This is a genomic window from Sphingobacterium psychroaquaticum (genome assembly GCF_004421025.1).
In the GTDB taxonomy this organism is placed as follows: Bacteria; Bacteroidota; Bacteroidia; order Sphingobacteriales; family Sphingobacteriaceae; genus Sphingobacterium; species Sphingobacterium psychroaquaticum.
In genome coordinates, this window is sequence record NZ_CP038029.1 from 2,188,793 (window position 1) to 2,246,463 (window position 57,671).

Here is a 57,671-nt window from a genome sequence, read left to right on the forward strand (position 1 = left end):
GTTAACACTTACCCTTTCGGGTGGTATTCAGGTGGATGTTCCTGTGAAACAGGTTGCCATCGAAGAGATCTTTAAAAATGCTGACTTTATATCTTTGCATGTACCTTTCTTAGATAAACCGGCTATTGGGGCTGCTGAGTTTGCTCTATTAAAAGATGGTGTTGGTTTGGTGAACGCTTCACGCGGTGGCGTGATTGATGAGCTGGAATTGATTAAGGCGTTGGATGCTGGAAAAGTGTCTTTTGCTGGTCTTGATGTGTTCGATAACGAACCTACACCGAGAACAGAAATTCTTACGCATCCACGGATTTCTTTAACACCGCATATCGGTGCTGCTACGAACGAAGCGCAAGAACGTATTGGTGTCGAACTAGCAACATTGCTTATTGAGACATTGAAGAAGTAGTACTTCCGCATAATATAGATGCGGCGCAAGAGCTTTTACAGCATTTGCGCCGCTTTTTTTTGAGAAAAAATATAGAAATATAAAAAAATAAACCATCGTTGTTTATTCTTTGACTGCTGCTGTTTCAAGAAGATTTTTTGTGCATTGGATGGGATCAATGAACAAAGGCCAGAAATGAGCATCGAAAAGGGATATTGTGCTAAAAGTATACGAATAGATGAGGTTGGAAAACACGTTGTTTTTTTTGTTTTGTTTATTATAATACAGACTTTTGCATTTTTAAACACGGATAATTAATACTAATTACTTCGTACCTGAGACGTATTGCTTCGTATTTTATATGCGTTACTACGTGCTTATGTACTTAAATAAAACTTATGAAAATTCTAAAATTTGGTGGCACCTCGGTTGGTAGTGCAGAACGCATCAAAGGATTACTTGAAATCGTAAATCCTGCGGAGCGTCAAATTGTCGTGTTATCTGCTGTAGCAGGCACGACAAATGCTTTGGTAGAAATTGGACAGGCTTTTCTTGCTGAGAAGAAGGACGAAGCATTAGCACTTACCAAGCAGCACAAGGATAAATATGAGCTTTTGATTCAGGAGCTTTTTACGACTGTTGAAGGGCTATCAAAGGGTAAGCAATTGATTGATTATCATTTTAATTACATTGCTTCCTTAGGGAATGAAATGTTCACTTCGGTGGAAGAAAAAGCTATTCTTGCACAAGGTGAGTTGCTTTCGACAACACTGTTTCATTTTCATTTAGAAGAAATTGGTGTTCCATCGGTATTATTGCCTGCCCTTGATTTTATGAAGATCGATGAAGACAATGAACCCATGGTCGATTATATTGGCGAGAAGTTAGGTGCTATCTTGGACCTTTCGCCAGCAAATACACTATTCATTACACAAGGTTATATTTGTCGAAATTCATTTGGTGAAATCGACAATCTACGTCGTGGTGGATCTGATTATACTGCGTCCCTAATAGGGGCTGCAATACGGGCTGAAGAAGTTCAAATCTGGACGGATATCGATGGTATGCATAATAATGATCCCCGTATCGTAAAAAACACATCGCCTATTGCAAACCTTAGCTTTGATGAGGCAGCTGAACTGGCTTATTTCGGAGCGAAGATATTGCATCCGCAGAGTGTGTTTCCAGCACAAAAATATAACGTACCCGTACGTTTGTTAAATACAATGGATCCAGCTGCAGCAGGGACATTGATTAGTAAAGACGGCGGAAACAAAGGACAGATACGAGCAATTGCTGCTAAAGATGGCATTACGGCTATTCACATCCATTCTTCAAGAATGTTGTTAGCTTATGGTTTTTTACGTAAAATATTTGAGATATTTGAACGCTACAAAACGCCAATTGATATGATCACGACATCTGAAGTTGCCGTTTCTTTAACGATTGATGAAACACGCTATTTAGCCGATATTATTAAAGAGGTGGAGGATTTCGGTCGTGTGAGCATCGATAATGAACAAACCATTGTATGTGTAGTCGGAGATTTTAGTGCCAATATGCATGGTTATGCGGCACGCGTGTTGGATGCGATCAAACATTTGCCTATTCGTATGATTTCCTACGGCGGGTCAGATTACAATGTATCGATCCTTCTGGATAGCGAACATAAAACAGAGGCGTTGCGTTCGTTGCACAATAGATTATTTTAAGTAATAGAATTAAATTCGATATGTTGTTTACAAAAGATCAGCAAGAGAAGATAAAAAATTTAGAGACCCCGTTTTACTACTATGATATGGGGTTACTCGAGCGAACGTTGAATAGTGCTAAGGCTGCTGCTGATAAGCGTGGATTTCATGTACATTATGCCTTAAAAGCTAATTTCAATGATCGCGTATTGGATATGATTCAATCGAAGGGATTTGGTGCTGATTGTGTAAGTGGTAATGAGGTGCAAAAATCAATTGATAAAGGCTTCGCTCCGGAGATGATTACCTTTGCCGGTGTCGGAAAATCCGATAAAGAGATCATTGAGGCATTGAAACACCAGATCTTCGCTTTCAATGTTGAGTCTATCCAAGAGATGGAGGTTATCAATGAGCTTGCTGGTCAGTTGGGTGTTGTGGCTCAGGTATCGCTTCGCATTAACCCGAATGTGGATGCACATACACATCATTATATTACGACTGGCTTGGATGAGAATAAATTTGGGGTGCCTACTTCGGAGTTAGAAATTGCGGCTTCGGTTATCCGTCAAGCACAGCATGTAGAGCTCATCGGATTGCATTTTCATATAGGCTCTCAAATCACAGATATGAACGTATTTAAGAGTTTATGTGTGAAGGTTAATGAATGGAAAAATTGGTTTGAAGAGCGGGGAACAGCGATTAAAGTCTTGAATGTTGGAGGAGGACTAGGGGTTGATTATCAACATCCAGATGAAAATTCCATGCCTGACTTTGAAGCATATTTTGATATTTTTGATAAGTTTTTGGAGCGTACCGCACAGCAAGAAGTACACTTTGAATTAGGTCGTGCTTTAGTGGCGCAGTGTGGGAGCTTAATCAGTAAGGTTCTGTATACGAAAAGTGGTATTAAAAAGAACTTTCTAATTCTAGATGCAGGGATGACGGAGCTTATGCGTCCGGCTCTCTATCAGGCTTATCATAAGATCGAGCATGTCGCAAAAGAGGTGACAACAACTATAAACTACGACGTCGTCGGCCCGATTTGCGAGAGCTCAGATTGTTTTGGTAAAGAAGTACCATTACCAGAATCCCAACGAGGCGATCTTATTGCTATCCGCACTGCGGGAGCTTATGGCGAGGTGATGGCATCAAGCTATAATCTTCGTGATGAAATTCGTTACGTTTATAGCGACAAGCTTTAAAAGCAAGTAGTTCTTTAGTGCATAGTACGTAGTTTATAGTACATTGTTCTTACTTTAAAAATAGAGCGTATGGGGTACCTCGTATTTCATACGCTCTATCTATCACGATCTACCAACCACCATCTACCAACCACCATCTACCAACCACCATCTACTAACCACCATCTACTAACCACCATCTACTAACCACCATCTACCAAACACCATCTACCAACCACAATCTACCAACCACCAACCACAATCTACCCACTACTAAATACTTCTCTTATTTGTGTATATTTGTCAGTTCAAACAAAGAGAAAGAAATATGGAGGAATCCAGACCTAGCGTAGGTATGATAGGGAGCGGCAGTTGGGCTACCGCAATGTTAAAGATGTTAGGCGATAACACGAGTTCGAAGGAGCTTTTGTGGTGGATACGTAAAGAAGAGGATCTTGCGTATGTACGGCAGTATAAACATAACCCAACCTACCTTAGTGCAGTTGAATTAAAGGTTAATCCCGAGAACCTGTATCAGTCTGCGCGTACGGTTATCCAAAAGTCCGACATTGTGATCCTCAATACACCTTCAGCTTATTTGGAGGTAGCCTTACAAGATGTAGAAGCGGCTGATTTTGAGGATAAAATTATCGTTTCAGCAATAAAAGGAATTGTACCAGGTGACAATCTGATCGTGGGTGAATACCTACAGCGTAATTATCAAATCCCATTAGAAAATATCGTTGTGGTCGGTGGCCCTTGTCATGCCGAAGAAGTTTCCTTAGAGAAGCTATCCTACCTTACGTTAGCAGCAAAAAATAATGATAACGCATTACGTGTTGCGGCGGTACTTCAGAATAGATATATAAAAACAGTAACCACTTCTGATGTGTTTGGTGTAGAGTATGGAGCGGTATTGAAAAATATTTATGCTCTAGCTGGTGGTATTTGCCATGGACTGGGATATGGTGATAATTTTCAGGCTGTTTTGGTATCGAACGCTATTCGGGAGATGGAAAAATTTGTCTTTGCTATTGATGCGGAAGAAAGTAGAGATATCAATGCATCGGCTTATTTGGGAGATTTATTGGTTACGGCTTATTCGCAGTTTAGCCGCAATCGAACATTCGGCAATATGATTGGTAAAGGTTATACCGTACAATCCGCTCAATTGGAGATGAATATGGTCGCCGAAGGTTACTATGCATCCGCATGTATTCAAAATATTATTCAACAGTATGGCTTAGATATGCCTATTTGCGATACGGTATATCAAATTTTATACAATAAGCAATCTGCGGCATCCGAAGTCGTAAAATTAACGGAAAAATTATCTTAAGCATGCAAATTACCAAAGAACATATTGCGCAAACTTATCAAACTATTCAGGACGAGATAACCAAAGGGTTGGAAGCGTTGGATGGAAAATCGAAGTTTGCCGAGGAATTATGGGAACGAGAGGGAGGCGGGGGTGGCCGCACAAGAATTATACAGGATGGTAATATCCTTGAAAAAGGCGGCGTCAATTTTTCTGCGGTGCATGGTAAACTTCCTGAACCGATAAAAAAATCTTTTGGTGTCGACGAAGAGGACTTCTTTGCAACGGGTGTTTCCATTGTGATCCACCCGAACAACCCTTGGGTGCCAATCATTCATATGAATATCCGGTACTTCGAATTAAACGATCAGGTACGTTGGTTTGGTGGCGGTATAGACCTTACCCCACATTATGTACAGCATGATGATGCCCGTTTTTTTCATCAGATGATGAAAAATGTATGCGATCAGCATCATCCTAACTTTTATTCGGATTTTAAGACCTGGGCCGATAACTATTTTTATATTAAGCATCGACAAGAGACCCGTGGTATTGGGGGCGTTTTTTATGATAAACTGACGCCCGAAAAGACCGGCCTTACTTTCGAAGATATCTTTAATTTTTCTTGTGACCTGGGACGTACTTTCGTTCCGACATATACTGAGCTGGTTAACCGGAATCGGGATAAAGCGTATGGCGAACGAGAGAAGAACTGGCAAGGATTACGACGTGGACGGTATGTTGAATTTAACTTGGTTTACGATTCGGGTACGCGCTTTGGATTAGAAACAAATGGACGTATTGAGTCTATTTTAATGAGTTTGCCTGCACAAGCGAATTGGGCATATGATTTTCATCCAGAGAAGGGATCCCTCGAGGAAGAAACACTTTCTTTATTGAAAAAAGAGATCAATTGGACGATATAGGGCATAGCGCATGTACTTATAGCTTATTCGACCAACTAATTACCAGGAACAGACAACTAAAAACAACTAATGATAAACTATCAGAAGTTTACGTTGGATAATGGCCTACGGGTTCTTATCCACGAAGACCATACCACAGCAATGGCCTGTGTTAATGTATTGTATGATGTAGGAGCACGTGATGAGTCGCCGGAAAAGACGGGTTTCGCCCATCTTTTTGAGCACTTGATGTTCGGCGGTTCCATCAATATCCCGAACTACGATACGCCATTGCAGGAAGTTGGGGGGGAGAATAATGCGTTCACAAGCAACGATATCACGAACTATTATGTCACGTTGCCTGCTGCAAACTTAGAGACCGCACTCTGGTTAGAAAGCGACCGTATGCTAAGTTTAGCTTTTAGCCCCCAAAGTTTAGAAGTACAACGAAATGTTGTGTGTGAGGAGTTTAAGCAACGATACCTCAATCAACCTTACGGTGATGTTTGGCTACGCCTACGTCCGCTTGCTTATAAAGTTCACCCATACCGTTGGGCCACGATTGGGAAAGAATTACGTCATATTGAGGAAGCTACTATGGAAGATGTGAAAGCATTCTTTAAGAAGCACTACGCCCCGAATAATGCAGTCCTCGTAATCAGTGGTCATGTGGGAGCGGGGGAGACCTTAGAATTGGTAAAAAGATGGTTTGGCGATATTCCACGCGGGGCGGATTACGTACGTGCGTTACCTCAGGAACCGCAGCAAACCGAAGCACGCCGTGAAGAAGTAGATGCGGACGTTCCTGTGAATAGTATATATATAGCCTTTCATGGGCCTGAACGGTTACACCCGGATTATCCGACTATGGATCTTTTATCGGATCTTCTGTCCCGTGGAAGTTCCTCACGGTTGTATCGCGCTCTGGTGAAAGATCAACCGATATTTAGTGAGGTCAATGCCTACGTGATGGGCTCCGTAGATAGCAACCTCTTTGTGGTGGAAGGTAAACCGTTACCACACATTACACTTGATGAGGCGGAGAAGTTACTATGGAACCAGTTGGAAATTATTGCAACAGAAGAGGTGTCGATTCCAGAATTACAGAAAGTAAAGAACAAGATTGAATCGACGATGGTTTTCGCAGAATTGTCGATTTTAGATAAAGCGATGAACTTAGCTTTTTATGAGGCTTTGGGGGATGCTAATATGTATAATCACGAGGTCGAGAAGTATGATGCGATAACGGCAGATGACATTCGTCGGATAGCCGCTCAGGTTTTTAGAAGAGAAAATTCATCAACCTTAATTTATCACGCAAAGCAAACGGAAGATGTTGAATAGAAAAGAAGCCCCAGCACAGCACCCCATAGAAGATATAACATTGATTCATCCGGAGGAATTAACGTTCGAGAATGGGCTTAAAGTCTTCGTTTTCCGGTCAGATGACCAAGAGTTGATCAAGGCTGAATTTATCTTTCAAAACCTATTCGCCTCGCCCGAAAACCCCCTATTGAATACCTGTTTAAGCAGTATGCTGAAGGAGGGGACGGAGTTGCGTACAAGCGCACAGATTGCGGAAGATATTGATTTTTATGGCGCATATCTTGTCCCTGAATATAGTTACGATCATACGGCTTTGACACTGTATAGCTTGCGTAAGTATTTTGCTGACGTGGTACCTGTCGCTCAAGACGTGCTTAAAAACTCGATAATTCCTGAAGCAGAGTTGGTTACATTTGTTCGCAATAATAAGCAAACCTTGCAAGTTTCGATGCGCAAGAACGATTATGTTGCACGTAAGCTGTTTTATAATCATATTTTTGGAGAGACCCGTTATGGCGTCACACCAAGTGAAGAGAACTACAATAGCTTAAATCGGGAGGATCTGTTTGCTTTATACCGTAAGCAAATACAACCGCAGAACTGCACATTAATTCTTTCGGGCGGTGTAACAGAAGATGTTCTTGCTGTAATTCGTGATTTATTTGTAACAGATTGGGATAATAACGACACACTAACACTATCAACGGTACCTGAAGTTCCCGCTTTTGAACCGAAGGAGTTCGTAGAAGAAAGGGAGGATGCATTGCAATCCGCTCTTCGTCTTGGGATGCCTTGTGTAAACCGAACGCACGTAGATTTTCCAGCGCTACAATTTGTGAATACTTTATTTGGCGGCTATTTTGGTTCTAGATTAATGCGTAATATCCGGGAAGAGAAAGGATATACATACAGTATTGGTTCGGCGATCGCTAGTTTACAGCATGGTGGTTTCTTTACTATTGCGTCTGAAGTTGGTGTCGAAGTAACACAAAATACGTTGGATGAAATTAAAAAGGAATTTGATGTCCTTCGACAGGAGTTGGCTCCAAACGAAGAAGTCGAGCTTGTGCGTAATTATATTTTAGGCTCCGCTCTTGGAAGTTTAGAGTCTATTTTTTCGCATGCAGATAAATTTAAATCTGTCTATTTCTATGGATTAGACCTAGATTATTACAAACGATATAATAAAGTTATCCGTAATATGACGGCGGAGCACGTACAGGAGATTGCTTTACAGTACTTCGATTTTGAGAAAATGTTGAAGGTCGTAGTCGGCAAGAAATAGTTTCTAAGGAAGTAATCGTACAAGGTGTAAAAATGTCACTATTCTAGGGAATAATGACATTTTTATTTTCATGTGTCATTAACTTTTGTTTAAATATTTGTCGCTTTGAAACAATTTATGTAGATCTGTGTTGTTTTTTTGTCTTGTATTCATTTGATAGTTGCGTTGCGAACTTGTTTGTGATTCGTGCTACAGGTGATTCTGAGCTTTGGTTTTGAGAATAATCAGAATGTGTTGGTGGGGAATAGTTACTCGTAATCGCATATTCTTTTGGTACGTGATTGTTCCCTTTGCGTAGTCGTGTTTCAAGCATATATATAACTTCTAAATAACACGTAGATGAAAGAGTCCTTAAACATTACAGACACACATCCACTGGTTGCGCTACTGAGTGACCTGCATGTAAAATTTTTTGCTGGCGTTACTGGTGGTGGCGTCATTCATTTTCTAAAACATATCGCACGGTATTCTGGTAAATGCGATGTTGAACCTGCATTTTTTACGATCGGTGAGTATGTCGCGGGCTTTATTCCGTTAGGTTATTATCTTTCTAGCGGTACTGTTGCGGCTTCGGTAGCAACCACCGGGGCCGCCACCAAGCTTATTGGTTGTGGATTGAGCGATGCTAAACTCCATAATATCCCTTCCGTTTATATTGTCCCTCTTTGCGAACCTGAAGCCTCCGGGTTTGGTCCATTACAGGATACATCTGTCTATGGAAGTAACATTCTGGCGCAGTTACAAGCCGAATTGCCAGACTCTACTTTTGTGTTAGATGAAACATTTTCTATAGATGAAACCTATACGCGAATTCAAACACTGCTCCAGCACGGTAAACCTGTGGTATTTGTTTTAACTAAAAGTAGTTCGAATATTGACTTTGGAATTTTCAGGAGAGCGTCTATCATAGAAGGGGGCGCATTGGAAGATTTGAGTTGGCGTATGGATTATTTTATCCTAAAGTTTCGGCAGGCTGTTCAAAATAGAAGAGTTGTTATTGTGGTGGGCGATGAGATGCGGCGTTGTGCTCGTGTAAAAGAACTCACCACACAATTGAGTTTAGCGCTACGTGCGGAAACGATATGGAGTATTAACGGTGCCAATGCCGTGAGTCGTGAAAATCCTTACGGCTACGGTTATATTTCTTTTGGAGGAAATGATAAGGCAATGGAAATTTTTAGGTCGTTGGGCGAGGATGATGTCGTTTTGTTGTTAGGTGGCTGTTCCGACGAGTACACCACAAATTTAAAAAAGATTATAGCATCCGATTTGTTCTATCTGGGGGAGGCTGAGAATAGCTATGGAATGGTGAACAACAGCTTTGCTCATATAACGACAGGAAATTATGATCAGGTGTTGGGAGATGTGCATACGGCTTTGACGCATCTGATAACCAAAGTAAAGGAGGAACCTTGTGCGAATATTCCGGCAAGACCTGCTCCTGCGGATTTAAATAACCATGCGTTTATTCGGGCCAACCATAACTATGTGGACATGGTAGATTTATATCAACGTTTAGATAACTATTGGCGTAAAAACTCGATCGCATTTGATGATGTCTGTTTAGCCTATAAAGACAGACAATATATCCTTTCGCGTCCCAACGATAATATTGATTTTTACTCGTTGTATCGTGGATCGGCTATGGGCGGAGCTTTTGGAACAGCAGTGGGAGCGAAAATAGCCAACCCAGAAAGAGATGTGTATTGCTTTACAGGCGATGGGTGCTTTCGTCTATTTGCTGGCTGCCTGGGAGAAGCCGCAAAGCTGGGTATTGTACTTTTTTTACTCAATAATGAACGTTTAGGAATAGTTGATCAAGGGTTAAGAAAGGTTTTACATGACTTTCCGGAAGAACAATACCATGCAGATGTGATTGCTGTAGATTATCAAGGAGTAGCCTTATCTTTTGGATGGAATGCCGCGCGACTCCTTCCTGATTTAAGTAATTTATCGGATGTTTTGGACCAAATTGAACCGACCATGGAACGTTCATTACTTATTGAAGTTCCAATCGATCCCAATCAATTACTGGGCAGCAATCCTAGATTAGTAAACTTATGAGGAGCATAGAAGAAACACGGATATTATTAGATTTAATCGATTTATCTTTTTTGCGGCGCACTGGAGTAGCGCTGCCTGTTCCTCCTGGTGTTCCAGATCGTTATGATTGGCTCCATAGAGAAGCTCCTTATAGTTTGTTGTCCCATGATACCGCAGCAGACCCTGTTTTTACCTATGTAAACGAGATGGCGTTACGTTCATTTGGATATGGGTACTCCGAAATGCTTAGCTTACCATCACGCCTTAGCGCTGGTCCCGCAGATCAGGCGGAACGGAATAGATTATTAGCACAGGTGCGTCAAAACGGTATAGCTTTCAATTATGAAGGCTTGCGCCGCACAAAGAATGGAAATACTTTTCAGATTTATGATGGCATTATTTGGGTCGTGGAAGACCAAGAGAGAAAGGTAATCGGACAAGCAGCTTTGTTTTGGCCCACGGATGTGCTAAGACCTGATTGGTGGAACATCCCTGGGCCAAAATAATACAGATCTAAGGTAATTTGGTCAATGCCTTGCTGTTCCGAAGAAGGAATACATACTGAAAAAAATCAGTCGTAACAGATCCGTTTTTTGGAACTATATTGGTCCCAAAAATAGTAGACTTCATGCGGCTTAATTGTTGTGATTGTCGGTAAGGTGAATCACTGGCGTCTAACTTGAAAAGCGTCACGGTATTCGGAGTGGTTAACGTCTTTAAATCATTTATTCCCTTAACCAGCATAAGAGGACCGTCCGCATTTACCCAGTTGATTTTTTCATCAGGTGGCGTCGGGAATTGCGGGTTTTTGGGAAGATACATGTCGCTATCTAATGTTTGGCTAATGAAACTTATCGTCTTAAAACCGGCTTGCTTTAACCCCGCAGCAAGAGGTTTATGCCCCGCCTGTGGTGTTTGCTGTAAAACATGATACAGACCAAAGAGACCGTAAAGCTTTTCGTTGTGTAGTTTTTGCTTTTGTACCATTTGCTGAAGATTAGCGACCATGGCCGAGTCTCTAGTGATGGTTGTACGCTTGTCGTTAAAATCTTTATCTATCCCTAATACCGTTATTTTTGAAGAGTCGGGCAGTTGCTTATTATAGGTGTAGATATCGCTCCATTTCTCCATAAGCTCTTTGCTGGCTTGTTGTGGAATTCTTTGGCGAATCGCCAGAACGACCTGTTGCAGAAGTTCTTCGTCTTTGCTATCCTTTGCCAAGAATGTATTTAACTGCTGTGCCGTGGTACTGTCCATTTCAGCAATATAGTATTTGATACCTAATTTCTTATTTAGAAATAGAAGCAATTGTTTGTCTAATACTTGATTGGCAGCATAACCGTGGATTTCGCCTAACAGGTAAATGTCGGCCTGATTAAAAGTGGAGTCAAAGGCTGCTGTAGGAATTTCCGAAGCGATACTGTATTTATTTTTTGAAAGATAAGCCGTGTATTCTTTGTCTGGATTGCCAAGAAATAATTTGTTACTGATAACGAAGTAGAGGAGACCTGCTGCAAGGATTGCAAGTATACTTAAAAATGCAATTTTTACAACCTTAAATAATTTCTTCATAATTTAAATTTCCCGTAAAAATAGTTTTTTCTTGATACACAACAACGTAATTTGCGAAATTTCTTGTCTCCGATTACATCTTTTTTTATTAGTTTTAATCTATAAAAATCACGTTTTTTTGATTGGTCTAGTTCGTTGCATGAGGCCTAAAATATAGATTATGAATAAGACATTAGCTGTAGCTAGTTTCATTACTGGAATTATCTTATTTTTTGTGATACCTAGTTTAGGTATGTCTCTTCGCACGGATAGTGGACACATTAGATTGGATACCAGCAAGCATGATTATGTGAAAAATGTAAATCGTTTTTTTGCAAATTCAGCAAAGCAGAGTATGATTGATATGGAAACGGATAAAGCCACCATTGAGCAAAACAGAATTTTGCAGGATGTACAGGCTTTGACTCGTCAAGCACGCTCTTTTTTGAAAAAAGAATTCGATACCCTAGCTTTCAAGCATAGTCTACAGCAGATTATACATTGGCATGAGGTTGCTAAAGATGGTGTTTTCGAACATCAGGGCTCCGCACATACCGCACGAAACCTAACAACGACATACCATATCTTTGAGGCTTTACGAAACCAAGGGATTGTCTATAAAAAAAGAGTCGATGCCTATATGGATCAGCTCGTTAAGTACCGTTTTGAAATAGATTCTTTGAGCAATGATAAATCTTTATTTATATTATCAAGTGATTCGTTAGAGATCGCTCAATATGTACATAAATTAAAGGTTCTGGCTATTGAGATCGCTCCCGTAACGCAACAGCTCAAAAATAGTATCAATAGTACACAGTCTTTACAAAATGCGATAAATTTAGAGCTTTTAAAGCTTGAAACGGGGATGGAGGAAATTCTATACCTGCAGGATCAAGTAGGAGATCGAACATTCAAAAAGGAGTTTGCACCACTGTGGCAAGAAAGTGCCTACAATAGGCCATTCAGCGAAATTGTGGCCATTTCGTATACGAAAGCGACATTAGTTCTTAGTTACTACATCAAAGGACATGTCGGAAAACTGTTTGTGGTATTATTGGCATTAGGGCTTGTTGTAGGTTATATCTATAGCTTACGATCAGCGCTCCAAAATAATCATCTCGAATTTCGTGATGCCATGCTCCTGAATAGACCTTTAGTTGCTGGATTAGCAATTAGCATCAGCGTGGCACAGTTTCTATTTCCCAATCCTCCCTTTATTTTCACTGCAGCGGTATTGATCACGCTTGGGATCCTCGTAACTATCCTTTTGCGTGGTTTCATAAAACCCTACTGGATGTCTGTTTGGGTAACGATATTTCTTCTTTTTGTAGCCGCTGCTGTCGATAACCTTATACTTCAAGCTTCGCGTCCAGAGAGATGGTTTATTCTGTGGGTTTCAAGTACAGCTTCTGCTGTGGGCCTTTTTGTGTTATTTCATAAAAGGAAGCATGTGGAGCTGCAGGAGCGATGGATTCTTGTGCCTATCGGATTGATGACCTTACTGGTAATCGCATCTACATTTCTCAATATATTGGGCTTGTATAATACGGCCAAGGTGTTGCTGGTATCCGGTTTGTTAAATGTCGTTGTCGCTATTATTTTTCTATGGGTTTTACGTTTAGTCAATGAAGGGTTATCTTTTGCTTCTGAGCTTTATAAAAAACAAGAAAGTAGACTCTTCTATATTAATTATAATCGGGTAGGGCAGCGCGCTCCGAGCTTTTTTTATGCTATTCTTATAGTGGGTTGGTTTGTTTTATTCGGACGTAATTTTTACGAATTCAAGTTGCTTTCTGAACCACTTCGCGAGTTCTTTCAAAGTGAACACCAACTGGGAAGTTTCACCTTTTCTATTAACAATATTTTGATCTTCATGCTTATCATGGTGAGTGCGACGGTGCTCTCCAAGATCGTTTCCTATTTTGCAACAGATACACAATGGAATGGACATAGTGAGAAACAAGAACGTAAATTTCGATTGGGAAGTTGGCTACTATTGGTTCGAATAAGCATTATTGTCATTGGCTTTTTCCTAGCTTTTGCAGCCGTCGGTATTCCGATACAACAAATCACGTTGATCATTGGTGCCTTAGGTGTTGGTATTGGTTTTGGACTACAGACATTGGTAAATAACCTCGTAAGTGGTTTAATTATCGCCTTTGAGAAGCCTGTGAATGTAGACGACCTGGTGGATATCGGAGGACAGTCCGGAAAGGTGAAGTCTATTGGTTTTCGGAGCAGTGTTATTGCGACTTTTGATGGGGCTGATTTGATCATGCCCAATGGAGATCTTCTTAATTCTCATGTTATTAATTGGACTACTGGTGGTTTTAAGAAACGATTGAGTGTTCACATCGAGGTCGCATATGGTGCAGATTTGAACGTTGTTAATCAGCTTATTTTAGCCGCTGTTGAAGCCGATAGTCAGATCTTAAACAATCCCACACCTTCGGTACAATATGGAGAGGTTTCTGCCCAATCAGTAGTTGTAATCCTTTATTTCTGGACAAAAACCAATAAAGATGGGGGTGTTGTTCGGAGTGATATAATTCGTGCCATAACTTCGAGCTTGGCGGCAAACAATATTGCATTAGCCTTGCCGAAGCAGGAGGTTATATGGAAAAAAGAAGAGTAAATTACTTGCCTTTTCCGCAGTTTGGTGTGGCTGTAAGTACATCCAAGGAAGCATCCATGGCTTTCTTAGCCCATTTTTTTAATTCGTCCAGTTTGTCCGCTTTTTTAGCATTGTTGCCAAAGGTGACAGCCGAAAGCGCATAGTTTTTTGCTAGAGGACAATTACAGGCGTCCTGTATAGCATACGCGGACGATTCTGTCGCTTGTAAGATGCCATCTTTCAAGTAAGATTGTGCGTCCGCGATAGATTTTGCTTTATAGGCCTTCTTGAATTTTGCAAAAGCCATCTCCGCATAGGTTACTGTCATAGCACAACCATTTTGATTGGACGTAGCGCCAGAGGTGGCTGAAGTAAAGAAGAGGCTGTATACAAGCGCTAAAGGGAAGAGTGCTGTTTTCATCGGTACTTGTCTTATTTCGTTTAAACAAAGCTAATTAATTTGTGTAAATACAGATTAATTTATTTATGGCTTTTTGTATTTTTACTAAAAAAATGTATGAAATTAAATATTGTACTTTGCTCTTTGTTAGCACTTACGACATGGTCTTGTAGTAAAAAGGATGCCGATAAGGTGGTGGACTGTTTTGGACAATCCCTTTTGGTTGATGTACATCATAGCCCAGTATCAGGGGAACCTTCACGTATTAACTATAGCGTAAAATATGTGGGAGAACATGAATTAAATACGGTCATTAAGTGGAACTATGGAGATGGTACCCCAGTCCAAAATGTGACAGGTACCACAAGCAGCCATACGTACGCAAAAGCGGGTACTTATACCGCAATTGCTACCGTAAGCCTAGATGGTGCTTCTTGCTCCTTTGATATAAAAGAGACGGTGACAATTCCCTAATAACTTGAACCGCTAAGGCTTAAAATCCACTATATGTTGAATTTCTTTAGAAATTCTGTAATCGTTTTTACAAATTCGTCAGGATAAGCAAAGTGAATATTATGATCTACGTTTTCGAATGCCTTTAGTTGAATGTATTTTGGATGAGAGGCTGCAAGTGTCTTATTTTCGGCAAGCACTGGGGTGGGGTCTGTTGTGGAGTTCGCGTCCATAATAAGTACAGGTGTCGATAGGTTCTGGAATATTTTTACCGGGTCAACATTGATTATGGAAGCTGCATATTTACTAATGGTGGACGTTTGAAAAAGTGCTTTCGCCATATGTAAACTATCTTGCATGTAATAATACTCCGGAAGCCCTTTATAGGTAATCCATTTGTTTTTTAGCGGTTTGATATAGCTTAAAATCTCAAACTGATTGGTTTTGGTCTCGGGCTCAAAAAGACTTTTATACGCTTGGAACTTACTGGAGAACTCAGCAAAATATTTATTCTTTATTTCATCTGGCAAATTTACGGACTTCAACTTCGCGGCCAATGCTGTTTTACTAAGCTTTTCATAACTTGTCTTAAAGGCCACCGAGCCCCCATCTTCTAAGATGAGACCAGTGACCGAATTGGGATATTGTTTATAGAAGTTGGTTGCCAGAAATGCACCGCGAGAGAATCCGCCAATAACGGCTTTCTTAATTCCCAGATTTTCCATTAAATCTTTGATATCAACGCAAAGATCGTCAAACGAAGCATCGAATGGAGGGAGTGGAGTCTTTCCGGCATTATACTGGTCTATTGCGATAACGTGATAGCCCGCTTGTGCAATGCGCTCCGCAAAAGGCATAAACTCATACGCATTACTCAAGCTGCCATGTAACCATATAAATGCCTTATCCCCGGGCTTTCCCCATTCCAAATAGGCTAGTTTTACATGGGCTGTTTGTTTTCGTTTGCGATGCTTTTGCTCGTATAGATTGTACTGCGCTACCGCAGATACGTAAGACCGAAAGACCGTTGTTTTTTTAACCTCTTGGGCTGCAGTGATGGTTGAAAAAAGAATAAGAAAGAAAAGTAGCAGATTCCTGTAATAACACATATACATAATAGAAAAACGTGTAGATACACTATTTTGATATAGACAAGGCAAAAATAGCCTTTTATTACATACCTAATTGTTAAGATTTGTTATGCTTGCAATTTTGGTAATATTATATTAATATTGGCATTTTATACCAAAACCTGATTTCAATTTAAATGTAAACAATGTTGGTTGTTCCATTACATGATGAAGTATTGCTTTTACAGCAGCTAGCTGTGGGTAATCAACGTGCATTTAAGAAAATATTTGACCACTACCATCAACCCCTTGCTAGTTATGTTTACCAAGTAACGGAATCCGTAACCGTTTCGGAGGAAATTATTCAGGATATCTTTGTGAAGATTTGGCTAAAGCGAGAGGAGATGTCTAGGATCGCTAGTCTGAAAGATTATCTCTTTATCTTATGTCGGAATCGTACTATCGATGCCCTGCGTAAAAAAGCAAGACATGCGTTACAAAAGGCCGAGGTAGATAAGTATCTGTTGGAAGAGGCTGAACTCGCAACACTAGATAATCCGGCAGATGTATATCGACAATGGATTACTGAAGCGGTGGAATTATTGCCACCGCAACAACAAATGGTATACAAGCTTAGCCGCTACGATCGTCTAAAACATGAAGAAATCGCAGCCCAATTAAACGTCTCAAAAGAAACGGTAAAGAAACACATTCAGCTCGCTGTGAAATTCTTGGAATCACAGCTAAAGGAGCGGATGGATCCCCCCATTTTGGCTCTCTTACTTATGCCTATGTTCGCGACGCTTTAGATCGATATGCACTAATTTTTTGTTTTTTTTAAAATCAATTACCCCTTTACCGAAATAGGTACGTCTTTACCGGTAAGAGAACATATTGTGGCTTTGTACCCCTCTATTTATGAGTCAAGATAAATTAGAACTATTATTTGAAAAGTATTTTACGAAAACAGCGACGCCTGCCGAGCGAGCTGCTTTTTTTAGATTGATCGCACAAGATAAGGATGATCAGGAATTAGGGCGGTTGTTGGAAGTATATTACGCGAAATTTGTCGGATCTACAGCAACTGCAGATCTATTTGATTCCGAAGGATTATTTGCCCGGGTTCAAGAACAAACAGAAAGAGCAGTCGCGGTTGTGCCATCTCGTTCCCGAAAAATTAAGCGTTGGTATTGGGGAGCTGCAGCGGCCATAGTGGCGATAGCTTCTCTGTTTGCGGTATGGCGTACTGTCCTTCTACCGGCGGAGGGAGATTCCCAAATAGCACAGCGTATACAACCGGCAGGAGCTGCCGGTTATCTGACATTAAGTAATGGTAAGCGAATTGCTTTGGATAGTTTATCTACAGGATTAGTTGCGATAGAAAATGGCGTTACTATTGAACAGGATGACGAAGGAGGGTTACGCTATCAGATGAATACGGGAGAGGGAATAGCAGAAAATAATATACTCGAAACTTCCAATGGACAATTTATTAAAGTGACACTGCCAGATGGATCTCTGGTATGGCTTAATTCCGGTTCCTCTTTAACATATCCGTCTCGGTTTTCTAATGAACGAAGGAATGTAACGTTGCGTGGAGAAGCCTATTTTGAGGTGGCTCGAAACGTGAATGCGCCGTTCACGGTGTCCTTTAGCGGACAAAAAGTAACGGTATTGGGAACTAAGTTTAACGTCAAAGCATATAGCGCGACGCGGGCGTCAGCAACCTTACTGGAAGGAAAGGTTCGTGTAGAAAATGCAGAAGGGCAGTCAGCGGTATTGTCGCCTGGCCAGGAAGCGGAGTTGACCGATCTTACTCTACGTGTTCAATCCATAGAAGCAGAGGAATCGATTGCTTGGAAGCAGGGATACTTCTCTTTCAACAATAAGGAATTGCAGGTAATAATGGAGGATATAGGTAGATGGTATGACTTAGAAATTGTGTACCTGAACACTGCCGTTAAGTCGGTGAAATTGATTGGTTCGATAAGCCGACATAGTGATATTAACGTTCTACTTCAACGGATGGCCTTGACAAAGGAAGTGAGATTTCGCTTAGATGGACGTAAATTATATGTTCAATAAATCATTAAAAACTAACTAATTAAACGTGTTAACTAACCCATTGATATATGCCTATGACGTAGCCTTATTAACAATTTTAACAAGACTTATATCAACGAAAAAAGGGATGCTCGTAACACCCCTTTTTTAAGTTGACTGTCTTTAGAGTCGCTATTAAACAATAGCAGGGAATTATTTTTTAAAAAACAGCTAACCAAATGTATAAAAATTATTTCAATTCTTTATGCGGTGGGATAGGTATGCCAAACGGTGAACATCCGAGCGTAGACCACCTCCCGCATAGACGGATTTTTACAGATGAAAAGAGAAAATGGTTTATGAGAATTAACCTAACTGGGGCTTTGTTGTGCATCTCGCTTATGCAACTGTCAGCATCGACTTATGCCCAGAAAGTAACCATTAAGAATAAGAAAATTACGGTAGAGCAATTGGTACGTGAAATTCGGAAACAAACAAATTTTGACGTCCTGATACCTGGTTCAAAGATGGATTTGAAAGAACGTATATCAGTCAATGTACAGGATATGTCTTTGCCACGTCTATTAGACCTAATCCTAGAAGGAAGGTCCTTAACCTATACGATGGGAAAGGATTTTGTTGTGGTTCAGCCGGTGGAACGGCCTATAACAAAAACCGAACAGGAAGGAATCCCTCTAGAATTGAGTGGGCGTATTGTTGATCGAAATGGTAAACCAATCCATAATGCAACAGTACGGATAAAGGGTGTTCCAAATGTCGCGATTTTAACCTCTGCTTCGGGTGCATTTAAGATCCGGATGACGGCAGACAATCAGATCCTTTCCATTACGCATGTCGGATACCAAACGAAGGAAGTGACGCTCAAAAAAGGACAACAGACCATAGAGATTGTGTTAGAAGAGGCTGTTCGCAATATGGATGATATTGTTGTAAATGGTATCTCACAAGTGAAAAAGGAAGTTTATACCGGTAGTTCCGCTACATTTTCTGGAGAGGAACTTCGTCGGATGAGTTCAGCAAGTATCCTGCAAGGATTGGGTTTATTAGATCCGTCGTTCCGTATTATTGAAAACAATGCGCTTGGTTCCGATCCAAATGCAATGCCAGAGATCGAGCTTCGCGGGAGCAGCACATTAAATGATAAATATCCTGAAGGAGACCTCCGGACAGCATTTTACGGTAACCCAAACTTGCCGCTTTTCATCCTGGATGGTTTTGAAACTAATCTGGAACGTATTGTTGATCTCGACATGAATCGCATTGAGTCTGTCACGCTCTTAAAAGATGGTTCGGCGGCAGCTATCTATGGAACACGGTCGGCAAATGGGGTTGTGGTGATTGTCACCAAAGCACCTGTTGCCGGTAAGCTGCGTACGACCTATCGGGTAAGTGCCAACGTGGTTACACCTGATTTGCGCGATTATAATATGTTGAAGGCTGGAGAACTACTTGATTTTGAATATCGCGCCGGTGTATATAATGGTTCATCGGTGGCAGAGCATATTGTGCGACAAGATCTCTATAATGACCGTTTGGCGATGGTAAAGAGTGGGGTGGATACGTACTGGTTGTCTCAAGCTATACGCACTGCTGTGGAACAACGACATTCTTTAGGTATTGAGGGGGGAGACCAATCTTTTAAATATAACGTTGGGGTAGCTGCATCGGGGAATCCGGGCGTGATGAAAGGTTCTTCCCGCAATAATTATCAAGGTAATGTAGGTATTCATTACAATGTAGGCAAGTTCTTGTTTCGTAATGATTTACAGATTGCGAATACAAAGTCCGAGGCCAGCCCATATGGTGGTTTTCAATCGTTTGTAAATGCAAAACCATATTTCGCAATTCCAGGTAACAACGGTGCCGATTCACCTTTCCTTTACGAAAATGTAAGTACCTCGGGGCAACGGTCAGCTTACGTTTTAAATCCCTTGTATAATGGCACTATCAATACCCAAGGTAAAAACCAATATACGGAGATCGTTAATAATTTTGCAACCGAATGGCAAGCTTCTAGTGCTTTCCGGTTCCGTGGATCATTTGGCTTTTCTAAACGATTTGCTGACAGTAAAGATTTTCGACCTGCTACCCATACCAAGTTCATTAATATAACACCAGCCATGGAGACCTACGCACTCCGGGGTGAGATGGATGTTTCGACGACACGTTCCACACAGTACGAAGGTGCTGTGTATGCGATATATTCCAAATTGTTCGGACAGAAACATAATCTGTATACGCAAGTTGGAGGAAATATTCGGGAGTCGATTGCAAATGTCGATCGTGTGCAGGCCCAAGGTTTCCCGAATCCAAATATGGATGATCTCGCATTTGCCAAGCAATATATGCAAAATACAAGACCGGGCGGATTAGACAATACGAATCGACTGATGGGCATGCTTGCTATGGTGAATTATGCTTATGACAACCGGTATTATGGAGATTTTTCTTTTAAGTATGATGGTTCTTCCCAGTTTGGCTCAAATCAGAAATATGCACCTATTTGGTCTGCCGGACTAGGTTGGAACTTGCATCGGGAATCTTTTATACAGTCCTTGGGCATATTTAATTCCCTACGTCTTACGGCAGCCTTAGCAGAAACGGCGAGTCAAAATTTTGCGCCTTACCAAGCCATGAATAAATATCTATATATGACGGATAATATTTATGATGTCGATTTTGGAGCAATTTTACAAGGAATGGGGAATGCTGATTTGAAATGGCAGACGACACGGCAGAAAAAGATCGCACTGGATATGGGGTTGTTCCGGGGTCGCATTAATATTACAGCGGAATACTACTGGAAAAATACGTCCAATCTCTTACAAAGTATTACGCTTGCGCCCTCCACGGGTTTCCCAAGCTTTACCGATAATATTGGTGAGCTGACGAACGATGGTTTTGATGTGAAGTTAAATGTGGTCGTACTGAATGGGATGAACAATAAACCGCGCTTAACTATCTGGGGAAATATTGGAGCGAACAAGAATGTAATATCGAAGATTTCTGACGCTATGAAGCAGCGTAACCAAGAGATATTGGCGGCGATGCAATATACCTATGATGGCGACCGCTTATCGACATTACCACCGAACATATTTACTGAAGGTGCTTCTCGATCGACCATCTATGCGTTACCATCGTTGGGTATCGATCCTGTAACCGGTCGGGAGGTATATCAATATCGAGACGGTTCGGTAGGTACGGAATGGCGGGCCGCGGAATTAGTAGCGATTGCCGATGAAAGACCTAAGTTTCATGGCGCTGTGGGAATGACCTTTGCCTATAAGGGATGGGATGCCGTCGTTGCTGGAAGCTATTCGTCTGGCGGATATATGTATAACCAAACTTTAGTTGATAAAGTAGAAGACATTGATATTCGGGAGTATAATGTAGATGGACGTACGCTGACCGATAAATGGATCCGTCCGGGAGATGAAGCGCGCTACCGTGCCTTTTCATTCGTAAACGGAGAAAGTCGGGTCGGGACTACCTCCCGGTTTGTTCAGAAGAATAGCTATTTCAATATATCAAGTGTCACACTGGGATATACCTTGTACAATCGGGAGACACTTAAGAAGTTACGCCTGGAGAACTTAAGACTTAATGTAACATTGAACGATCTGATGCGCTTTTCTACGATTGAAATAGAACGAGGGACACAATATCCTTTTGCGCGACGTATTGCTTTCGGAGCGAGCGTAACCTTCTAGGTATCCAGTTAGACTAAAAATTGAAAAAATGAAGAATTACAAAAATATAGTATATGCGGCGATGTCTATGCTTCTCTGGAGTACATCGTGTAACGACTGGTTGGATGTACAGCCCAAAACAGAACTTAAGGAATCGGAGTTGTTTTCCACTGAACAAGGCTTTAAGGAAGCTCTAACTGGCGTGTATGTTTCTATGACTAACGGTACGACCTATGGCCGTGAACTGACGTTCGGGATGCTTTCTGTAATGGCCTCTGATTATTCGGTCAACAGTTCTTCGGAACAGGCTGTGCTATCACTAAAGGCGATTGAGGAATATGATTATACCAAGAACCAAGTAAAAGGCATCATCGATCAAGTGTGGCTAAATCAGTATAATTCCATTGCGTTAACTAATAATATATTAGGAAGTATTGAGGCGAAAAGGTCTGTTTTTTCGGATCAGGGATACAATCTGGTAAAGGGAGAAGCCCTGGCACTTCGCGCTTTTGTGCATTTTGACCTGATGCGTATGTTTGCTCCAGCCTACATAACGAAAGACAACGCTAAGTATATGCCTTATGTAACGCGTTATACACGGGAGAACACACCTTTATCGACGGTCGATGAGCTTGTAGAGTATATCTTGAATGATATCAAGGAAGCAGAAATGTTGCTGAAAGATGATGTTGTTAACAAGCTCGGCACAGCAGATCGGAAGATTCGAATGAACCGTTTAGCCGTAAAAGGCTTAAAGGCACGCGTACTACTATATATCGGTAATCATGCTGGTGCTTACCAAGCGGCAAAAGAGGTGATCGATGCCCGACAGGTCGTTTTACGTCCGGAGAGTCAAGAGATCAACCTCGATAGATCCATTCATTCGGAACATCTTTTCTCCCTCTTTAGTGATGGGTTTGAGGAGCGCGTAACGAAACTTGTAACACCCGAATCGGGAACGTTGGCTTCTGTGCCGTACTATTTTACGGATGAAGATAAACTTCGTACGCGCATTTTTGAAAATGTGGCCACGGATATACGTTTTAAAGTTCCTGTTTTTCAGATGTATAGAGGTTTGTTGACACCTCATAAATTTATGTATGTCGATATTCCAGTGGGCACACCAAATGTAAACCGGCAATATATCCCTTTGATGCGGCTTGGTGAAATGTATTTAATAGCGGCGGAAGCTGCACCAACAAAAGACGAAGGGGTCGCGTTACTCAACGCCTTATGTACCAACAGGGGGATGCTCGCTTTTGCAAACGATATAGACCTTGTGGAAAAAATAAAACAGGAATATCGGAAGGAATTCTTCTCGGAGGGGCAGACCTTCTACTATTACAAGCGCCTTGGTGCGAAAAAGGTAGACGATAGTCCGGTCAATGATATGTCCAATGCACAGTATGTTTTTCCGATGCCGGAGAATGAAAAAATCTATGGCGGACGAAACTAATTAGATAATAGATTATGAAAATATTTAAGCTCTTGATTTTGCTTCTAGCGGTGGTTTCGCTGGGTGCATGTAAGAAGGAAGAAGTAGGTTTTTACGAAGGTGGGGACCGCGTTCATTTTAAAAAATTGACGACAAACACAAACGCCAGCTATAACGAGAATCGCGCATATACCTTTGCAGGTAAAGGAAGTTTAATGACGTATGACTTTGTGCTTCCTGTAAATTTAATGGGTCGTGTGGCAGCAACAGACCGTCCGATACAGGTAGAGGTAGATAAAGAAAAGACAAATGCGATCGAAGGTGTAGACTTTAAAATAGGTCCTGCAATGATTCCTGCAAATGCTAATGAAGGGTATATCACGATTACCTTGCTCAATACGGAGGCACTCGAAACCGTGGTTAAGACCGTTCGTGTTAAGGTTGCTGAATCGGCTGATTTTAAACTCGGCATTGCAAGCCAACTTTATACGACGATATCGTTCTACAATTTTATGGTGAAGCCGGTTGATTGGGAAACCCGCATGCGTATTTATTTTGGAGATTATTCCAAGGTAAAACATGAGTTTATCCTGTTTCAATTGGGAATTCCAGAAATCAATATTGCCAACGGTGTTCCCGAGGATAAGGACAATCATATCTATTCGGGCTCTACCTTAGCCTATTTTCAATTGCGTTTGCGATCCAAGTTAGACGATCTAAACAATAAAGTAATTGCTCCGGCGCCAAATGACCCATTTACCTATCCATTGAAAGATGAAAAAGGTAATACTGTGGTTTTTCCGTAAATCAATTAATGTGTAAACGATGAAGTTATTAAAACAATATGGCTTTTATATCATGCTTATCCTCTTGCAGTTTTCCTGCTACAAGGATAAAGGAAACTATGATATTACACCAGTGGATAAGATTTCCATTGGTGGCCCTGCCTATAATCAAGAAAATTTTCAGGTCCAGCAACAAGATACGCTGAAAATAGATCCTGTATATACATTTACGGGAGATAGTACGAAGCTAAAGTTTAAGTGGTATATCATGCGCCCTACTGTACGCCCCACGGATACGACAATACGCCTGATCTCTACCGAACCTACGCTGCGCTATAAAGTGCAGAACCCGACTGGCGGGTATACGGTACAACTCAGTATTGAAGATCCAAGTACGGAAATTGTTCGTAGTCGTACGTATGGTGTAAGTGTTCGTCTACGTGGCGCTCAGGGCTTTATGGTTCTCAATACCAAAGTGGATAACAGCCAGGATATCGATGTTATTATCGATAATACTAAGCCAGATATCTACTTTGGTTTGTTTTCGTCCAATAATACCTTTAAGCTGACGGATGCGACAAAGCTTACCCATTTAATTCCGTTGACTAACCCAACGGGGTTGGTGTATGTGATGCGCAAAAATGGTGGATATACATTACGTCCCAATTTTGAGTTACTTCAATCCGCTGAATACTGGTTCTTTGATGCGCCAGAAAAAATACAACCGACACGGATCTATCAAGATGCTTTTGGGATGAACAACTACATGTTGAACAATGGCAAGATTCATTCGACGCGCGCTAATAATGCTCCGCTTATTTTTACGTATCATGCATCGGGCGATTATGCGGCATCACATGCATTACTGATGTCTACGTATGCCTTTCTCTTTGATGCTAAAAACAAACAGTTTTTACGTTATAACAAAGCCGCTGGCCGTGTGATGTCTATTATCAAGAACCCGGAAGATAAATTTGATATCAGTAATATTGGCGACCGGAGTGTATTTCTTTTTGACCACACCATGCAACCGAGTACAGCGCCGTCTGCGGCTAATTTTGCACAGGTTAAACCGATCGCCTATGCGAAAGATAATGTGACAAAGCGTGTTTATGCGTATAAAATAGGTTTCTTCCGTTCGTTGGCGACCTATGCCGAGAGTGTGACAGAGGTAACCGCACCAAGTTTCGCAGAAGGTACCGCGTATGTGAACTCCTCTCGGAGCCCGTTAACCTACTATGCACATAAAAATAGCTTGTATGTGTACGACATCCAGAATAACGCCGTACGTGAGATCTATAAATTTCCACGGACAGACATCTCCATCGACCTCTTAAAAACGAACGGAGACCAATTACTGGTTGGTGTGAATACGCTCGGTAAAAATGAAGGAGAGGTATACTTTTTTAGATTAAATGCAGCGGGATCTATCGCAAACGATACCTATCTATCAAAGTACGCCGGCTTTGGTAAGGTCGTTGATGTGGAATACAAGTACAATACCGTGAATATGTCAGGGGTAGCCTGGAAATAAAGGAAAACAGATGAAAAAAATAATATTCGTATGTGTAGGCTTCTGCCTACACATCTCTTTGTGTGCTCAAGGAATTGTTTTTGAGCAGGATAAGTCGTGGAAGGAAGTCCTAGCGCTAGCGAAAAAACAAGGGAAATCGATCTTTGTGGATGCTTACACCACATGGTGTGGCCCCTGTATCCAGATGGATAAGGAAGTGTTTCCATTGCCCGAAGTCGGGTCTTTCTATAATAGTAAGTTTATTAATTATAAGCTGCAGATGGATAAAACGAAGAAGGATACCGAAGCTATTCGGGGTCGTTATGTCGATGCCGCTTGGTTTGAGCAAACGTTCCAGATACGCTCTTATCCCTGTTATCTCTTTTTCGATAGCAATGGAAATCTAATACATCAATCGGGAGGCGGGAATCTAAGTGGAGAAGCTTTTGTTACTATTGGTAAGGAGGCGTTAGATCCGGCAAATACCGTCGTAAATATGCACAAGCTTTACCAGGAAGGGAACCGTTCGGCAACATTTATAAAGAACTATATTCAGAAAATGGCTGCGGCAAATGATCCTCAGGTAGAAACGGTTGCTCAAGCATTTATTGATAGTCAAACGAACCGTTTTTCAGCAGATGCGGTAGATATCATGATGTATCTGACTTATGGTAGTGATAGTCCTTATTTTAAGCAGTTACTGGCGAACAAGGAACAATTCATCGCTGCAAAGGGAAAAGAGAAGGTAGATCGATATTTTTCGCGTGTTATCGATGCGGGGATCACAGCTCGTGCCATAAAAACTAGTGCAGATGCGACTAGTGGAAAGATGATAACGCAGGTTGATGAAGCGGGATTATATAGTTATTTCTTACAGTTTTACAGACCCGAAGAAGCACGCTTACAAACCGATTTTAATGTAGCAAAGTTTGCGAAGCTTTTTGATCCAGAACGTTCTTACCGTAAGGCAAAAGAGTTGTTGCAACAGGATCTTCGTCAAAAACTGACGCTCTCACAGCTTCACCAATTAGGTAATATGGTGCTTCGTGATGGTGTGGATAAGGCGGATGTAGAATTGGTTTTTGATGCGGTTAAGGCGTATAAGGAGACGGATGAACTACAGAACTTGCAGCTGTTTTGTAAGCTGTACCACTTTAAGGGCGACCAGGCACGGAGCTTACAGTATGCAGAGCGAGCTATGGATAAATTGGAAAAATCAAGACCTGACTATGTACGTGTTCCGGCGACGGAGTTTGTGCAGAAGATTATTGTTGTGATGCCGACACCTAAACTTGTTACCAACTAAAATGAGAAGAAGCAAACTAAAATATGGTATAAGGATGTTGTTTATCACATTTTTATCCGTAATGACGGTGCAGGCGCAAACCATGGAGCTGCCATCAAAGCTGGAGAGTTCATTTCGGTTTATGGGTGGGTTAATGTTTGTTGAGGCGCAGGTAAATGGGCAGACCGGGTGGTTTATGATGGATACAGGAAGTAACAGTTCTTTTGTTTTGAATAGTGTGTATTTTAAAGGAAACGAAACCGGACAGGAAGTTAAAGGTATGTCTGGCAGCCAACGTATTTTGAATGTTCAGGTAGACTCGTTAGTTTGGGGTGGTTTGCGTTTGGACCATATTATCTTGCCCGCCATGAATTTTTCAAGTATGGTAGCGGAGCCTGGTAAACCTATTTTGGGCTTGATTGGTAGTGGGTTTCTCCGTAATTATCAAATGCTGATGAATTTTGCGAGTCGGAAAATATGGTTAAACAAGCAGAGCACAACAATTACCGAGGTTGAAGGGTTAACACCGACCTTGAAGCTTCCTTTTTCGCTGGTAGGTGGCTTTCCTGTAGCTGAAGCCACTGTGAATGGGCGTGCGTACCGTTTTGTAATGGATACGGGAGCGACAGATAATATCCTAGATTCTTCCTTGGAAGATTCCATTCGAACTATTTGGCGAGAGAAGGCTGCGGTTACCATGCAAGATGCGGGTGCGGTGGGTCAAACGGTACGTCGCGGTAATCTACAGCGCTTAACGGTCGGTGGTCTCCAAATGGATGGGATTGAAATGTCGATCAGTAAATTGCCCCGGTTTGATATCGAAAACAATATCTATGGTATCCTAGGTTTTCACTTTTTTAAGTATTTCTTTGTGGACTTTAATTATATAGAAGGTTCCATCACTTGCTATGATATGAAGGAGGTTATGCCTAGAATGAAGTAGGTATTGTCTTTGCACAACGTACGTAAAAATTTGACTTGTATGGCGTCTCCTATAAAACGAAGACGCCATCGTTTTTTTAATGGATTATGGATTTTTATATTCTTTACAAATGCGTCATTTTAGTTAGTTTTGCCTAACTGTACTTATTATAAGAACAAAAACTAAAAACCAATAAACCACAAATACAATGATCCATGGCAATTAAGAAACCAAGTGAAATGAGCGATGCAGAGTTGGAAAAAAAAGAGTCTACGCTGAAAGGAATTATAATTGCCTTCGCGATCCTATCTCTGGTAACGCTTATCGTCGGGATATATTTGACTGTTTCTCATAAGAAATTTAATGCTGTTTTATCTGCTGGTATTTCTATTAATGTCTTTTACATCATATTTAACACGCAGCTTTCTGCCCTTAAAAAGGAAAAGAAATCTCGTGGCTTATAATGAAAACGTGCTTGTATAAAAACTTCACGTTAAGTTTACATTAACATCATGCTGCAATAATATTAGGTGCCTTTTTTTGTATCGTGTCGAAGAAAGTTTTTTTTGTGACAAATATTGTTGTTAATTTGTGGAATATTAATGGAACCAGCCGGGGAGGAGTTCATGTTAGTTAAGAAAAATATAAACCTAGATTTCAAAACCTTTTTCATGTCCTATAAAGATAAGGTATACAAGTATGCCTATCTGCACTTTAGGGATGAAGATACTGCGTCTGACATTGTGCAAGAGGCCTTCTCCAAGATATGGATGAAGTGGGATCAAATGGATATAAATCAAAATTATACAGCATACCTCTACAGTATTATGCGTAATCTTGTTTTCGATGAACTCCGAAAAAGGCAAGTACGTCACCAATATGCGACACTGAAGCAACTCGGTGTGGAACCAGAAGATAATTCAAATGAAGAACAAGTAGCCTTCAAGGATTTGGAAAAACTATATAAGGAAGCGATTTCCAAGCTTCCAAAATCCAGCTTGCAGGTGTACCGGATGAGTAAGGAAGATTTTTTAAAAAATAAAGAGATAGCCGATGAGTTGGGGATTTCCGTAAATACAGTACGCGAGCATATCGTGAAGGCAAATAAGTTCGTACGAAGCTATATTTTGGAACGTATGGGCATGTCACTTGCCGTTTTAATATTTTTTGATCTTTTTTAAAAAAACAACCGTCTTATAGGTGAGCTCAGCCGTATATAGTATATATGGCGAGTGAAAATAACAGTAACATGGATTTCAATCAACTGTACAAGAAGTACCTGTTGAACGAATTGTCCGACGCGGAACTTCAAACCTTTATGGATTTGTTGGCCGATGTAGATGAGGAGTGTGTATGGGAACTGGAAGAGGTGCTGGCATGCAGTGAAGGAGAAGAGTTGCTATCTCCGGAAAAAACAAACCTGATCTATGAACAAATAACAGGGGAGTCCTTGGTGTCTTCTCGTGTAAGCTTATGGCGTCGTTATAAATATTTATCCGTAGCGGCCATTTTTATTGCTTTTTTATTTTCATCTCTTTATTTCTGGAGACAGCAACAAGAGAATACATATGCTCCACAACAAGAGTTGCTGTCTATCCATAACCCCACTAAATTTGTAAAGTCTATTTTCTTGAAAGATGGTACAAAGGTCTTGTTAAAACAAGGATCACGTCTTGCCGTTTTATCAGACTTTGATAGTGATACGCTACGTCAGGTGAAGTTAGAAGGTGAAGCTTACTTTGAAGTGGCTAAAAATCAGGGTAAACCGTTCTGCATCGTAGAGTCAGGTGCTTTTGATGTACGTGTTCTAGGAACTGCATTTAACTTTACTAATTCCACGGATCAAAATAAACTCGTTTTAAACCATGGTAAAGTTCGTGTCGCACATGGGGAGAAACAAAGTCTTGTGCATCCTGGCGAAGAAATCTCTTACAATGCGAAAACATTAGATTTTGATAAGCATTTGGTCGATACTGTTGCCTCTAATTTGTGGACATACTCCTTATTAACATTTGAAAAAGAACCACTCATCCATATTTTTGATGATCTTAATAGCCTATATCCGGAAGCTAAACTGCAATTAAAAGAAGCCTATAAAGGCGAAATTTTTACTGGATATTTGCCGGCCAATGACCTCGATAAATCCCTTGTAATCTTAAACAAAGCATTCAATATCACCATTATTTCTAAACGCTGATTTTATGAAAAGAAGCAAACATTATTACAAAGCCATGGGAGGGGCTTTCCTCTCGTTATTTTTGGGAAGCCAGGCTATGGCCAATTCCTCCTTGCAGATTGACGGTATTGGTACTGTGATTGCGAAAATGGAAAAGAAGCTGAATGTAAAATTCGGTTACGATGCCTCTATTTTCAATCAAAAAGTAAACGGTAATGTCAACCTCAATGAGCTCAACACGGGGAATGTTGAGCAATTCGTGCGTACCATTTCCAACAATGAACTTACGGTAAACAAAATTGATGAAAAGCTCTATGTAATAGCCAAACGTACGGGTAAGTCTACAGCTTCTGTTGGTACAGCATCAAAAGTCGTGAGCCAGCAGGAGATTCGCGGAAAAGTTGTGGATCAGCAAACAGGGACAGCCATTGCTGGTGTAAACGTACGTGTTCTGGGTACGACAAACGTAACTAATACTGACGCAGATGGTAGCTATGTTTTGCGTAATGTAGGACAGGATGTAATGCTTCAGTTTTCGATTGTAGGATACAATGCTGTTGTTGTGAAAGCTACAGAAGCATCTACTGTACGTTTAGAAAGTTCATCCGCTGCATTAGAAGAGGTGGTTGTAACAGCTTTAGGTATTAAACGGGAAAAGAAAGCGCTCGGTTATGCGACGCAGAATATTAGTGGAAGCGAGCTGGCAAAGGTGAAAGGTGTCGATGTAGGAACAACCTTGACGGGTAGAATCTCTGGCGTACGTGTTCGTAACAGTACGGAGTTTAATGCCGTGCCTGAAATTCTATCACGAGGCTTAGCGCCTATTCTCGTAATTGATGGGGTGTTATATGAAAATATGACGCTTCGTGAAGTACCGGTAGATAACATTTCGGATATGAACATTCTTAAAGGAGCTGCTGCTGCTGCCCTTTATGGTGAGCGTGGTCGTGGTGGTGCAATTATGATTACCACGAAGAAAGGACTGGCTGAGAAAGGAACTGAAGTGAGTGTGAGTACCAATAATATGTTCTTCTCCGGATACCTGGCGTTACCTAAAGTACAACAATCTTACTCTTCAGGTGAAGGAGGTAAGTTTAATAATAATGACTTTGTCTGGGGAGATCGACTCGATATCGGAAAGGTTTATTCGCAATGGAATCCTATTACGAAACAACGCGAAGATATGCCTTTGGTATCTGCCGGTAAAGATAACTTTAAGAACTTTTTGGTCCCTGGGTTTATAAGCAATAACTCCGTTAGTTTTACCAATCAAGGTGAACATGGTAGTATTCGTACCGCTATTAACCACATCATTAACAAAGGGCAGTATCCGAACCAGAAGCTTAATCTAACGAACATCACCGTTACGGGAACAACGAAGCTAGGCGAAAAATTAGATTTAGAGACAAGTATCGGTTACAATAGAAATGCATCTAGTACGAATTTTGGACAGGGATACAACGATCAGGGTTATATCTATAATCTTTTGGTGTGGACGGGACCGGAGTACGATGTACGTGATTACAAAGACTATTGGTTAGTAAAGGATCAATCCCAAAATTGGATGTATAATGGCTGGTATGATAATCCGTATCTCATAGCTTACGAAAAAATCACACCCGAAACGATTAATAAAATCAATGCCGCAGTAACCTTAAATTATAAAGTGACAGATTGGGGTAAGTTTATTGTCCGTACAGGTTATGATTATTTTGGTTCGGAGAAAATTCAGCGCAACCCAATCGGGATCTACGGTACACGGGGTGGTTTTAAAGACTATGGTGGATTTAGCAGTAGAGGAAAGTACCAAAATGGTAAAGACGATGGCTTTAGCTCCAATACAGACGTGATCTTTACAGCAAACAAGAAATGGGGTGATTTTGCAGTAGATGGTTTAGTAGGGGGGGCTATGCTGTATAGTTTGCGTAAAGGATCAGTGTTTTCGACAACCAACGGTTTGTCTATTCCAGGTTTTTATTCCTTAACAAACTCGGTAGATCCCATTAGTACGCTACAGACGCGAAGAGAGTTAATGACAAGCTCGTTGTATAGCCGTTTGTCCTTCTCTTGGAGAAATGCGATATTCTTGGAGGCAACTGGCCGTAATGAATGGTCATCGGCTTTGTCGAAAGAGCAACGTTCTTACTTCTATCCATCCTTGTCTGCGAGTGCGACATTGACCGATCTATTTGATTTTAATTTATCGTGGTTAGACCAGTTAAAGGTTCGGGGCGCTTGGGTGCGCACGAAACGTACCCCTGATCCTTATGAAATTAACCAAGCTTATGTCATTAAGAATAATGTTTGGGATGGTCTGCCGCAGGCAACATACGGAACTGGTATTAAGGACTTTTCGATATCGCCGACACAAGATGATTCTTACGAGTTTGGTTTAGATTTTGCCCTTCTTAAGAATCGTATTTATGGTAATTATACCCGCTATTATCGCTTACGCATTAATGAAGTTACTTATGCGAAAATTTCGCAAATGACGGGGTTTGAAACGCGTTTGATCAATACGGAAGGACAAACGATGACTCGTGGACATGAGATTACGGTGGGTGGAGTACCGGTTAAGAAGGCGCACTTCAAATGGGATGTGATTGCTAACCTTTCGCAAAACTTGAATTATTTCCACAAACTTGATCCACAATATTCACTGGATGCCCTCTATGTGAAAAAAGGAATGCGTACCGATTATATTACCTCTAGCGATTGGGAAAGATCACCTTCGGGAGAGATTGTACACAACAGCTCAGGTATGCCGGTAACAGGTAAATATGCCGCGCACTTAGTGGGGTATTCGGATCCAAAATGGTTCTGGGGACTGACCAATCAGTTTCAATACCGGGACTTTAACTTCTCTTTCAGTATCGATGGACGTATAAAAGGAATGTCCTCATCGGGTATCAACGCACGCTTATGGCAGACGGGAGCTCACCCGGATTCGGATAATGAATATCGTTATGAAGAAGTTGTAAATGGGAAGAAAACGTTCGTTGGTCCAGGGGTGAAAATCTTATCGGGTGCAGTGTCTTATGATAAATATGGTCAAATTCTGGAAGATACGCGTGTATTTGCGGCAAATGATCAAACGGTATCGTATGAAGCGTATTGGAAGTCAGCATACGGTGGTCGTAGAAACCTATGGGACGAAACGTTTGTTAAGCTTCGTGAGGTCGCGGTCAGTTATACTGTTCCACAAACGATCACGTCACGCCTGAAAGCGTCTAAAGCAAGTGTTGGCTTGACAGGACAAAACTTATTCTTATGGACGAAGGAATATAAATTCTCAGATCCAGATACAGGTAAAGAAGATTTGAACTCGCCATCTATGCGTTACGTAGGTTTCAATATTAATTTGACATTTTAATTCAGTTAGCATATTTCTATATGAAAATGAAAAAAAGATATTTAGCAATCGCTTTCTTGGCTGCACTACAATCCGTAGGATGCTCTAAGTTTGATGAAATAAATAAGAATCCGGAGACTCCAGAGAAAGTAAAATCTTCGATGATTGCGACACGCGTTATTATCCATATCGCGAATCAGCCGGGCCAAAAGGATTTTATGCGTCCTTATTTTCTGACCAAAGCAATCACTTGGGGAGAGATGGCGGATCAGAACTATCAGTTTAATTCCCTTGGTACACAGACTATGTCTCTTGTAGGCTTGAATGATGTGCAGTATATGGTGGATTATGCCGGAACAGAGAAGTTAAAGAGCTCTTATAAAGCTTTGATGCATTTTGCTCGTGCTTTTCGCTTTTATGAACTGACCATGGCATTAGGGGATATTCCATATAAAGATGCATTGGTAGGAGAATCTGACAAGGTTTATTTTCCAAAGTATGACACCCAAAAAGATGTCTTTTTAGGAATCCTTAACGAATTGGAACAAGCTGATGCACTTTTTGCGGCCGGTGATAAATTTGAGGGAGACCCCATGTTTGCTGGTGATCTTACTAAATGGCGTAAGTTGACCAATAGCTTTGCATTGAGTATTTTAATACAATTGAGCAAGAAGGCTGATGATGCCGATCTTAAAGTCAAGGAACGCTTTAATACGATTTTTACCTCGAAGCCGATATTTGCATCGAATGCGGATAACTTCCAGTTAATCCGTTCGGATAAAAGCGGACAGGCATATCCATTTTATAAAGTGGGGAATAACAACCTGATCTACCCCATTGTATCAGACGAGATTATAGATCGCTTGAAAGCAACGAAAGATCGTCGTTTATTTTACTACGCAAAACCTTCTCCAGTTAAAATTTCTGGAGGTATGAACGCGACAAACTATGACGCGTATGTAGGGGTAAGTCCTTCGTTGACTTACGGTGATCTCGCAACAGTTCGAGCAAGTAACGATTATTCGAAGCTGAACGATCGTTATACGGAAATCCCGACGGGTGAACCGACACAGCAGTATTCGTATGCACATATGTGTTTTGTCATTGCGGAAGCGGCCACACGTGGCTGGGTTGCACAATCGGATGTAGAATGGTACAAAAAAGGAATAGAGGCAGGTATGAAGTTTATTGTTGATAATACGCCAAATACAAGCCAGTTCCATCAAGGGATGCCGATGGATCAGAGCTATATTACGACTGCTGTTAATGCGTATGGGGCAACTTTTCCAACTGCACTAGATAAGAAGATCGAGGCTATTATTACGCAGAAGTTCTTGGCTAGCTTTCTACAAGGACGTATTACACCGTATTATGATTACAGACGTACGGGGTACCCGAAATGGAAGATTAACCCTGCGTCAAGTTTAAATGTAGATGCACCGGATAAGATTCCTACACGCTGGCGCTACCCGGCTGTTGAGTTTGAACAGAACGGCGCTAATGTTGGAGAGGCTTTGCAACGACAATATAACGGAACTGATGATCCGAATCAGTTGATGTGGATATTAAAGTAACAAAATAAAAGAGGCTGTTAAACAGCCTCTTTTATTTATGCTATAGCGCTTTGGGTAATTTTATCAATGGCTTGTACCATACGCTTCAGTTTCACTTCTTCGGTTTTAGCAAGATAGATCCACTCCAAGATCTCTCTTTTCTCTCGTTCGGAATATCCGAGAAAGCACGTGTAGGCCTGTGGAATATCCCTTAAACAAAGCTCAAGCTCTTCTTGTATTTGTGACGGAATTTTATCTTCGTAGAGCGTAATATGAACCAGATCGCCGATTTGTTTCTTAATTTTCTTTCTGACCTGCGCATTGACGGGAAGAAAAAGTACGCCATTTCCCATAGATTGAAGATTATACTTCTTTATTTCGTGACCTTCGATTGTTCCCGATACCCGGAGCCAACCAAATGCTGTATTCTTCGAAGGTGCTAATTCTGGGAGCCGTACATAGGTCCATCCGCATTTGTTCATTTCTTTTTCAAGAACAAATGCTTTATCGACTAAAGGCTTGTCTTTTATCATAACTGTCTTTTTGCGTGCGTTAAGAAATCGCGGTATGATATAACAATCAATACGAGCGACCTCTATTTTAATCTTATTCAAAGATATAGACAGGCCATGACAGCTTTATGTCAGGAGCGTTATGTAAAGAAGACCTGAATGATCTATTTCTTATATTTCCTACTGGTATAGATGATGTATGCCGTTCCCACTATGGTTGGAGCGATCCATACAATGGTGCTTCCAATGTGTAGTCCTGCAACGAGAAATGCGGTAAATGACGCTATAAGTGCACCAACCATCCGGCCGATATGACTTAAGATTCGTGCATTCTTCCGTTCTTTAAATTGTCTATAGATCTTAAAATCATTGGTCGCCATAAAACTTCCCAGAATACCAAAGAAAAGGTAAAGTATTGAATTTTCAATTTTTTGGATCAAACCCAATACACCGAGGCTTAACATAATTAGAGCAATGATAAGCATGCCTACAGATATAATTTTATCAATAGCATGAGCTTTGGTTTTATACTTGGGATTAAAAGTAAGTGCCCTATTTCCTGATAAAATCATGTAAATAGTAAAAATGCCAATCAGCAATAGAAAAGTATTCTCATGGTTGGGCATAAGCGCAATAATCAAGGAAAGTAGGGAGCTTAACAGCATGGAATAGGTAAAGACCTTACCAGCCTTTTTATGTGGTGATCCTCCTTTTTTTACAATAACACTTATAAAACCAGTGAAAAGGCCCAAACCTCCAAAAAAAGCATGGGTATAGATGAGTACGGTGGCAATTTGTTCCATAATATAACTTCAGTTAGTAATTGAAGGCTTCTTTTCTTGTACTAAATAGATTTAATATGGCGACAAAAGTAATATTTTGGATTCGTTTTCTATAACCTTTACCGCTTCGTCTGGAATAAATAAAAAAAATAATGAACGTTTGTTTATTTCTTGTGTTCTCTATATATACACTAAAGATTTAATAATATGGACTCATTAGATTTAAAAGGAAGATGGAACGTTTTGAAAGGTAAGGTAAAACAACAATATGCTGACTGGACAGACGATGATTTACTATATGTTGAAGGTAAGGAAGATGAACTTTATGGACGTCTTCAAAAAAAGACAGGTAAAACACGTGAACAGGTTCAAGATTGGTTAAATGATCTGGACAAGCAATAGCCTTTCCGAGTAAAGAGAAAGAGCAGCCTGAAAGGGTTGCTCTTTTTTTATTTTACGCATACGAAGTGTGCCGCAGTACAAATTGGTTTTTAGAGGCCATCAGCAGGAACAAATACCTTACCTTTTATGATATCTAATCTGTCGTCCTTTTCCATTTGTCGGATTGCGCGAATTACTGTCTCTACCCGAAACCCAATCATGTTAGCCAGCTGCTGGCGGGTCAACATTAATCGACGACACTCTTCGCAAATAAATTGATGATGTAAGTTGAAGTATGTAATGAGCTGCGATACAATGTATACAGGGTCGTTATTGGCGAGTAATTCGGTTAGAAAAAACTTAAACCTTAGTTTCTGAACCACACTTTTTGTAAAAGCAAAATGTAAATCAGGATTCTCTTCTAAAATTTGTCTGAAGTTAGTTAGACCAATCTTTATTACGGTTGCAGGTGTGTCTGCAATTGCGGTAGCAGCATAAGCGTCTCCATCAAATAAAGGCAATTCGCCAAACGCTTCATTGGGTTCGACCACGCTATGAAGGACTTCTTTACCATCATCCAACACATTGCACCAACGGATTCTGCCAGAAACTAATTGATGGTAAAAGACCGCGCGTGTCCCACATTGAAAAATGGTCTCACCCGGTGACAGCTTTTTATAAACAGCTCCCTTTTCTAATAACATCTTTATTGGAATCATGGTCTCAAATTGTCCGTGTTTTCTACCCCATTTGGAATACTAAACAAAGGTATTTTAATAGGATAATACAAATATTGACGTGCGTCACAAATTCCTATAATAACAATCATTAATGTGGTAATATGCTTTAACACAGTTGATTATGTTTTGTTTTTGTAGCTATAATCACTTTATGATTGCACGCATAAAATGAGGAATATGGTCAAACTACATTTGTATATGAACTAAGAAATAATCAGTAGAATATGAACGATTTAAAAAAGACAAAATGAAAAAGCTTATGTATCTATTCGCCGTCTGCATGTTAATTTATGCATGTTCACAAGGCAACAACAGCGGTCAGGATCAAGCGGCATCCACGGACGCTACAACGAGCGCCAGCCCTGCAGCTACTTCGGGGTACGACCCCAAACGTGGCGAAGGAAAATACGATAAAGTTGAAGTAGGAGACAAATTAGATGCAGCCATGGCGGCCAAAGGTGAAACCGTAGCGAATTTAAAATGTGCGAGCTGCCACAAATACTCCAAAGAGAAGTTGGTAGGACCAGGATGGTCTGGGGTTTCAAAAAAACACAAACCTGAATGGATAATGAACTTTATCACTAATCCCGATGCTATGATCGATAAAGATCCGGAATTACAGGCCCAGTTAGAAATTTGCCTTGTGCGGATGCCCAATCAAAATCTATCGGAGGAAGATGCACGTAACATCTTGGAGTTTATGCGTAAAAATGACGGTGTACAATAAGGTCTTACTTCATGCTTAAGTACGCCAATTATCCTTACAAATTCAGTATAACATATTATGAAGACTAAAAATTTTCTGGTGAGTGCGGCGATAGTACTTGCCGTAACCATGGGCTTTCAAGCCTGCAAACCCAAAGGAACACAAAGTGCTGTAAGCGGTAATGCAGCTGAAAAGACATACGTTGCACCTGGACAGTATGATGAGTTCTACAGCTTTGTATCGGGTGGTTTTAGTGGTCAATTATCGGTATATGGTCTTCCTTCGGGGAGGTTGTTACGTGTTATTCCCGTCTTTTCCTTAGACCCAGAAAAGGGGTGGGGATTTAGCGAAGAAACGAAACCCATGTTAGAAACATCACACGGAAGCGTGCCATGGGATGATCTACACCACGTTCAATTGTCTAAGACAGACGGTGAATATGATGGCAAATGGGTGTTTGTAAATGCTAATAACACACCACGTATTGCTAGGGTTGATCTTACTACGTTTAGGACCGCAGAAATATTGGAATTACCCAATAGCGGTGGTAATCACTCGTCGCCATTTATTACACAAAACACGGAATATGTAGTAGCAGGTACCCGCTTTAGTGTTCCTCCAGATGGTGAAAAGAGTGATATGTCGATCGAGAAGTTTAAAGAAAACTTTAAAGGTACATTAAGTTTTGTGCGTGTTAACAAAGAAAGCGGTAACATGGATATCGCGTTCCAGATTGAAACGCCAGGTGTTAATTATGACTTAAGTCGTGCCGGTAAAGAGGCTTCTCACGGATGGTTTTTCTTCTCTACGTATAATACAGAACAAGCCAATACATTACAAGAAGTAAACGCATCTAAAAATGATAAGGATTTTATCTTGGCAGTGAATTGGAAAAAGGCTGAAGAGTATTTGAAAGCCGGAAAAGGAAAGAAGGTAAGTAATGTTAAATATGCACACAATGTTTACGATGAGCACTCACATACTTCGAAATCAACCATAAAGAATGAGGTTATCGTATTGAACTCAGCGGAATTGGAAGGTTTGTGTTACTACATTCCTTGTCCGAAGTCTCCGCATGGTGTCGATATTGACCCAACTGGCGAGTACATTGTAGGAAGCGGCAAGTTGGCGGCATTAATTCCTGTTTTTTCATTTACGAAGATGCAAAAAGCGATTAAAGACAAAGCTTTTGAAGGCACTTTTGAAGGTATTCCTGTCATTAAATATGAAGCAGCATTACATGGCGAGGTTCAAAAACCTGGTTTAGGGCCATTACATACCGAGTTTGATGGAAAAGGAAATGCAATTACTTCGTTCTTTGTTTCTTCTGAACTCGTAAAATGGAATATTAAGGATCTTAAGGTGCTCGATCGCGTACCGACTTATTACTCTGTGGGACACTTAATGATTCCTGGTGGAGATACAAAATCGCCTGATTCGAAGTATGTCGTTGCTTTCAACAAGATTACAAAGGATAGATTCTTACCTACTGGGCCAGAATTGGCACACAGTGCCCAGTTATATGATATTTCGGGGGATAAAATGCAATTGATACTTGATTTCCCAACAATCGGTGAGCCGCATTATGCACAAGCGGTACGGGCGGGAAAAGTAAAAGATAAATCGCTAAAGATCTACAAATTGGAGGCCAACAAGCATCCGCATTTTGCAAATGGAGAAGCTGAAGCACGCGTGGAACGAAAAGGGAATAAGGTACATGTATACCTAACAACTATCCGCTCGCACTTTACACCGGATAAAATTGAAGGTGTACAACTGGGGGATGAGGTATATTTCCATGTTACAAATATTGAACAAGATTGGGATATGCCACATGGATTTGCAATCAAAGGCGCTAATAACGGAGAATTGCTGGTGATGCCAGGCGAGACTCAAACGTTAAAATGGGTACCAGATCGCATAGGAATATTTCCGATGTATTGTACAGATTTTTGTAGTGCGCTACATCAGGAAATGGCGGGCTATGTACGCGTATCTCCAAAAGGTAGTAATGTGCCTTTATCTTTCGGAACCGGAGATAAAATGACAACTAAATAGAAAGATCGTGAAGAACCTACCCATAAAAGCAATCCATCGTGCGATGCTAGTCCTTTCAGGACTAGCATTAGTACTCACGCTTATATTGCCTATTTGGCGAATCGAGCTTGATGCAGCACAATATCCCGAGGGCTTGGAACTGCTCATTTATAGCCATAAGCTTGATGGACAAGTCGACATTATAAATGGTTTGAATCATTACATCGGCATGAAGACCTTGCATGCAGACGATTTCGTTGAGTTCACGGTACTACCGTATATATTGGCGGCTTTTGCCCTTGCCTTTATTGCGGTAGGAGCGCGTGGAAACCGACGGAGCATGCAAGTGTTGTTCATCTGCTTTGTCGTGTTTGGCGTAGTAGCTATGGTCGATTTTTGGGTTTGGGAGTATAATTATGGGCATGATTTGGATCCCAATGCGCCTATCAAAGTGCCCGGAATGGCCTATCAGCCACCACTCATTGGATTTAAGCAGCTCTTAAACTTTGGTGCTTACTCCATTCCTGATAGTGGAGGATGGATTATTGTTGCGACGGGCCTAATACTTCTATACTGTGTTGTTGCAGAGTGGAAAAGAAATAAAACAAAAATATCAATATGATTATGAATGTAATAAAATATACATCACACCTCCTTGTTTGTCTTTTGTTGGTACTGGGCATGCAGGCTTGCAGTGCCAATGGACCAAAACCCATCAAGTACGGTAAAGATCAATGCGTGTACTGTAAAATGACGATCTCCGACGCGCGATTTGGGACACAACTGTTGACAAAGAAAGGTCGCGCTTACAATTTTGATGATGTTTCGTGTATGATCGCTTTTTCAAAAGAAGGTCAGGTGGGGCCGGAAGACATCGCACACCTCTATGTGCCCGATTATCATACGAAAAAACTATATCCTGTTACAGCGTTATTTTTCTTAAAAAGCGAACAGTTAAAAAGTCCGATGCGTGGTGATATTGCCGCATTTAAGAACGAGTCAGATCTAAAGCATATGCAGGAAAAGATCGGGGGCGAACAGCTCACCTGGGAACAAATCTCTAAATAGATGTAATGAAAAGTTTCTATTTGTTAAAACAAGTTGTATTTACCTATCTGATGGTCTGTGGCAGCGTATATGCTGCGACCATCAAGGTAGGAAAGGAGCAGGTTATTAAATCCATTACCAAAGCAATTTCTTTGGCACAGCCAGGGGATACCATTCTTGTCGATAAAGGTAGGTACTCGGAAGGTACTATTACAATTGATAAACCGCTTACTTTAATCGGGAAAGCGTACCCTACGATTGATGGAAAAAAGAAATATGAACCTTTTTCGGTTAAGTCCTCGCATGTAACTATTCGGGGCTTTTTGGTAAAATCATCAGGTCATTCCTCGTTAACAGATATCGCTGGCATCAAAGTCTATAATACAACGAATGTCCGCATTGCTGATAACATCTTGGAAGATAATTTTTTCGGCGTTTATTTTCAAGCATCCAAAAACTGTATTGCGGAAAACAATAAGATTAAAGCTTATGGTTCCACCGAACAGTTGAGTGGCAATGGTATACACGCCTGGAAAAGCGATAGCCTAACTATTTTTAATAATACCGTAAAGGGACATAGGGATGGTATTTATCTCGAGTTTGTAACGCATACGAAAGTGGAGAAAAACCAGTCTACTAATAATATTCGCTACGGTTTACATTTTATGTTTTCGCACGATAACGCCTATCTCTATAATGAATTTACACATAATGGTGCAGGGGTGGCTGTTATGTATACCAAACGGGTCCGGATGCTATACAATACATTTAATGAAAATTGGGGCGATTCTGCATATGGGCTTTTGCTGAAAGATATTACAGATAGTGAAATAAGGCATAATAGATTTATTAAGAATACCACGGCAATCTTTATGGAGGGAAGCAACCGTATACATATAGAGAATAATCAATTGGAAAGCAATGGATGGGCGCTTAAGATCCAAGCCAGTTGCATGGATAATACCCTTGTAAGTAATAATTTTATCAATAATACTTTTGACGTCACGACCAATAATATGACATTGGCCGCTAATAATTTTAACCAAAATTATTGGGATAAATATGAGGGGTATGATTTGAATAAAGATGGCTTGGGAGACGTGCCATATCGACCTGTGAGCCTATTTTCAGTCATTGTTGAACAGTACCCTATGGCGATGTTATTGTTTCGCAGCTTTATGTCGAAACTGCTGGATCGTACCGAGCGTGTGATGCCAAGCTTGACACCAGAAAATTTAATGGATGAAAACCCTTACATGAAACCGCTAAATGTATGATAAAGACTGAAAAACTATCCAAGAAATTCGGGAAAATAAAAGTCCTTCAAGAAATCTCACTTCACCTTTGTCGGGGACAATGCGTGGCCTTGATTGGGCCTAATGGTTGTGGGAAAACAACCTTAATCAAGTCTATTCTTGGAATGGTTGTTCCTTCCAGTGGAACAATTATCGTACAGGATAAAAACATCAGCAACGCCTGGGCGTATCGTAAAAACATTGGATATATGCCGCAAATAGGTCGCTATCCGGATAACATGACGATTGGTCAGATATTTGACATGATGCAGGATATCCGTGGCGAGAAGGCCGGGCAGTTGGATATGGATTTATATGAATCCTTTCAGATGAAAGAACTGCTTAATAAGCGGATGGGAACGCTATCAGGAGGGACACGCCAAAAGGTCAGCGCTTGTATAGCTTTTATGTTTAAACCCGAAATTTTAATACTCGACGAACCTACAGCTGGATTGGATCCTATATCGACAGAAATCCTTAAGGAAAAAATACAACGCGAACGTGCGAACAATAAATTAATTATTATTACCTCCCATATCTTGAGCGATCTGGATGAGCTCGTTTCTGAAATTGTATACATGGAAGAAGGGCAACTACGATTCCACAAAACCATTGAGAGCTTGAAAGCAGACACTGAAACCGATAAGTTGGGAAAGGCTATTGCACACATTATGTTATCTTCAAAAACGACTGTACATGCTTAAAATTATTAAATACGTAATCAGTGATATCCTGCGTAGTCGAACAATAATTGCCTATATGGTTCTTCTCCTGGCCTTAGCATTTAGTGTGTTAGGTATGGAGAGTAATGCGGAGAAAGGTATTGTTAGTTTATTGAATATTGTACTCTTCGTAGTTCCTCTAGTGAGTATTATTTTTGCTACCGTGTACCTGTACAATAGCGCAGAATTTATTGAATTACTGGTAAGCCAACCGTTAAAACGTACAAAGATATGGGGAAGCATTTTTTTGGGATTATCAGGTGCTATCACATTAGCTTTTTTAATTGGAGTAGGGATACCTATCATTATTTTTGCATGGATTCCTTCCGGTATCCTCTTGTTGGTATGTGGGGCGGGTCTTTCAGCAATTTTTGTTTCTATTGCTCTGTGGACGGCCGTACAGATTCGTGATAAAGCGAAGGGTATTGGATTGGCCATCCTGCTGTGGCTATATTTTGCTTTACTATTTGATGCATTGGTCTTGTTTCTGATGTTCCAGTTCTCAGACTACCCGATTGAAAATGGCATGGTGGCATTAACCATGTTGAACCCTATTGATATAACACGTATTATTATCCTATTGGAGGTTGATCTATCGGCTATGATGGGGTACACCGGTGCTATTTTTCAAAATTTTTTCGGTACAGGTGGTGGAATGATTTTAACAGCTATCATCCTCCTATTATGGATTACCTTACCTTTCTTATTCTCTACTTTAAACTTTAAGAAAAAAGACCTTTAAAGATTTTTATCTACAGGATTGACAGCATTCTGACAATTTAAAATAAGCTTATGTGCACGCTCATAAAATACCGAATCCGCTCCTTGTAAATTTGTGTATGTCGAATTAGAAACGACAGAAATAGATTTCTTAACCAAATTCTTTATATAAAAACCATGATAAAGTCAGCAACATTGGATGTTACACAGATTGAACCAAGACTTAAACATCCGACAATTTTCGATCATTTTGATCGCCTGGACCAAGGGGAAGGTTTTGTGATTTTAAACGACCATGACCCCAAACCGCTATATTATCAGTTACTCGGTGAGCGGGGCAATATATTTACATGGGAGTATCTGGAGGATGGTCCGGAGTGGTGGCGTGTTCGAATCTTTAAGCCGGGAACCGTTTCAACAGGGGCGCCAACTGTAGGTGAGGTTGCAGCGAAGGATATCAAAAAAGCGGAGGTACTTAAAAAACTAGGTATTGATTTCTGCTGTGGCGGAAAGAAAACGCTGCGAGAAGCCGCGCAATCGATCGGGATGGCGGAACAACAATTAGTAGAAGCCTTGGAAAATGCACCTTGTGCTAGTTCTGCTTCGGCACAACATAATTTCAATGATTGGGATTTAGGTTTTCTGGCTGATTATATCGTCAATGTACATCACCGTTATATTCGAGAACAGGGACCAATTATAGAGCAATTGGCAGATAAAGTATCCGCAAGGCATGGTGCAGAGCACACGGAATTGTTTGATCTCGCTGAAGGCGTGCATGACTTTATGGGCGGATTGTATCAGCATATTGAACAAGAGGAAAAGAACTTATTTCCTGTTATAAAAAGCTTGGCTGTTGGTGTTCGTCCTCAAACGGAGGAGCTACAGGCCATTATTCGTTATATGAAAAGTGAGCATGAGCATGCTGGCGAGGAACTGCGTGAGTTTCGGCTTTTGACAAAGGATTACGAACTCCCTGAGAACGCCTGCAATTCATATACCTACTTATATACAAAGATTCAGGAATTTGAAAGCGATCTTTTTCAGCATATACACCTGGAAAATAATGTACTCTTTCCTAAAGTCACGGCATTATAGTAACAAACGAAATGATGTTAAAGATAAACCAGCAAACCCGGATATCCACCATCATCAAAGAAAATAAGGCGAGCATAGCGGCTATAGCCGCTATCGCTGTCCCATTTCAAAAGCTTAAAAATCCAATTTTAAGACACCTAATTGCACCCCGTGTGACTGTAGCTGATGTGGCATCGATTGGAGGATGTACTATAGAAGATTTTAGGCTCGCACTGGAACCGTTGGGTTTTGTGTTTGAGAAAGTGTGTGCCGGTGAGAATATGGTCGGTAGCCTTGTTAAAGGAGTGTACTCTGATGTGGTGCCAAAGCAAAGAGGGGAGAAAGAACCGGAGTGGTTTTCTAGTCTTCGGGACAGCACTGTCGATCGCTTCGATGTGCGGCAACATATAGCGAGGGGAGACGATCCGTTAAAAAGTATTTTGCAGCGCTATCGTGCATTACCGAACGAACATGCGTTATGTATTATTAATACATTTATTCCTTACCCTTTGTTGCTTGTGCTGGAGCGTCAGGGAGCGTCAAATTATGTGCAATCCAAAGCCGTTGATTTACATTATACGTGGTTTTTTAAAGCTGCAATTCCCGATATGCTGGGACATAGTTCCACTAATAGTCAAATCTGTATGCTCGGTCGTGAAAGCTTTGAACTACTTCTTGCGGAGTATTTGAGCGAACAAATTCTTGTTGTAGATGTTCGCGCATTGCCAATGCCAGAACCTATGGAGCGCCTATTGGAACATCTGTTGATCTTGAAGGAGGGACAGGTCTTGCATGTTTATCATAAGCGTATGCCATTGCATCTTTTGGAAGAGTTGGAACATAGTGGATTCGCTGTTCGAATTTGTGAGTACAATACGGACGATATCCGGCTGATTATTTATCATGATTCCCGTTAAACGAGCTGATATGGCCGATTTATTTATACATAGAGCTCCAAAGACTAGCGCTGTACTTCCGTTTTACGTGACGGCGGCATTATTCTTTTTTGGATGGAGTATCCTATTATTTTTGTCTGCCTCCGAGCTGACTGGTCACCATTTCAATCCACATATTTTAGCTATTGTACATGCTGTTGTATTAGGATGGGGAACTATGATTATTTTTGGAGCAGCCTATCAGTTAATTCCAGTACTGTGTGAGCAGGATCTCTTTAGCTATCGTTTGGCTTTTGTGTCCTTTTTATTCCTTACCGCTGGGAGTCTGATTATTGTTTGGTGCTTTTGGAACTTCTGGACTGGCAATCTATTGATTACGGGGGGAAGCTTGGTGGTAATCGCTGGTTGTTGTTACCTGTATAATGTTTGTGTCACGATAATTCGATCCGCCAATAGTACACGGTATCAGTATTTTATCATTAGCTCCGCTATTTGGTTTGTACTTACCGCAACCGCAGGATTATTGCTGGCGATTAATCTAACTTATAATTTTATTCCGCGTAACCACATGGATATGCTTAAGTTGCATGCACATGCAGGTATACTGGGCTGGTTTATGCAACTGATTTGTGGCGTCGGAGCAAAGCTGATTCCTATGTTTGTTCTGGGCAAAGTCAAAAATGATCGATTGCTTCATTTCTCACTCGCTTTCCAGAACTTAGGACTTGTCCTATTTATGGTGCATGGGTATTTTCGACAGATTGATGCAGGGACATGGGGCTATGTATTATTGGTTCTTATAGGTATTGGGCTATGGTTTGTATATATTGGACAAGCTATTCGGACACGCATCAGGAAGAAGATCGATTTGTTAATGAAGCAAGCGATCTATTCGCTGTATATCCCGGTGTTTGCATTGATATCCCTAGGCTTGACTTACCTTCTTAGTGATACGAAATGGGTCACGCTGTATGGCACCTTTGTTTTTCTGGGGTGGATCACGGGGTTAGTGATTGGTAAAACGTTTAAGACACTGCCTTTTATTGTCTGGAACAACCGCTATAAAGATGTGCACGGAGATGCGCGTATACCTTTACCTAAAAATCTATACAAGGAGCATCTTATTCGGTTGCAAACCTACTTTTTTGTATTCGCTTTACTGCTACTCTGCATAGCCATCGTGGTTAATCGAGAGGGGCTATTACAATTTGCAAGTGCTATTTGGGTGATCTTGGCTGCCCTTTACTGTTATAATGTTGGAACCGTTGTATTTCATCAATCAAAAGTAAAACCATGAAAATAGAACTAAACAAAGCGTACGCTAAAGAACAAATGAAGGCTCAGTTGGCCTTAATGCAGGTCATAGATCCGGAACTAGGTGTAAATATTATTGACCTGGGCTTGGTGTATAATGTGGACTGCTCCAGATCCAGCATCTTTGTTGTGACGATGACGTTTTCCACGCCACATTGTCCTTTAGGTGATGCCATCCAGCGCGGCGTCCACCATGCCATGTCGCATGCCTTTCCAGATTGTCTGATACAAATTGATATCGTTTGGGAGCCAGAATGGAACTTCGATATGATTACCGAGGCAGGTAAAGAGGCCCTCGGTATTCATTAGGCATTCTTATATTCTTTTGCAGTCAACTACTTTCCGATAAAAGTTGAGTCGTTTAGTGTTTTAATGAAAGCGATTATATCGTCTTTTTCTTGTTCTGAAAGGGGAATTCTATTCCCATTATCTTTTAAAATTGGATCCAGGTTATCAGCCGCTAAGACCCCTTTGTCAAAATAATCCAATACAGCCCGTAAGGTCGGAAATTGCCCAAAACTACCGTAAGGTGCGGTAAATTCTGCATTTCTGAGTGATGGGACCCGAAAGCGCATAAAGTCTTCCGCTTTACCCGTGATCCGTGCACGACCTGCTTCTTCCGTGCTGGGGTTTATGGGGAAACCTACATTTCTGAAGCTTTGATCCGTAAAGAGGGATGTGCTGTGGCAAGTAGAGCATTTTGCGTTAAATACCGTGTAGCCACGTCTTTCGCTTTCGGTAAACGTAGCCGTTCGATGCTGTGTAACGCGGTCGTATTTGCTGTTGGCAGAGATTAAGGTGTACTCATATTGCGCGAGACTCCGATAGATTCGATCGGGTGTTATTTGCATATCACCAAATGCTTTCTGGAAGAGGAATCTATAGGATTCGTCAGCATCTAGTTTAGTCATTACCTCTAGGATAGATGAATTCATTTCCTCGTGGGTAATTATGGGGACTAGAGGTTGGCTTTCTAAAGTGAGCTTGTTACCATCCCAGTTATAACATTTTATAAAAGCCAGATTTTGGATTGGCGGCGTATTTCGTAGCCCAACACGATCGTAAATCCCAATAGCTTGCTTGTTATTATCTGCAAATGCATGCGCTTGATGGTGACAACTCGCACATGAGATGGTATTGTTACCACTGAATTTCTTTTCATGGAACAATTTCTCGCCTAGCGCTACGCCATATTTTGTAGGTCTATTATCATTTATGGCACTATTTAACGCCGGAAAACCAGGGGGAATATCAAATTGGATTTCGGGATTTTCGTACGGGATAAGATTTTCATTTTCCTGCGTGCTACAGGAGGTCAGCAGCACAATGAATGCTAGGGTGATCGTTAATTTTAACATGAGATACACGGTTTCGTTTTAACCCTTACCTCAAATTAAGTTCGAGGTAAGGGGGAGGCATTCTTAATTTTCTACACTTCTTGCCGAAAACATTCCAGAAAGATCACTGGAGCCATTGCCACCAAGATTGTCCACAAATAAGACCATATTTGCAGCGGTATGTACACTAGGTATTGCATTTCCTGCCCCTAATTTTATAGTGTTAGTTTTACCACTGAGTAACTTATCGAAATCGACCTCTATTACAACACGTGGGGACTGTTTGCCTACTATGGCAACAGCAGGAAGGCTCAATGCAATTTCGCGGTATGCATCGACTCCTTGTTTATACGTGTCCGGTTTATCGATCGTACCTTCAAGGGTGCTTCCAGTATGAATAGAAAGTTTATTGTGCTCAGGACCATAAAACCCCTCTATCTTGGTGAAGCGATATCCCGTTCCCCATTCCCAATGCATCTTGGTGTCATTAGCTCCGGCCTCGGCATAGAAGTTCGGAAATCGAACCTGATCTAGAGTATTTAGTTCCGCTTTCACCCCCAGTCCAAATTTTATCTGCTTGTATTCACCTACAGGTATATTCGTTAGTACGTAATCCAATGTTTGTGGCTTCGCCTGATTGATGACACGCGCACCATGGTCTAGATCGTTGATATGATATGGTACTTCGCCACCTGCAGCTTTCACTAAACGGATATTACTGATTACATACTTCAATTCCGAAAAGTGATGTATTTGTCCTTCTGCAGAAGTATTCTGGGTTGCTGTTGAGGACGATGCGTCGCCGAGAACGATTGTCGTATTTTTAAATGTATTATTGAAATGTAAGGTTACATTGTTAGCAACAGGGGTGTCGTTTTTACTACACGATAAGAGGCCTACTGAAACAAGGGATAGGAATAGAAAGTTTAATGTTGTTTTCATATTTCTTAAGTATGGTATTTAATTTAATCTATGTTGTTTTTAAAAAATGATTTTTAGGGACGTGAAGAAATTGCGTCCCATTCGCGGAATATTACCCCAATCTGCATACGTGCTATAATAGGTATTGAATACATTTTCTACCCCGACCTGTAAAACAGCTTTGTAGCTTTTGAAAGTCAACGCGTAATCTGTTGAGATATTCCATAATTTATATGCATCTGTGCGATCTTCTCCATATTCAGGACTATAGTTTGTTTGCGCCAAGTCTCCATTTAATGCGGTTTGGACACTCCAGTCTTTATACATATAATGGAGCGAGGTTTGATACGTTAAAGGCCGGATAAAGGGTAAGTTGCCGTCGTTGTTATCAGTTGCCCTAGCATACGTAAGGCCTCCTTTCCAATGTAGATGTTGCAGGATGTCGTAGCTACCACTTAGTGTCATATTAAATATTCTGGCATAGTCTAACGCAGTATATCCTTTGACACCGACTGACTGGTAATTCATGGGGCTCCCCAAGCTCAGTATTTTACCGACGATATAATCTTGGATATGAAAATAATTCACCTGAGCCTGTATTCGCATTCTTTGCGTTTTAAAACTTGCGCTAGCATGGGTTTCGTAGGAGACCTCATTCTTGAGGTCTGGATTGCCAATGTAATCATACCTATCAAAGCTATTATATATGTAATAGCCATATCCTTCTGATACAGAGGGAGCACGGTGTCCATACCCTGCGCCCAAAGAAAAGTCGAATTGCGCGATATTGATGTCATAGCTAGCATGGATACCGGGTAATATCCTAGTTTTCTGCGAAGATGCATTTGGGTAAAAGATCCGATTGAATTCTCCATATTTAGCCTGGTTATAATGTATTCCGAGGGAACCACCCCAATGAATACGGCTTATTTCTGATAGATCCCAACTATTTTTTGTGGACAATCCGGAAAAGCGTGTCCTTACCCAGGGCCACGTATAGGCGAACATGGTTTTATTGGCACGATCTTGTGGATACATGGTCATCTCAGCAATAGATAGGTTGTCGTAGGCGTTCAGCTGAATTTCACCCCGATAGCTCGTGCTTCCTTTGAGGTTTACGTTGGAAAGTAACCCAAAGGTGGTACTCCATCCCGGCATATCCATATGTACTAAATTCTCTGGACGTTTTGTATCATCCATATAATGTTCCACCGCATTGTAATAAAGTTTGGTGTCCCAGGCACGAACAAATCCTTCTTCAAACAATTGTTTGTATGCCACGGAGGTAATAAGGGCGCGAGAAAGCCAGAGGTCCATCGGTAGCGCAGGAAACCCGACATCTTTCGCTTTATCAAAAATTGCATCCAATCGTACGGATGATAGGGCACCTGTTTTATATGCTATACCCAATGAAGCATTGAATTTATTGTATTGCGAATGTTTGACCTCGTTGTTATTTCCATCCGAATAGTTTCCTGCCTGACGGAAGGCGACACTGGCGTCGGCCACAAACTTTTCGCCTGAGTAAGAAAGATTACCCAGATTGAAGTATTGTTTGTTATTAAACTCGAAACCAGCTTGATATGCGCCATTCCATCTTTTTTCTAGACCAAAGGGTGTGCTTTTTCTTTTAAGATCGATACTTCCAGCAACCGTAGCACCATGCATGCTTCCCGCTTGTCCGGACGTAATATCAATGGTCGATAAATTATTGCTCTCAACATAAGAGGTGACGGGGTCCATTTTATCCGTGCAGGCACCAAACACGTGCATACCATCGATCGTCAATATAGAACGTTCTGTACTCATATTGTTCAGCAAAGGCTCCCACGCATACGCCCCCCGTTTGATGAAGCTGATCTGATCAGAAGAAGCTAAAAATTCATCGACAGAAACAGCCATTTTCATTTCAGTTTCGATCTTTTTCTTTGCTTGAGCCGTAATCTTTACCTCTTGGATCCGTCTGCTACTATCTTGCTTAACGGATGTTTCCTGCGCATTAATCTGTATACTATACAGTAAAATCGTACAAATAGCACTTATATTTCTCATAATTCTTAGAACAATACATCTAGGTATAAATCACTCTTCTTGCCTGCCACGCCGGGGGTAAAATCGGTCGGTACTTCGGTACCTTTCAAAATTTTTCCGTGCTGGTTTTGAAGTATGAAGTTTAATGTCCAGTTACCGGTCATGGTGTAGTTGACGACACCATAGTATAGGCCATCTTTACCTTGAACCAAATCTTTGTTATTTGGGGAAGAGTGATTACCCATGGATGGCTCTGGCATACGCGGATCTAAACGAAGGGCGTAATCTGCGACAGGATTGTAGTTATACTGCGCCGGATCTGGAAATTCTCCTGATGTCGGACTCACGGACGGGCTATATTTGTATATTCCTGCAACGAGTGGGTTTTCACCAACCTTTGGCCTTTGTGGTGCTATTAAGGCAATGTAATATTGCACCTCATCTTTACCTATAAAAGTGGTCATACTACGATTCCTATTTGATTGTTTTTCGACGGTAATTCTCTTTTTGGATGTATGAAGTTGACCATCTACGGTAAACGAAAGGTATAAGTCCCAACTTCCAGTCGCATCAGTTTCTTCGGTAAATACACTGTATCCGATGAAATAATTTCCCTGTGCCTGATATGTCATGTCGTATTGATGGGGACAAGAGCTGGTTTTGGTGCTTGCTTCTGTTCGGATGGGTAAAAATGTAAAGGATGAAACAGGTTGTACGACTGTCCCTTTTTTAACCGTTAAACGAATTTCATTGTACCCTTTATAGAACATACCATGGAGCGATTCAATATGGATGGTATAAGCCCCGTTATTAATGACTGTAGCCTCTTTAAAGGTTTCATTTTCAATAATATCGTTATCTTTTTCTGCCTCGTAGTCTGTTTTTTCTTTTGTACAAGACTGCGCAACTAAACCGAATAGCGCGAGGAATAAAATCAAGTTTTTCATCTTTAAGCGATAGTTTACGGACGTAGCGAAACAGTAGTGCCTGCATGCAGCTTTAGTTTCAGTCCGCCTAAAGAGGTGTTTTATAGTACATGTGCTTTCCGTTCGGTATAAGACGCTATCCGTAGAAGTCGTCTCTTGTGATCGCCCAAATCCATCGTACGCTTTATCATTACGACGAGGAATGCTGCGTCAATCTTACAAGCAGCACCAATACTGCAATCCGATAAACACGAACATACTTTTAATACACTCCTTTTCCAGTAAAAAATGTGTTGAAATAATTTGATTAATGGCGCTTAAAAATGTCTATTTATTATTCCAAGGGAACAAGGATGAGACTGGTTATTTTAAACGACGTATAATCTTTAGCGCCTAAGCGCTACAGCTGAAAACTAGCTGAGAGGAGGATGGAATACCGTGTTGTTGTACGCAAAAGAATAATTGACTACATACGAAGAGTAAGGTGCGTCCAATACTGTCATATCCAGTGATGGGGTGAAAAGTATATAGGCCGCATGAACATATAGCGCACTATATTCGTACACCATAAGGTTTTTCTCCGTTTCCTTCTTTTCCTTTTCTTTAATCTTCTTCATCAGCACACACTGGCCGTTACAATGTAACTGCGGACGATCTTTATTGATACACTTCGCCAGATAGTCTGGTAAATGCAACTGATATTCAACAGTCATGATGCTGCGGTAAAACGACTGCAGTGTCAAGGTGACTAATAGAATATATGTAAAAAATCGTTTCAAAACAGGGTTTCTTTCTGCGTAAAAAAGTTCGGTTCGGCAAAGATACATAAGAATACATCATTTTCATTTGTGCAGTTGTATTTTTTTCTCTTTGACTAGAACAAAGGTAATGGCTAAAATCATTTCCGTTTATGTTTACAGTCATAAAATCGAACAAAGTTCCTAATTAGCTTTGTCTAAACCCATAGATAAACATCTTCTTATCAACTCGTACTATGAAAAAAACTGTTATTAAGCGAGACGGACGATTTGAGCCGTTGCAACTGTACAAAATTAAGGATGCTATAGCGAAGGGATTTCAAAGTGCGTCACATCCGATAGATGATCGCGTATTTGATTCCGTCATTGCCTGTTTAGATTCGGCTGATACGTGGTCGGTTGAAGATATCCAAAATTTAATTGAACGCAGCTTTTATCAATATGGATATTTTGAAAGCATGAAATCATTTATGTTGTATCGGCATACGAGAAAGATGCAACGGGAACATTTAGAAGGACTGGGGGAAGGTACGACCTATGTGGACAGCACACAGACGGTTGAGGAATACATTCATCAAATCGATTGGCGGATACATGCGAATGCAAATACTTCATTTTCAAATGCGGGCTTAGTCAATAATACCGCAGGCAAGATTATCGCAAACTATTGGTTAGATAAGGTGTACAGTCAAGAAGAAGGATATGGGCACCGGAATGCAGATATACATATCCACGACTTGGATTGCTTGACTGGGTATTGTGCAGGATGGAGTTTGCGGGTACTATTAGATGAAGGCTTCAACGGGGTTCGAGGGCGCGTAGAAAGCCGCCCACCAGCACATTTTAGGGAGGCCCTGGGACAGATGGCAAATTTCCTGGGTATTCTACAAAGTGAGTGGGCTGGCGCACAAGCTTTCAGCTCATTTGATACCTATTTGGCTCCTTACGTATTCAAAGATCAGTTACCGTATAATGAAGTGTTGAAAGCCATACGTAGCTTTGTTTATAATTTGAATGTACCGGCACGCTGGGGACAGTCGCCATTTACCAATATTACACTTGATTGGAATGTTCCGGAAGATTTACGCAATCAAATACCTACCCGAGGCGGTACGCATCTGTTTGCACAGTACAAAACGGGTCAAGCTATGGAAGAGGCACAGAAGCGTGGTGTAGAAAAGCTGGAAGATTTATGTTATCGTCATTTTCAAAAAGAAATGGATATGATAAATAAAGCCTATTATACGGTGATGACTGAAGGGGATGCACAAGGACAACCTTTTACTTTCCCTATCCCAACAGTTAATATTACGGAGGATTTTGATTGGTACAGCGAGAATGCAAAACTACTATTTGAAAACACGGCAAAGATAGGCTCCTCTTATTTCCAGAATTTTATAGGCAGTCAATACATACAAGATGATCAAGGGAATAAGATCGAGAATCCAGACGCTTATAAGCCTAATGCGGTACGCAGTATGTGCTGTCGGTTGCAATTGGACTTGCGTGAACTGCTTAAGCGCGGTAATGGTCTTTTTGGAAGTGCCGAGATGACGGGTAGTATTGGCGTCGTGACCATCAATATGGCACGTTTGGGGTATGTTTATCGCGGGAAGGAAACTGAACTTTATCAACGGCTTGACCATTGGTTGTATATTGCAAAATCAATCTTGGAAAAGAAGCGTGTCTTTATACAAGAACGATATGATAGTGGGTTGTTTCCTTACACGAAACGTTATTTGCCACATTTTCGAAATCATTTTTCGACTATCGGGGTTAATGGAATGAATGAGATGATCCGTAATTATACCTTCGATAACGAAGATATTTCTACGGAATGGGGCATATCGTTTGCGGAAGAAGTCTTAAACCACATTCGAGGGCGACTGCGTGAATTTCAAGAGGAAACAGGGAATTTGTATAACCTGGAAGCAACACCTGCTGAAGGAACAACGTATCGATTCGCCAAAGAAGATAGGAAGCGCTACAGCGATATCCGACAAGCCGGAAGTGGAAAAAATATTTATTACACCAATAGTTCTCAACTTCCGGTTGATTATACTGACGATCCTTTTGAGGCTTTACTGCTTCAGGACAGATTGCAGTGTAAATATACTGGAGGAACGGTATTGCACCTTTATATGAGTGAGCGGATTAGCACACCGGAAGCTTGCTTATCGTTCGTTAGGACTGTGATATCGAATTTCAAATTGCCCTATATTACGGTGACACCTGTTTTCAGTATTTGTCCTGTGCATGGCTACCTCAGTGGGGAGCATGAATATTGCCCGCATTGTGACGACTTCCTAGTTTCTGCTCATCCAAAAATTGATATAATATGATAATCTGTACTGAAGATCGCGAACTGATATTGAAGCAATATCAGCAGCAACGAAGCAAATGTTTAGTGTATACGCGTGTTATGGGCTACCACCGACCGGTGGAAAGCTTTAACATTGGTAAGAAAGGGGAGCATCAGCAACGGACCCATTTTAACTATGGCTATACTAAAACCAATTTATAGTATAACCCCATTCACCATGCTGGATTATCCGGGACATACAGCCTGCATTATTTGGTTTGCAGGCTGTAATATGCGTTGTGGATATTGTCATAATCCGGATATCGTGCTAGGGAAGGGGAAAATATCGGTGGAGGAGACGGTTTCTTTTTTCATGTCTAGACGTGCACTGCTAGAAGGAGTGGTTTTCAGTGGTGGTGAATGTACCTTACATCCTTCCTTGTTGAACTTGGCCCAAGCCGCACGATCACTTGGCTATCGTATTAAGATTGATACCAATGGTAGCCGTCCTGATAGGCTCAAGAAATTGTTGGATATGGAACTGGTAGATTATATTGCATTGGATTTTAAGGCTACGCGAGACAAATACCAAGAGATTACACACACGAATACTTGGTCTGCATTTGTGGAAAGTCTTAACCTTATTCGACATGCTGATGTCGCTTTTGAGGTGCGAACGACCTGGCATCAAGATTTATTATCTCCCAACGATTTGGTAACTATGGTTCACTTTTTGGAAACAAATGGGTATCGGGGAAACTATTATATTCAGCACTTTGTCAACGGAGTACCTACCTTGGGGCGATTAAGCGAAAGTTGGGGACGTTTAAAAGCCGATAATCTTTCGACGTCTCGCATTCAAGTGGTACTTCGGTAAACACAAGATAAAATACGTTGATTTTAGCGCTATTTGGTTCCTTGGAACCAAATAGCGCTAAATTTAAGTCTTAATTCATTTGCAAGGAGTTCGGCCCAAATTCTTCAAAGTGGATGCGCGTAGCATCGATCCCTTCTGTCACCAGGTAAGTGTAGTGTTTTTGAATAAAAGGTGTTGGTCCGCAGATATAGTAGTCCGTATCGGGTGCTATAATGTCATGCTTTATTGTTGCTAGATCCACCCAACCTCTCCTGATTGTTTCATGCTGTTGCGATACTTCATCATAAAATAGAAACTGTTTTATATTTTGTTGCAGAGAAATCTCTTTCAACCGATCTCTAAAAGCATGAACCTGCTCATTCCGGCAACCATGTACCCATGTCAGGTCTGCAATATATGGCGTATCCTTTTTAATCAGTGCCTCCATCATGGATAGTAGAGGCGTTTGTCCAATTCCGCCACTAATAAATACTTTTGGGGTCTGACTTTGATCCAAGACAAATACACCGGATGGCGCAGACAGTTCGACCTTATCGCCTTCCGTAACGTGATCATGAAGTCGATTACTAATCAGTCCGTCAGGATGCTGTGTTCCGGCTTCCTTTTTTACGGAAATACGATAGAATAAACCATTAGGGGCTGAGGAAATACTGTACTGTCTGGGTTGTAATATATTAAGCTCGGGTAAAAAAAGACGTAAACTAATATACTGTCCGGGCTTAAAGTCAGCAACGGGGCCACCATCGCTTGGGTAGAGATAGAATGATGTTATTTCGGTCGATTCAGCTACTTTTTTCTGGACAATGAAAGGGCGCCAACCGGTCCAGCCACCTTCTTTTTGCGTCTGTTGTTCGTAAAGCTTCTTTTCGTGTCCGGACATTAAGGCTGCGAGATTATTGTATGCTAAAGTCCATGCTTCGAGGAGTGCCGGAGTAGCTGCTTCCCCCAATACTTCTTGAATAGAGGCGATAAGGTGTTTAGCAACAATGGCATAGTGTTCCGGACGAATGTCTAAGCTTGTGTGTTTATGACCAATATGGTTTACAACAGGTAGCAATACCTCAGGTGTTTCGATATGTTCGGCATATGCTAATACCGCGGTGGCTAAGGCCATTTGTTGCTTCTTGTTTTGTTGATTCCCCATATTGAACATATGTTTTAATTCAGGGTTGTGTTCAAACATTCTTTTGTAAAAGTGAGTGGTTAATAGAACGCCATGCTCACGTAATATAGGAACTGTTGTTTTAATAAGTTGTACTTGATCTGTTGTCATGGTAAATTATACTTTATG

At 41.0% G+C, this 57,671-nt stretch carries 51 protein-coding genes (1 of these 51 cut by a window edge); 39 read left to right on the forward strand and 12 right to left on the reverse strand.

Annotated elements, in window-relative coordinates:
- From E2P86_RS09225 to E2P86_RS09265, 9 genes are all read left to right on the forward strand, one after another.
- Positions 1-406, forward strand: the end of a protein-coding gene (locus tag E2P86_RS09225; RefSeq protein ID WP_134432582.1) for a D-2-hydroxyacid dehydrogenase. The gene continues 542 nt to the left of window position 1, outside the view; 406 of the gene's 948 nt are visible here — the last part of the coding sequence; its start codon lies off the left edge, out of view; its stop codon occupies positions 404-406.
- A gap of 377 nt (positions 407-783) precedes the next feature.
- A complete protein-coding gene (locus tag E2P86_RS09230) occupies positions 784-2,097 on the forward strand; it encodes an aspartate kinase (RefSeq protein ID WP_085471904.1) in 1,314 nt (437 codons plus the stop codon).
- A gap of 23 nt (positions 2,098-2,120) precedes the next feature.
- A complete protein-coding gene (gene lysA, locus E2P86_RS09235) occupies positions 2,121-3,278 on the forward strand; it encodes a diaminopimelate decarboxylase (RefSeq protein WP_394346511.1) in 1,158 nt (385 codons plus the stop codon).
- A gap of 307 nt (positions 3,279-3,585) precedes the next feature.
- On the forward strand, positions 3,586-4,596 hold the full coding sequence (locus tag E2P86_RS09240; RefSeq protein ID WP_085471902.1) for an NAD(P)H-dependent glycerol-3-phosphate dehydrogenase: 1,011 nt from the start codon (positions 3,586-3,588) through the stop codon (positions 4,594-4,596).
- Positions 4,597-4,598: 2 nt separating this feature from the next.
- The gene (gene hemF / locus E2P86_RS09245) at positions 4,599-5,501 is read left to right on the forward strand and encodes an oxygen-dependent coproporphyrinogen oxidase (protein WP_134432586.1); all 903 of its coding nucleotides are present in this window, start codon (positions 4,599-4,601) and stop codon (positions 5,499-5,501) included.
- A 69-nt stretch (positions 5,502-5,570) separates the two neighbouring features.
- Positions 5,571-6,824, forward strand: coding sequence for a M16 family metallopeptidase (locus E2P86_RS09250; protein ID WP_134432588.1), 1,254 nt, complete (start codon positions 5,571-5,573; stop codon positions 6,822-6,824).
- Positions 6,814-8,091, forward strand: coding sequence for a M16 family metallopeptidase (locus E2P86_RS09255; RefSeq protein WP_134432590.1), 1,278 nt, complete (start codon positions 6,814-6,816; stop codon positions 8,089-8,091). Before E2P86_RS09250 ends, E2P86_RS09255 begins: the two co-directional genes overlap by 11 nt.
- A gap of 339 nt (positions 8,092-8,430) precedes the next feature.
- Positions 8,431-10,155, forward strand: a complete 1,725-nt coding sequence (locus E2P86_RS09260) for a thiamine pyrophosphate-dependent enzyme (RefSeq protein WP_134432592.1) — start codon at positions 8,431-8,433, stop codon at positions 10,153-10,155.
- Positions 10,152-10,640: an MEKHLA domain-containing protein gene (locus tag E2P86_RS09265; protein WP_134432594.1), complete on the forward strand. Its 489-nt coding sequence runs from the start codon at positions 10,152-10,154 to the stop codon at positions 10,638-10,640. The genes E2P86_RS09260 and E2P86_RS09265 overlap by 4 nt, the downstream gene beginning before the upstream one ends.
- 7 nt (positions 10,641-10,647) lie before the next feature.
- Here E2P86_RS09265 and E2P86_RS09270 read toward each other — a convergent pair whose 3' ends face one another.
- The gene (locus E2P86_RS09270) at positions 10,648-11,706 is read right to left on the reverse strand and encodes a hypothetical protein (RefSeq protein WP_134432596.1); all 1,059 of its coding nucleotides are present in this window, start codon (positions 11,704-11,706) and stop codon (positions 10,648-10,650) included.
- 160 nt (positions 11,707-11,866) lie between these two features.
- Here E2P86_RS09270 and E2P86_RS09275 point away from each other — a divergent pair, with 160 nt between their 5' ends.
- Entirely contained in the window at positions 11,867-14,320 is a 2,454-nt protein-coding gene (locus E2P86_RS09275; RefSeq protein ID WP_134432598.1) for a mechanosensitive ion channel family protein, read from the forward strand.
- Position 14,321: 1 nt separating this feature from the next.
- Here the strand turns inward: E2P86_RS09275 and E2P86_RS09280 are convergent, their stop codons facing one another.
- On the reverse strand, positions 14,322-14,720 hold the full coding sequence (locus E2P86_RS09280; RefSeq protein ID WP_134432600.1) for a hypothetical protein: 399 nt from the start codon (positions 14,718-14,720) through the stop codon (positions 14,322-14,324).
- Positions 14,721-14,816: 96 nt separating this feature from the next.
- Between E2P86_RS09280 and E2P86_RS09285 the strand changes: the two genes are divergently transcribed.
- On the forward strand, positions 14,817-15,173 hold the full coding sequence (locus E2P86_RS09285) for a PKD domain-containing protein (RefSeq protein ID WP_085471893.1): 357 nt from the start codon (positions 14,817-14,819) through the stop codon (positions 15,171-15,173).
- A 29-nt stretch (positions 15,174-15,202) separates the two neighbouring features.
- Here the strand turns inward: E2P86_RS09285 and E2P86_RS09290 are convergent, their stop codons facing one another.
- Positions 15,203-16,261, reverse strand: coding sequence for an alpha/beta fold hydrolase (locus tag E2P86_RS09290; protein ID WP_166785179.1), 1,059 nt, complete (start codon positions 16,259-16,261; stop codon positions 15,203-15,205).
- A 167-nt stretch (positions 16,262-16,428) separates the two neighbouring features.
- Here E2P86_RS09290 and E2P86_RS09295 point away from each other — a divergent pair, with 167 nt between their 5' ends.
- The 13 genes from E2P86_RS09295 (at position 16,429) to E2P86_RS09355 (ending at position 35,020) form a co-directional block, all read left to right on the forward strand.
- A complete protein-coding gene (locus E2P86_RS09295; protein ID WP_134432604.1) occupies positions 16,429-17,031 on the forward strand; it encodes an RNA polymerase sigma-70 factor in 603 nt (200 codons plus the stop codon).
- A gap of 109 nt (positions 17,032-17,140) precedes the next feature.
- Positions 17,141-18,307, forward strand: a complete 1,167-nt coding sequence (locus tag E2P86_RS09300) for a FecR family protein (protein WP_134432606.1) — start codon at positions 17,141-17,143, stop codon at positions 18,305-18,307.
- Between the two features lie 317 nt (positions 18,308-18,624).
- Complete coding sequence (locus tag E2P86_RS09305) at positions 18,625-21,999, forward strand: SusC/RagA family TonB-linked outer membrane protein (protein ID WP_166785180.1); 3,375 nt, start codon at positions 18,625-18,627, stop codon at positions 21,997-21,999.
- Between the two features lie 28 nt (positions 22,000-22,027).
- On the forward strand, positions 22,028-23,434 hold the full coding sequence (locus E2P86_RS09310) for a RagB/SusD family nutrient uptake outer membrane protein (RefSeq protein WP_134432610.1): 1,407 nt from the start codon (positions 22,028-22,030) through the stop codon (positions 23,432-23,434).
- A gap of 14 nt (positions 23,435-23,448) precedes the next feature.
- Positions 23,449-24,219 carry a DUF4843 domain-containing protein gene (locus tag E2P86_RS09315; protein WP_134432612.1) on the forward strand — a complete coding sequence of 257 codons (771 nt, stop codon included), beginning with the start codon at positions 23,449-23,451 and terminating at the stop codon, positions 24,217-24,219.
- Positions 24,220-24,238: 19 nt separating this feature from the next.
- Positions 24,239-25,732 (forward strand): PKD-like family lipoprotein, encoded by a 1,494-nt coding sequence (locus E2P86_RS09320; protein WP_134432614.1) that lies wholly within the window; start codon positions 24,239-24,241, stop codon positions 25,730-25,732.
- 10 nt (positions 25,733-25,742) lie between these two features.
- Positions 25,743-27,017 (forward strand): thioredoxin family protein, encoded by a 1,275-nt coding sequence (locus E2P86_RS09325; protein WP_134432616.1) that lies wholly within the window; start codon positions 25,743-25,745, stop codon positions 27,015-27,017.
- Position 27,018: 1 nt separating this feature from the next.
- On the forward strand, positions 27,019-27,939 hold the full coding sequence (locus E2P86_RS09330) for an aspartyl protease family protein (protein WP_134432618.1): 921 nt from the start codon (positions 27,019-27,021) through the stop codon (positions 27,937-27,939).
- A gap of 194 nt (positions 27,940-28,133) precedes the next feature.
- Positions 28,134-28,382: a hypothetical protein gene (locus E2P86_RS09335; RefSeq protein WP_134432620.1), complete on the forward strand. Its 249-nt coding sequence runs from the start codon at positions 28,134-28,136 to the stop codon at positions 28,380-28,382.
- 162 nt (positions 28,383-28,544) lie between these two features.
- Positions 28,545-29,099 (forward strand): RNA polymerase sigma-70 factor, encoded by a 555-nt coding sequence (locus tag E2P86_RS09340; protein ID WP_134434022.1) that lies wholly within the window; start codon positions 28,545-28,547, stop codon positions 29,097-29,099.
- A 68-nt stretch (positions 29,100-29,167) separates the two neighbouring features.
- Entirely contained in the window at positions 29,168-30,115 is a 948-nt protein-coding gene (locus E2P86_RS09345) for a FecR domain-containing protein (protein ID WP_166785181.1), read from the forward strand.
- A 4-nt stretch (positions 30,116-30,119) separates the two neighbouring features.
- Positions 30,120-33,467: a SusC/RagA family TonB-linked outer membrane protein gene (locus E2P86_RS09350; RefSeq protein WP_134432624.1), complete on the forward strand. Its 3,348-nt coding sequence runs from the start codon at positions 30,120-30,122 to the stop codon at positions 33,465-33,467.
- A gap of 26 nt (positions 33,468-33,493) precedes the next feature.
- Positions 33,494-35,020, forward strand: coding sequence for a SusD/RagB family nutrient-binding outer membrane lipoprotein (locus E2P86_RS09355; protein ID WP_240775482.1), 1,527 nt, complete (start codon positions 33,494-33,496; stop codon positions 35,018-35,020).
- A gap of 35 nt (positions 35,021-35,055) precedes the next feature.
- Here the strand turns inward: E2P86_RS09355 and E2P86_RS09360 are convergent, their stop codons facing one another.
- On the reverse strand, positions 35,056-35,532 hold the full coding sequence (locus tag E2P86_RS09360) for a YdeI/OmpD-associated family protein (protein WP_134432628.1): 477 nt from the start codon (positions 35,530-35,532) through the stop codon (positions 35,056-35,058).
- Between the two features lie 143 nt (positions 35,533-35,675).
- Positions 35,676-36,314 (reverse strand): hypothetical protein, encoded by a 639-nt coding sequence (locus E2P86_RS09365; protein WP_134432630.1) that lies wholly within the window; start codon positions 36,312-36,314, stop codon positions 35,676-35,678.
- A 186-nt stretch (positions 36,315-36,500) separates the two neighbouring features.
- Here E2P86_RS09365 and E2P86_RS09370 point away from each other — a divergent pair, with 186 nt between their 5' ends.
- Entirely contained in the window at positions 36,501-36,695 is a 195-nt protein-coding gene (locus E2P86_RS09370; protein WP_085471877.1) for a CsbD family protein, read from the forward strand.
- Positions 36,696-36,784: 89 nt separating this feature from the next.
- On the opposite strand, the gene E2P86_RS09375 is transcribed toward E2P86_RS09370, so the two are convergent.
- Positions 36,785-37,378: a Crp/Fnr family transcriptional regulator gene (locus E2P86_RS09375; RefSeq protein WP_159451814.1), complete on the reverse strand. Its 594-nt coding sequence runs from the start codon at positions 37,376-37,378 to the stop codon at positions 36,785-36,787.
- A 283-nt stretch (positions 37,379-37,661) separates the two neighbouring features.
- Here E2P86_RS09375 and E2P86_RS09380 point away from each other — a divergent pair, with 283 nt between their 5' ends.
- The 11 genes from E2P86_RS09380 to E2P86_RS09430 all read left to right on the forward strand — a co-directional run bounded on the left by E2P86_RS09380 (position 37,662) and on the right by E2P86_RS09430 (position 47,537).
- Positions 37,662-38,141: a c-type cytochrome gene (locus tag E2P86_RS09380; protein WP_085471875.1), complete on the forward strand. Its 480-nt coding sequence runs from the start codon at positions 37,662-37,664 to the stop codon at positions 38,139-38,141.
- A gap of 57 nt (positions 38,142-38,198) precedes the next feature.
- Complete coding sequence (nosZ, locus tag E2P86_RS09385; RefSeq protein ID WP_134432632.1) at positions 38,199-40,178, forward strand: Sec-dependent nitrous-oxide reductase; 1,980 nt, start codon at positions 38,199-38,201, stop codon at positions 40,176-40,178.
- A 7-nt stretch (positions 40,179-40,185) separates the two neighbouring features.
- Entirely contained in the window at positions 40,186-40,779 is a 594-nt protein-coding gene (locus tag E2P86_RS09390; protein ID WP_240775483.1) for a hypothetical protein, read from the forward strand.
- Between the two features lie 2 nt (positions 40,780-40,781).
- On the forward strand, positions 40,782-41,225 hold the full coding sequence (locus E2P86_RS09395; protein ID WP_166785182.1) for a nitrous oxide reductase accessory protein NosL: 444 nt from the start codon (positions 40,782-40,784) through the stop codon (positions 41,223-41,225).
- Positions 41,226-41,230: 5 nt separating this feature from the next.
- A complete protein-coding gene (locus tag E2P86_RS09400) occupies positions 41,231-42,481 on the forward strand; it encodes a nitrous oxide reductase family maturation protein NosD (protein ID WP_134432636.1) in 1,251 nt (416 codons plus the stop codon).
- Positions 42,478-43,203, forward strand: coding sequence for an ABC transporter ATP-binding protein (locus E2P86_RS09405; RefSeq protein WP_134432638.1), 726 nt, complete (start codon positions 42,478-42,480; stop codon positions 43,201-43,203). Before E2P86_RS09400 ends, E2P86_RS09405 begins: the two co-directional genes overlap by 4 nt.
- Entirely contained in the window at positions 43,196-43,963 is a 768-nt protein-coding gene (locus tag E2P86_RS09410) for an ABC transporter permease (RefSeq protein WP_134432640.1), read from the forward strand. Before E2P86_RS09405 ends, E2P86_RS09410 begins: the two co-directional genes overlap by 8 nt.
- Positions 43,964-44,118: 155 nt before the next feature.
- Positions 44,119-45,039, forward strand: coding sequence for an iron-sulfur cluster repair di-iron protein (gene ric, locus E2P86_RS09415; RefSeq protein WP_134432642.1), 921 nt, complete (start codon positions 44,119-44,121; stop codon positions 45,037-45,039).
- A gap of 11 nt (positions 45,040-45,050) precedes the next feature.
- Positions 45,051-45,935: a DUF2249 domain-containing protein gene (locus E2P86_RS09420; protein ID WP_134432644.1), complete on the forward strand. Its 885-nt coding sequence runs from the start codon at positions 45,051-45,053 to the stop codon at positions 45,933-45,935.
- 10 nt (positions 45,936-45,945) lie between these two features.
- Positions 45,946-47,211: a hypothetical protein gene (locus tag E2P86_RS09425; protein WP_134432646.1), complete on the forward strand. Its 1,266-nt coding sequence runs from the start codon at positions 45,946-45,948 to the stop codon at positions 47,209-47,211.
- Entirely contained in the window at positions 47,208-47,537 is a 330-nt protein-coding gene (locus E2P86_RS09430; RefSeq protein WP_134432648.1) for a metal-sulfur cluster assembly factor, read from the forward strand. The genes E2P86_RS09425 and E2P86_RS09430 overlap by 4 nt, the downstream gene beginning before the upstream one ends.
- Before the next feature lie 26 nt (positions 47,538-47,563).
- On the opposite strand, the gene E2P86_RS09435 is transcribed toward E2P86_RS09430, so the two are convergent.
- From E2P86_RS09435 to E2P86_RS09455, 5 genes are all read right to left on the reverse strand, one after another.
- Positions 47,564-48,586, reverse strand: a complete 1,023-nt coding sequence (locus E2P86_RS09435; RefSeq protein WP_134432650.1) for a cytochrome-c peroxidase — start codon at positions 48,584-48,586, stop codon at positions 47,564-47,566.
- Positions 48,587-48,649: 63 nt separating this feature from the next.
- On the reverse strand, positions 48,650-49,507 hold the full coding sequence (locus tag E2P86_RS09440; RefSeq protein ID WP_134432652.1) for an MbnP family protein: 858 nt from the start codon (positions 49,505-49,507) through the stop codon (positions 48,650-48,652).
- 39 nt (positions 49,508-49,546) lie between these two features.
- On the reverse strand, positions 49,547-51,538 hold the full coding sequence (locus tag E2P86_RS09445; protein ID WP_134432654.1) for a TonB-dependent receptor plug domain-containing protein: 1,992 nt from the start codon (positions 51,536-51,538) through the stop codon (positions 49,547-49,549).
- 5 nt (positions 51,539-51,543) lie between these two features.
- Positions 51,544-52,464: a hypothetical protein gene (locus tag E2P86_RS09450; protein ID WP_134432656.1), complete on the reverse strand. Its 921-nt coding sequence runs from the start codon at positions 52,462-52,464 to the stop codon at positions 51,544-51,546.
- Between the two features lie 392 nt (positions 52,465-52,856).
- Positions 52,857-53,156, reverse strand: coding sequence for a hypothetical protein (locus tag E2P86_RS09455; protein WP_085471860.1), 300 nt, complete (start codon positions 53,154-53,156; stop codon positions 52,857-52,859).
- A gap of 281 nt (positions 53,157-53,437) precedes the next feature.
- Between E2P86_RS09455 and E2P86_RS09460 the strand changes: the two genes are divergently transcribed.
- From E2P86_RS09460 to E2P86_RS09470, 3 genes are read left to right on the forward strand one after another with little or no spacing between them, the layout of a single operon-like run.
- Positions 53,438-55,543, forward strand: coding sequence for a ribonucleoside triphosphate reductase (locus E2P86_RS09460; RefSeq protein ID WP_134432658.1), 2,106 nt, complete (start codon positions 53,438-53,440; stop codon positions 55,541-55,543).
- Positions 55,540-55,725, forward strand: coding sequence for an anaerobic ribonucleoside-triphosphate reductase (gene nrdD, locus E2P86_RS18325; RefSeq protein ID WP_085471858.1), 186 nt, complete (start codon positions 55,540-55,542; stop codon positions 55,723-55,725). Before E2P86_RS09460 ends, nrdD begins: the two co-directional genes overlap by 4 nt.
- Positions 55,700-56,380 (forward strand): anaerobic ribonucleoside-triphosphate reductase activating protein, encoded by a 681-nt coding sequence (locus tag E2P86_RS09470; RefSeq protein WP_134432660.1) that lies wholly within the window; start codon positions 55,700-55,702, stop codon positions 56,378-56,380. Before nrdD ends, E2P86_RS09470 begins: the two co-directional genes overlap by 26 nt.
- Before the next feature lie 70 nt (positions 56,381-56,450).
- On the opposite strand, the gene hmpA is transcribed toward E2P86_RS09470, so the two are convergent.
- The gene (gene hmpA, locus E2P86_RS09475; RefSeq protein WP_134432662.1) at positions 56,451-57,653 is read right to left on the reverse strand and encodes an NO-inducible flavohemoprotein; all 1,203 of its coding nucleotides are present in this window, start codon (positions 57,651-57,653) and stop codon (positions 56,451-56,453) included.
- Between the last annotated feature and the right edge of the window lie 18 nt (positions 57,654-57,671).

Coding starts and splice junctions, on each gene's coding strand:
- E2P86_RS09240 (WP_085471902.1), top strand. CDS start 3,586: ATGGAGGAATCCAGACCTAGCGTAGGTATGATAGGGAGCGGCAGTTGG.
- E2P86_RS09300 (WP_134432606.1), top strand. CDS start 17,141: ATGAGTCAAGATAAATTAGAACTATTATTTGAAAAGTATTTTACGAAA.
- E2P86_RS09335 (WP_134432620.1), top strand. CDS start 28,134: ATGGCAATTAAGAAACCAAGTGAAATGAGCGATGCAGAGTTGGAAAAA.
- nosZ (WP_134432632.1), top strand. CDS start 38,199: ATGAAGACTAAAAATTTTCTGGTGAGTGCGGCGATAGTACTTGCCGTA.
- E2P86_RS09285 (WP_085471893.1), top strand. CDS start 14,817: ATGAAATTAAATATTGTACTTTGCTCTTTGTTAGCACTTACGACATGG.
- E2P86_RS09315 (WP_134432612.1), top strand. CDS start 23,449: ATGAAAATATTTAAGCTCTTGATTTTGCTTCTAGCGGTGGTTTCGCTG.
- E2P86_RS09325 (WP_134432616.1), top strand. CDS start 25,743: ATGAAAAAAATAATATTCGTATGTGTAGGCTTCTGCCTACACATCTCT.
- E2P86_RS09275 (WP_134432598.1), top strand. CDS start 11,867: ATGAATAAGACATTAGCTGTAGCTAGTTTCATTACTGGAATTATCTTA.
- E2P86_RS09270 (WP_134432596.1), bottom strand. CDS start 11,706: ATGAAGAAATTATTTAAGGTTGTAAAAATTGCATTTTTAAGTATACTT.
- E2P86_RS09350 (WP_134432624.1), top strand. CDS start 30,120: ATGAAAAGAAGCAAACATTATTACAAAGCCATGGGAGGGGCTTTCCTC.
- E2P86_RS09255 (WP_134432590.1), top strand. CDS start 6,814: ATGTTGAATAGAAAAGAAGCCCCAGCACAGCACCCCATAGAAGATATA.
- E2P86_RS09250 (WP_134432588.1), top strand. CDS start 5,571: ATGATAAACTATCAGAAGTTTACGTTGGATAATGGCCTACGGGTTCTT.
- E2P86_RS09420 (WP_134432644.1), top strand. CDS start 45,051: ATGATGTTAAAGATAAACCAGCAAACCCGGATATCCACCATCATCAAA.
- E2P86_RS09355 (WP_240775482.1), top strand. CDS start 33,494: ATGAAAAAAAGATATTTAGCAATCGCTTTCTTGGCTGCACTACAATCC.
- E2P86_RS09395 (WP_166785182.1), top strand. CDS start 40,782: ATGAATGTAATAAAATATACATCACACCTCCTTGTTTGTCTTTTGTTG.
- E2P86_RS09380 (WP_085471875.1), top strand. CDS start 37,662: ATGAAAAAGCTTATGTATCTATTCGCCGTCTGCATGTTAATTTATGCA.
- E2P86_RS09450 (WP_134432656.1), bottom strand. CDS start 52,464: ATGAAAAACTTGATTTTATTCCTCGCGCTATTCGGTTTAGTTGCGCAG.
- E2P86_RS09440 (WP_134432652.1), bottom strand. CDS start 49,507: ATGAAAACAACATTAAACTTTCTATTCCTATCCCTTGTTTCAGTAGGC.
- E2P86_RS09445 (WP_134432654.1), bottom strand. CDS start 51,538: ATGAGAAATATAAGTGCTATTTGTACGATTTTACTGTATAGTATACAG.
- E2P86_RS09410 (WP_134432640.1), top strand. CDS start 43,196: ATGCTTAAAATTATTAAATACGTAATCAGTGATATCCTGCGTAGTCGA.
- E2P86_RS09435 (WP_134432650.1), bottom strand. CDS start 48,586: ATGTTAAAATTAACGATCACCCTAGCATTCATTGTGCTGCTGACCTCC.
- E2P86_RS09375 (WP_159451814.1), bottom strand. CDS start 37,378: ATGTTATTAGAAAAGGGAGCTGTTTATAAAAAGCTGTCACCGGGTGAG.
- E2P86_RS09460 (WP_134432658.1), top strand. CDS start 53,438: ATGAAAAAAACTGTTATTAAGCGAGACGGACGATTTGAGCCGTTGCAA.
- E2P86_RS09470 (WP_134432660.1), top strand. CDS start 55,700: ATGGCTATACTAAAACCAATTTATAGTATAACCCCATTCACCATGCTG.
- E2P86_RS09295 (WP_134432604.1), top strand. CDS start 16,429: ATGTTGGTTGTTCCATTACATGATGAAGTATTGCTTTTACAGCAGCTA.
- E2P86_RS09360 (WP_134432628.1), bottom strand. CDS start 35,532: ATGATAAAAGACAAGCCTTTAGTCGATAAAGCATTTGTTCTTGAAAAA.
- E2P86_RS09265 (WP_134432594.1), top strand. CDS start 10,152: ATGAGGAGCATAGAAGAAACACGGATATTATTAGATTTAATCGATTTA.
- E2P86_RS09280 (WP_134432600.1), bottom strand. CDS start 14,720: ATGAAAACAGCACTCTTCCCTTTAGCGCTTGTATACAGCCTCTTCTTT.
- E2P86_RS09305 (WP_166785180.1), top strand. CDS start 18,625: ATGAGAATTAACCTAACTGGGGCTTTGTTGTGCATCTCGCTTATGCAA.
- E2P86_RS09370 (WP_085471877.1), top strand. CDS start 36,501: ATGGACTCATTAGATTTAAAAGGAAGATGGAACGTTTTGAAAGGTAAG.
- E2P86_RS09430 (WP_134432648.1), top strand. CDS start 47,208: ATGAAAATAGAACTAAACAAAGCGTACGCTAAAGAACAAATGAAGGCT.
- E2P86_RS09400 (WP_134432636.1), top strand. CDS start 41,231: ATGAAAAGTTTCTATTTGTTAAAACAAGTTGTATTTACCTATCTGATG.
- E2P86_RS09365 (WP_134432630.1), bottom strand. CDS start 36,314: ATGGAACAAATTGCCACCGTACTCATCTATACCCATGCTTTTTTTGGA.
- E2P86_RS09310 (WP_134432610.1), top strand. CDS start 22,028: ATGAAGAATTACAAAAATATAGTATATGCGGCGATGTCTATGCTTCTC.
- E2P86_RS09290 (WP_166785179.1), bottom strand. CDS start 16,261: ATGTGTTATTACAGGAATCTGCTACTTTTCTTTCTTATTCTTTTTTCA.
- E2P86_RS09425 (WP_134432646.1), top strand. CDS start 45,946: ATGGCCGATTTATTTATACATAGAGCTCCAAAGACTAGCGCTGTACTT.
- E2P86_RS09330 (WP_134432618.1), top strand. CDS start 27,019: ATGAGAAGAAGCAAACTAAAATATGGTATAAGGATGTTGTTTATCACA.
- nrdD (WP_085471858.1), top strand. CDS start 55,540: ATGATAATCTGTACTGAAGATCGCGAACTGATATTGAAGCAATATCAG.
- E2P86_RS09405 (WP_134432638.1), top strand. CDS start 42,478: ATGATAAAGACTGAAAAACTATCCAAGAAATTCGGGAAAATAAAAGTC.
- E2P86_RS09320 (WP_134432614.1), top strand. CDS start 24,239: ATGAAGTTATTAAAACAATATGGCTTTTATATCATGCTTATCCTCTTG.
- E2P86_RS09455 (WP_085471860.1), bottom strand. CDS start 53,156: ATGACTGTTGAATATCAGTTGCATTTACCAGACTATCTGGCGAAGTGT.
- hemF (WP_134432586.1), top strand. CDS start 4,599: ATGCAAATTACCAAAGAACATATTGCGCAAACTTATCAAACTATTCAG.
- E2P86_RS09340 (WP_134434022.1), top strand. CDS start 28,545: ATGTTAGTTAAGAAAAATATAAACCTAGATTTCAAAACCTTTTTCATG.
- E2P86_RS09230 (WP_085471904.1), top strand. CDS start 784: ATGAAAATTCTAAAATTTGGTGGCACCTCGGTTGGTAGTGCAGAACGC.
- hmpA (WP_134432662.1), bottom strand. CDS start 57,653: ATGACAACAGATCAAGTACAACTTATTAAAACAACAGTTCCTATATTA.
- ric (WP_134432642.1), top strand. CDS start 44,119: ATGATAAAGTCAGCAACATTGGATGTTACACAGATTGAACCAAGACTT.
- E2P86_RS09260 (WP_134432592.1), top strand. CDS start 8,431: ATGAAAGAGTCCTTAAACATTACAGACACACATCCACTGGTTGCGCTA.
- E2P86_RS09345 (WP_166785181.1), top strand. CDS start 29,168: ATGGATTTCAATCAACTGTACAAGAAGTACCTGTTGAACGAATTGTCC.